This is a genomic window from Halalkalibacter sp. AB-rgal2 (genome assembly GCF_041821005.1).
In the GTDB taxonomy this organism is placed as follows: domain Bacteria; phylum Bacillota; class Bacilli; order Bacillales; family Bacillaceae_D; genus Halalkalibacter.
The window spans coordinates 1-57328 of record NZ_JBGUAV010000011.1 but is presented as its reverse complement, the minus strand read 5'-3'; the positions used below and the strand labels follow the sequence as shown (position 1 = coordinate 57328).

At 38.2% G+C, this 57328-nt stretch carries 60 protein-coding genes, 16 tRNA genes and 1 pseudogene (1 of these 77 cut by a window edge); 23 read left to right on the top strand and 54 right to left on the bottom strand.

Annotation, left to right across the window (positions count from 1 at the left end; all coding sequences use genetic code 11):
- Positions 1–302: the 3' portion of a class I SAM-dependent methyltransferase gene (locus tag ACERJO_RS10900; RefSeq protein WP_373647441.1), read on the top strand. 298 nt of this gene lie to the left of the window's left edge; the window shows 302 of its 600 coding nt (coding positions 299–600); its start codon lies beyond the left edge, outside the window; it ends in the stop codon at positions 300–302.
- Between the two features lie 242 nt (positions 303–544).
- Here the strand turns inward: ACERJO_RS10900 and ACERJO_RS10895 are convergent, their stop codons facing one another.
- Positions 545–3103: a vitamin B12-dependent ribonucleotide reductase gene (locus ACERJO_RS10895; RefSeq protein ID WP_373647440.1), complete on the bottom strand. Its 2559-nt coding sequence runs from the start codon at positions 3101–3103 to the stop codon at positions 545–547.
- A gap of 399 nt (positions 3104–3502) precedes the next feature.
- Here ACERJO_RS10895 and dat point away from each other — a divergent pair, with 399 nt between their 5' ends.
- The gene (gene dat / locus ACERJO_RS10890) at positions 3503–4324 is read left to right on the top strand and encodes a D-amino-acid transaminase (protein ID WP_373647439.1); all 822 of its coding nucleotides are present in this window, start codon (positions 3503–3505) and stop codon (positions 4322–4324) included.
- 421 nt (positions 4325–4745) lie between these two features.
- Here dat and ACERJO_RS10885 read toward each other — a convergent pair whose 3' ends face one another.
- Positions 4746–5582: a lipoate--protein ligase family protein gene (locus ACERJO_RS10885; RefSeq protein ID WP_373647481.1), complete on the bottom strand. Its 837-nt coding sequence runs from the start codon at positions 5580–5582 to the stop codon at positions 4746–4748.
- 206 nt (positions 5583–5788) lie between these two features.
- Here ACERJO_RS10885 and ACERJO_RS10880 point away from each other — a divergent pair, with 206 nt between their 5' ends.
- Positions 5789–6175 (top strand): rhodanese-like domain-containing protein, encoded by a 387-nt coding sequence (locus ACERJO_RS10880; RefSeq protein ID WP_373647438.1) that lies wholly within the window; start codon positions 5789–5791, stop codon positions 6173–6175.
- Between the two features lie 28 nt (positions 6176–6203).
- Here ACERJO_RS10880 and ACERJO_RS10875 read toward each other — a convergent pair whose 3' ends face one another.
- Complete coding sequence (locus tag ACERJO_RS10875; RefSeq protein WP_373647437.1) at positions 6204–7208, bottom strand: LCP family protein; 1005 nt, start codon at positions 7206–7208, stop codon at positions 6204–6206.
- 193 nt (positions 7209–7401) lie between these two features.
- Between ACERJO_RS10875 and ACERJO_RS10870 the strand changes: the two genes are divergently transcribed.
- Both ACERJO_RS10870 and ACERJO_RS10865 read left to right on the top strand, forming a co-directional pair.
- Positions 7402–9075: a DEAD/DEAH box helicase gene (locus ACERJO_RS10870; protein ID WP_373647436.1), complete on the top strand. Its 1674-nt coding sequence runs from the start codon at positions 7402–7404 to the stop codon at positions 9073–9075.
- Complete coding sequence (locus ACERJO_RS10865) at positions 9053–9847, top strand: YqhG family protein (RefSeq protein WP_373647435.1); 795 nt, start codon at positions 9053–9055, stop codon at positions 9845–9847. The genes ACERJO_RS10870 and ACERJO_RS10865 overlap by 23 nt, the downstream gene beginning before the upstream one ends.
- A gap of 419 nt (positions 9848–10266) precedes the next feature.
- Here the strand turns inward: ACERJO_RS10865 and ACERJO_RS10860 are convergent, their stop codons facing one another.
- Positions 10267–10449, bottom strand: a complete 183-nt coding sequence (locus tag ACERJO_RS10860) for a DUF2759 family protein (protein WP_247106076.1) — start codon at positions 10447–10449, stop codon at positions 10267–10269.
- A gap of 224 nt (positions 10450–10673) precedes the next feature.
- Here ACERJO_RS10860 and ACERJO_RS10855 point away from each other — a divergent pair, with 224 nt between their 5' ends.
- The gene (locus tag ACERJO_RS10855) at positions 10674–11309 is read left to right on the top strand and encodes an MBL fold metallo-hydrolase (RefSeq protein WP_247106077.1); all 636 of its coding nucleotides are present in this window, start codon (positions 10674–10676) and stop codon (positions 11307–11309) included.
- A 313-nt stretch (positions 11310–11622) separates the two neighbouring features.
- Here the strand turns inward: ACERJO_RS10855 and ACERJO_RS10850 are convergent, their stop codons facing one another.
- From ACERJO_RS10850 to comGC, 8 genes are all read right to left on the bottom strand, one after another.
- Positions 11623–11865 (bottom strand): DUF2626 domain-containing protein, encoded by a 243-nt coding sequence (locus ACERJO_RS10850; RefSeq protein ID WP_035345981.1) that lies wholly within the window; start codon positions 11863–11865, stop codon positions 11623–11625.
- A gap of 195 nt (positions 11866–12060) precedes the next feature.
- The gene (locus ACERJO_RS10845) at positions 12061–12249 is read right to left on the bottom strand and encodes a YqzE family protein (RefSeq protein WP_247106078.1); all 189 of its coding nucleotides are present in this window, start codon (positions 12247–12249) and stop codon (positions 12061–12063) included.
- Between the two features lie 40 nt (positions 12250–12289).
- The gene (locus ACERJO_RS10840; RefSeq protein WP_373647434.1) at positions 12290–12796 is read right to left on the bottom strand and encodes a shikimate kinase; all 507 of its coding nucleotides are present in this window, start codon (positions 12794–12796) and stop codon (positions 12290–12292) included.
- Positions 12786–13178 carry a competence type IV pilus minor pilin ComGG gene (gene comGG, locus ACERJO_RS10835; protein WP_373647433.1) on the bottom strand — a complete coding sequence of 131 codons (393 nt, stop codon included), beginning with the start codon at positions 13176–13178 and terminating at the stop codon, positions 12786–12788. Before comGG ends, ACERJO_RS10840 begins: the two co-directional genes overlap by 11 nt.
- 1 nt (position 13179) lies before the next feature.
- Complete coding sequence (gene comGF, locus ACERJO_RS10830; RefSeq protein WP_373647432.1) at positions 13180–13629, bottom strand: competence type IV pilus minor pilin ComGF; 450 nt, start codon at positions 13627–13629, stop codon at positions 13180–13182.
- On the bottom strand, positions 13601–13921 hold the full coding sequence (locus ACERJO_RS10825; RefSeq protein ID WP_373647431.1) for a prepilin-type N-terminal cleavage/methylation domain-containing protein: 321 nt from the start codon (positions 13919–13921) through the stop codon (positions 13601–13603). Before ACERJO_RS10825 ends, comGF begins: the two co-directional genes overlap by 29 nt.
- Complete coding sequence (gene comGD / locus ACERJO_RS10820) at positions 13908–14342, bottom strand: competence type IV pilus minor pilin ComGD (protein ID WP_247106083.1); 435 nt, start codon at positions 14340–14342, stop codon at positions 13908–13910. The genes ACERJO_RS10825 and comGD overlap by 14 nt, the downstream gene beginning before the upstream one ends.
- Positions 14342–14653, bottom strand: a complete 312-nt coding sequence (comGC, locus tag ACERJO_RS10815; RefSeq protein WP_373647430.1) for a competence type IV pilus major pilin ComGC — start codon at positions 14651–14653, stop codon at positions 14342–14344. The genes comGD and comGC overlap by 1 nt, the downstream gene beginning before the upstream one ends.
- Before the next feature lie 178 nt (positions 14654–14831).
- On the opposite strand from comGC, the gene yidD reads away from it, so the two are divergent.
- Positions 14832–15059, top strand: coding sequence for a membrane protein insertion efficiency factor YidD (gene yidD, locus ACERJO_RS10810; protein ID WP_373647429.1), 228 nt, complete (start codon positions 14832–14834; stop codon positions 15057–15059).
- 99 nt (positions 15060–15158) lie between these two features.
- Here the strand turns inward: yidD and ACERJO_RS10805 are convergent, their stop codons facing one another.
- The 19 genes from ACERJO_RS10805 to comGA all read right to left on the bottom strand — a co-directional run bounded on the left by ACERJO_RS10805 (position 15159) and on the right by comGA (position 22461).
- The gene (locus ACERJO_RS10805) at positions 15159–17273 is read right to left on the bottom strand and encodes a heavy metal translocating P-type ATPase (RefSeq protein WP_373647428.1); all 2115 of its coding nucleotides are present in this window, start codon (positions 17271–17273) and stop codon (positions 15159–15161) included.
- A gap of 2 nt (positions 17274–17275) precedes the next feature.
- Positions 17276–17632, bottom strand: coding sequence for an ArsR/SmtB family transcription factor (locus tag ACERJO_RS10800; protein ID WP_247106087.1), 357 nt, complete (start codon positions 17630–17632; stop codon positions 17276–17278).
- 524 nt (positions 17633–18156) lie between these two features.
- Positions 18157–18238: transfer RNA gene (locus ACERJO_RS10795), tRNA-Leu, on the bottom strand.
- A gap of 18 nt (positions 18239–18256) precedes the next feature.
- Positions 18257–18332, bottom strand: a tRNA-Lys gene (locus tag ACERJO_RS10790).
- A gap of 17 nt (positions 18333–18349) precedes the next feature.
- Positions 18350–18424: transfer RNA gene (locus ACERJO_RS10785), tRNA-Glu, on the bottom strand.
- A 13-nt stretch (positions 18425–18437) separates the two neighbouring features.
- Positions 18438–18528, bottom strand: a tRNA-Ser gene (locus ACERJO_RS10780).
- Between the two features lies 1 nt (position 18529).
- A tRNA-Asn gene (locus tag ACERJO_RS10775) sits at positions 18530–18604 on the bottom strand.
- 1 nt (position 18605) lies between these two features.
- Positions 18606–18682: transfer RNA gene (locus ACERJO_RS10770), tRNA-Ile, on the bottom strand.
- Positions 18683–18698: 16 nt separating this feature from the next.
- Positions 18699–18769 (bottom strand) — tRNA-Gly (locus ACERJO_RS10765).
- 313 nt (positions 18770–19082) lie between these two features.
- A tRNA-Gly gene (locus tag ACERJO_RS10760) sits at positions 19083–19154 on the bottom strand.
- A 4-nt stretch (positions 19155–19158) separates the two neighbouring features.
- Positions 19159–19233 (bottom strand) — tRNA-Gln (locus ACERJO_RS10755).
- Positions 19234–19241: 8 nt separating this feature from the next.
- A tRNA-His gene (locus tag ACERJO_RS10750) sits at positions 19242–19317 on the bottom strand.
- Positions 19318–19322: 5 nt separating this feature from the next.
- A tRNA-Tyr gene (locus ACERJO_RS10745) sits at positions 19323–19407 on the bottom strand.
- Between the two features lie 16 nt (positions 19408–19423).
- A tRNA-Asp gene (locus ACERJO_RS10740) sits at positions 19424–19500 on the bottom strand.
- An 8-nt stretch (positions 19501–19508) separates the two neighbouring features.
- A tRNA-Met gene (locus ACERJO_RS10735) sits at positions 19509–19582 on the bottom strand.
- Positions 19583–20001: 419 nt separating this feature from the next.
- Positions 20002–20094 (bottom strand) — tRNA-Ser (locus ACERJO_RS10730).
- 9 nt (positions 20095–20103) lie between these two features.
- Positions 20104–20179 (bottom strand) — tRNA-Ala (locus ACERJO_RS10725).
- Between the two features lie 201 nt (positions 20180–20380).
- Entirely contained in the window at positions 20381–21409 is a 1029-nt protein-coding gene (comGB, locus tag ACERJO_RS10720; RefSeq protein WP_373647427.1) for a competence type IV pilus assembly protein ComGB, read from the bottom strand.
- On the bottom strand, positions 21406–22461 hold the full coding sequence (comGA, locus tag ACERJO_RS10715) for a competence type IV pilus ATPase ComGA (RefSeq protein WP_373647426.1): 1056 nt from the start codon (positions 22459–22461) through the stop codon (positions 21406–21408). The genes comGB and comGA overlap by 4 nt, the downstream gene beginning before the upstream one ends.
- Positions 22462–22565: 104 nt before the next feature.
- Between comGA and ACERJO_RS10710 the strand changes: the two genes are divergently transcribed.
- Positions 22566–22637 (top strand) — tRNA-Gln (locus ACERJO_RS10710).
- Between the two features lie 97 nt (positions 22638–22734).
- On the opposite strand, the pseudogene ACERJO_RS10705 reads toward ACERJO_RS10710, so the two are convergent.
- Positions 22735–22968: pseudogene (locus ACERJO_RS10705) on the bottom strand (HNH endonuclease).
- A 99-nt stretch (positions 22969–23067) separates the two neighbouring features.
- On the opposite strand from ACERJO_RS10705, the gene ACERJO_RS10700 reads away from it, so the two are divergent.
- Together ACERJO_RS10700 and ACERJO_RS10695 are read left to right on the top strand one after the other, a co-directional pair.
- On the top strand, positions 23068–25401 hold the full coding sequence (locus ACERJO_RS10700) for an ATP-dependent helicase (protein WP_373647425.1): 2334 nt from the start codon (positions 23068–23070) through the stop codon (positions 25399–25401).
- Positions 25398–26051 carry an HD domain-containing protein gene (locus ACERJO_RS10695; RefSeq protein ID WP_373647424.1) on the top strand — a complete coding sequence of 218 codons (654 nt, stop codon included), beginning with the start codon at positions 25398–25400 and terminating at the stop codon, positions 26049–26051. The genes ACERJO_RS10700 and ACERJO_RS10695 overlap by 4 nt, the downstream gene beginning before the upstream one ends.
- Before the next feature lie 108 nt (positions 26052–26159).
- Here the strand turns inward: ACERJO_RS10695 and ACERJO_RS10690 are convergent, their stop codons facing one another.
- On the bottom strand, positions 26160–26552 hold the full coding sequence (locus ACERJO_RS10690) for a hypothetical protein (RefSeq protein ID WP_373647423.1): 393 nt from the start codon (positions 26550–26552) through the stop codon (positions 26160–26162).
- A 120-nt stretch (positions 26553–26672) separates the two neighbouring features.
- Between ACERJO_RS10690 and ACERJO_RS10685 the strand changes: the two genes are divergently transcribed.
- Positions 26673–26999, top strand: a complete 327-nt coding sequence (locus ACERJO_RS10685) for a hypothetical protein (RefSeq protein ID WP_247106093.1) — start codon at positions 26673–26675, stop codon at positions 26997–26999.
- Between the two features lie 126 nt (positions 27000–27125).
- On the opposite strand, the gene fabI is transcribed toward ACERJO_RS10685, so the two are convergent.
- The 3 genes from fabI to ACERJO_RS10670 all read right to left on the bottom strand — a co-directional run bounded on the left by fabI (position 27126) and on the right by ACERJO_RS10670 (position 30783).
- A complete protein-coding gene (gene fabI, locus ACERJO_RS10680) occupies positions 27126–27902 on the bottom strand; it encodes an enoyl-ACP reductase FabI (RefSeq protein ID WP_247106177.1) in 777 nt (258 codons plus the stop codon).
- Between the two features lie 200 nt (positions 27903–28102).
- On the bottom strand, positions 28103–28306 hold the full coding sequence (locus ACERJO_RS10675) for a cold-shock protein (protein ID WP_373647422.1): 204 nt from the start codon (positions 28304–28306) through the stop codon (positions 28103–28105).
- Positions 28307–28725: 419 nt separating this feature from the next.
- On the bottom strand, positions 28726–30783 hold the full coding sequence (locus tag ACERJO_RS10670; RefSeq protein ID WP_373647421.1) for a cation:proton antiporter: 2058 nt from the start codon (positions 30781–30783) through the stop codon (positions 28726–28728).
- Between the two features lie 190 nt (positions 30784–30973).
- Here ACERJO_RS10670 and prpE point away from each other — a divergent pair, with 190 nt between their 5' ends.
- On the top strand, positions 30974–31717 hold the full coding sequence (gene prpE, locus ACERJO_RS10665) for a bis(5'-nucleosyl)-tetraphosphatase PrpE (protein ID WP_247106096.1): 744 nt from the start codon (positions 30974–30976) through the stop codon (positions 31715–31717).
- 19 nt (positions 31718–31736) lie between these two features.
- Positions 31737–32174, top strand: coding sequence for a hypothetical protein (locus ACERJO_RS10660; RefSeq protein ID WP_247106097.1), 438 nt, complete (start codon positions 31737–31739; stop codon positions 32172–32174).
- Between the two features lie 54 nt (positions 32175–32228).
- On the opposite strand, the gene ACERJO_RS10655 is transcribed toward ACERJO_RS10660, so the two are convergent.
- The 4 genes from ACERJO_RS10655 to ACERJO_RS10640 all read right to left on the bottom strand — a co-directional run bounded on the left by ACERJO_RS10655 (position 32229) and on the right by ACERJO_RS10640 (position 34995).
- Entirely contained in the window at positions 32229–33119 is an 891-nt protein-coding gene (locus ACERJO_RS10655; protein WP_247106098.1) for an RluA family pseudouridine synthase, read from the bottom strand.
- Positions 33112–33903, bottom strand: coding sequence for an NAD kinase (locus ACERJO_RS10650; RefSeq protein WP_247106099.1), 792 nt, complete (start codon positions 33901–33903; stop codon positions 33112–33114). Before ACERJO_RS10650 ends, ACERJO_RS10655 begins: the two co-directional genes overlap by 8 nt.
- A gap of 19 nt (positions 33904–33922) precedes the next feature.
- Positions 33923–34555, bottom strand: coding sequence for a GTP diphosphokinase (yjbM, locus tag ACERJO_RS10645; protein WP_247106100.1), 633 nt, complete (start codon positions 34553–34555; stop codon positions 33923–33925).
- Positions 34556–34620: 65 nt separating this feature from the next.
- Entirely contained in the window at positions 34621–34995 is a 375-nt protein-coding gene (locus ACERJO_RS10640; RefSeq protein WP_247106101.1) for a UPF0738 family protein, read from the bottom strand.
- A gap of 167 nt (positions 34996–35162) precedes the next feature.
- Between ACERJO_RS10640 and ACERJO_RS10635 the strand changes: the two genes are divergently transcribed.
- The 4 genes from ACERJO_RS10635 to ACERJO_RS10620 all read left to right on the top strand — a co-directional run bounded on the left by ACERJO_RS10635 (position 35163) and on the right by ACERJO_RS10620 (position 38064).
- The gene (locus ACERJO_RS10635; RefSeq protein ID WP_247106102.1) at positions 35163–35750 is read left to right on the top strand and encodes a CYTH domain-containing protein; all 588 of its coding nucleotides are present in this window, start codon (positions 35163–35165) and stop codon (positions 35748–35750) included.
- Between the two features lie 68 nt (positions 35751–35818).
- Positions 35819–36460, top strand: a complete 642-nt coding sequence (locus tag ACERJO_RS10630) for a lytic transglycosylase domain-containing protein (RefSeq protein ID WP_373647420.1) — start codon at positions 35819–35821, stop codon at positions 36458–36460.
- A 292-nt stretch (positions 36461–36752) separates the two neighbouring features.
- On the top strand, positions 36753–37127 hold the full coding sequence (locus ACERJO_RS10625) for a globin domain-containing protein (protein ID WP_373647419.1): 375 nt from the start codon (positions 36753–36755) through the stop codon (positions 37125–37127).
- A gap of 16 nt (positions 37128–37143) precedes the next feature.
- Positions 37144–38064, top strand: coding sequence for a ClpXP adapter SpxH family protein (locus ACERJO_RS10620; protein WP_247106104.1), 921 nt, complete (start codon positions 37144–37146; stop codon positions 38062–38064).
- Positions 38065–38714: 650 nt separating this feature from the next.
- On the opposite strand, the gene pepF is transcribed toward ACERJO_RS10620, so the two are convergent.
- The 4 genes from pepF to mecA form a co-directional block, all read right to left on the bottom strand.
- Positions 38715–40520: an oligoendopeptidase F gene (gene pepF, locus ACERJO_RS10615; protein WP_373647418.1), complete on the bottom strand. Its 1806-nt coding sequence runs from the start codon at positions 40518–40520 to the stop codon at positions 38715–38717.
- 45 nt (positions 40521–40565) lie between these two features.
- A complete protein-coding gene (locus ACERJO_RS10610; RefSeq protein ID WP_373647417.1) occupies positions 40566–41795 on the bottom strand; it encodes a competence protein CoiA family protein in 1230 nt (409 codons plus the stop codon).
- 214 nt (positions 41796–42009) lie between these two features.
- Complete coding sequence (cls, locus tag ACERJO_RS10605; RefSeq protein ID WP_373647416.1) at positions 42010–43521, bottom strand: cardiolipin synthase; 1512 nt, start codon at positions 43519–43521, stop codon at positions 42010–42012.
- A gap of 250 nt (positions 43522–43771) precedes the next feature.
- Positions 43772–44413: an adaptor protein MecA gene (gene mecA / locus ACERJO_RS10600; protein WP_247106108.1), complete on the bottom strand. Its 642-nt coding sequence runs from the start codon at positions 44411–44413 to the stop codon at positions 43772–43774.
- A 337-nt stretch (positions 44414–44750) separates the two neighbouring features.
- Between mecA and ACERJO_RS10595 the strand changes: the two genes are divergently transcribed.
- Complete coding sequence (locus tag ACERJO_RS10595; RefSeq protein WP_373647415.1) at positions 44751–45431, top strand: TerC family protein; 681 nt, start codon at positions 44751–44753, stop codon at positions 45429–45431.
- 19 nt (positions 45432–45450) lie between these two features.
- Here the strand turns inward: ACERJO_RS10595 and spxA are convergent, their stop codons facing one another.
- From spxA to trhA, 5 genes are all read right to left on the bottom strand, one after another.
- Positions 45451–45846, bottom strand: coding sequence for a transcriptional regulator SpxA (gene spxA / locus ACERJO_RS10590; protein ID WP_035344599.1), 396 nt, complete (start codon positions 45844–45846; stop codon positions 45451–45453).
- A 236-nt stretch (positions 45847–46082) separates the two neighbouring features.
- Positions 46083–46646 carry a GNAT family N-acetyltransferase gene (locus ACERJO_RS10585; RefSeq protein WP_247106110.1) on the bottom strand — a complete coding sequence of 188 codons (564 nt, stop codon included), beginning with the start codon at positions 46644–46646 and terminating at the stop codon, positions 46083–46085.
- 182 nt (positions 46647–46828) lie between these two features.
- Positions 46829–48034, bottom strand: a complete 1206-nt coding sequence (locus tag ACERJO_RS10580; protein ID WP_247106111.1) for a putative glycoside hydrolase — start codon at positions 48032–48034, stop codon at positions 46829–46831.
- Between the two features lie 49 nt (positions 48035–48083).
- Entirely contained in the window at positions 48084–48311 is a 228-nt protein-coding gene (locus ACERJO_RS10575) for an excisionase family DNA-binding protein (protein ID WP_373647414.1), read from the bottom strand.
- 32 nt (positions 48312–48343) lie between these two features.
- Complete coding sequence (gene trhA / locus ACERJO_RS10570) at positions 48344–48991, bottom strand: PAQR family membrane homeostasis protein TrhA (RefSeq protein WP_247106113.1); 648 nt, start codon at positions 48989–48991, stop codon at positions 48344–48346.
- Between the two features lie 281 nt (positions 48992–49272).
- On the opposite strand from trhA, the gene ACERJO_RS10565 reads away from it, so the two are divergent.
- Positions 49273–49800, top strand: coding sequence for an HD domain-containing protein (locus ACERJO_RS10565; protein WP_373647413.1), 528 nt, complete (start codon positions 49273–49275; stop codon positions 49798–49800).
- A 62-nt stretch (positions 49801–49862) separates the two neighbouring features.
- Here ACERJO_RS10565 and ACERJO_RS10560 read toward each other — a convergent pair whose 3' ends face one another.
- Complete coding sequence (locus ACERJO_RS10560) at positions 49863–50423, bottom strand: TlpA disulfide reductase family protein (RefSeq protein ID WP_373647412.1); 561 nt, start codon at positions 50421–50423, stop codon at positions 49863–49865.
- 88 nt (positions 50424–50511) lie between these two features.
- Here ACERJO_RS10560 and ACERJO_RS10555 point away from each other — a divergent pair, with 88 nt between their 5' ends.
- The gene (locus ACERJO_RS10555; protein WP_247106116.1) at positions 50512–50679 is read left to right on the top strand and encodes a hypothetical protein; all 168 of its coding nucleotides are present in this window, start codon (positions 50512–50514) and stop codon (positions 50677–50679) included.
- A gap of 89 nt (positions 50680–50768) precedes the next feature.
- A complete protein-coding gene (gene trpS / locus ACERJO_RS10550) occupies positions 50769–51749 on the top strand; it encodes a tryptophan--tRNA ligase (RefSeq protein WP_247106117.1) in 981 nt (326 codons plus the stop codon).
- A 525-nt stretch (positions 51750–52274) separates the two neighbouring features.
- Here trpS and ACERJO_RS10545 read toward each other — a convergent pair.
- From ACERJO_RS10545 to ACERJO_RS10535, 3 genes are all read right to left on the bottom strand, one after another.
- Entirely contained in the window at positions 52275–53018 is a 744-nt protein-coding gene (locus ACERJO_RS10545; RefSeq protein WP_247106179.1) for a DUF3603 family protein, read from the bottom strand.
- A gap of 98 nt (positions 53019–53116) precedes the next feature.
- Positions 53117–53338, bottom strand: coding sequence for a YuzI family membrane protein (locus tag ACERJO_RS10540; RefSeq protein WP_247106118.1), 222 nt, complete (start codon positions 53336–53338; stop codon positions 53117–53119).
- 61 nt (positions 53339–53399) lie between these two features.
- The gene (locus ACERJO_RS10535; protein ID WP_247106119.1) at positions 53400–54224 is read right to left on the bottom strand and encodes a DUF2268 domain-containing putative Zn-dependent protease; all 825 of its coding nucleotides are present in this window, start codon (positions 54222–54224) and stop codon (positions 53400–53402) included.
- 159 nt (positions 54225–54383) lie between these two features.
- Here ACERJO_RS10535 and ACERJO_RS10530 point away from each other — a divergent pair, with 159 nt between their 5' ends.
- Both ACERJO_RS10530 and ACERJO_RS10525 read left to right on the top strand, forming a co-directional pair.
- A complete protein-coding gene (locus tag ACERJO_RS10530; RefSeq protein WP_247106120.1) occupies positions 54384–54530 on the top strand; it encodes a hypothetical protein in 147 nt (48 codons plus the stop codon).
- 29 nt (positions 54531–54559) lie between these two features.
- Complete coding sequence (locus ACERJO_RS10525) at positions 54560–54910, top strand: hypothetical protein (RefSeq protein WP_247106121.1); 351 nt, start codon at positions 54560–54562, stop codon at positions 54908–54910.
- Positions 54911–54965: 55 nt separating this feature from the next.
- Here the strand turns inward: ACERJO_RS10525 and ACERJO_RS10520 are convergent, their stop codons facing one another.
- Positions 54966–57122 carry a DNA topoisomerase gene (locus ACERJO_RS10520; RefSeq protein WP_373647411.1) on the bottom strand — a complete coding sequence of 719 codons (2157 nt, stop codon included), beginning with the start codon at positions 57120–57122 and terminating at the stop codon, positions 54966–54968.
- Positions 57123–57328 lie beyond the last annotated feature (206 nt).

Sequence of the window (57328 nt, the reverse complement as noted above, 5' to 3'; positions counted from 1 at the left end):
ACAGCTTTGATACTATCATATCATCTGCAAGTTTATGTGCTTATCAAGACCCTATACATGTTCTAAATAACTTTCAAAAGTGGTGTAAGCCAGAAGGGAAAATTCTTATGTTAGAGCATGGAATTTGCACAAGCAAAACTGTCGGATGGTTGCAAAAACTCTTGAATCCACTAATGCTCAAGCTTACAGGGTGTCACCAGGACAGAAACATTACTGACATCGTTAAAAAATCTAATTTAAAAATCACTCGGGAAGAACGTCACTTGGGAGGTTATTTATATCTGATATGGGCTAAACCATAAGCATTACATTCTATTTAAAATTTTTGGCTATTCTTTTAATTGATAAGCGCAACGATTGGGGAAACTAAATGTAAAAGAAATCCATACCAAGATTGCGCTTAGTATCTTCCAACCTCCAATTTTCTGAAAAAAACAAAAAACAACCACTTTAGTAAAGAATACGAAAGAGGTTGTTTTTATCAGACTTTGTTTCGAATTAGCAAACTTTAATTCAAAACTACAATTAACGACTTATTCTTAACCTACAAGCCACACTTCAATTGAGCACCGCAGCTTGTACACGTATTACAACCACCGATATCCTCAACCTGTCCTTCACGACAAACAGGACATGTATTACCTACTTCAGACCCATATGTGACATTCGTTGAACGAACTTCACTTATCGTGTTTACTAGTACGACTTTATTTTCTCTTTTTTCTTCTGCTTCTTCGGTTACATCATCAAATGTATTTTCCTCAGCCTTTAACGAAAGAACTTGTGTATCACGGCTACCATCGACATAAACCGTTCCACCTTTTGCCCCTCCACTATATAAGCGCTCATAAACACCTTGAACTTGCTCGACTGAATAACCACGAGGTGCGTTCACAGTTTTCGATAAGGAGCTATCTACCCAACGCTGAATGATACATTGGACATCTGCATGTGCTTCAGGTGATAATTCCATCGTCGAGACGAACCAATCAGGTAGCTTATTCGGATCCGCTTCAGGGTTAGCGCGTAAATATTCTTCAACAATCTCAGCCTTCACTTCGATAAATTTCCCAAGTCGTCCACTACGGAAATAGGAGAAAGAGAAATACGGTTCAAGTCCCGTTGACACTCCAACCATCGTACCTGTACTTCCTGTAGGGGCAACTGTTAATAAGTGTGAGTTTCGAATGCCATGCTCTACTACACCTTGGCGAATATCCTCAGGCATTTCCTTCATGTATCCAGTTTCAATAAATGCTTGTCGAAGCTGCTTCGTTTCCTCATCCGTTTCTCCAACTAAGAATGGGAAGCTTCCTTTTTCTTTTGCTAGCTCAATACTTGTACGATAAGCCGTCGTCGCAATCGTTTCAAAGATTTGATCAACTAGCTCATTCCCTTCTTGTGATCCATATACAGTTTCACAATAAATAAGAAGATCATGAAGCCCCATTACACCAAGACCAACACGACGTTCGCCTTTCGCTTGCTTCGTGTTCTCCTCTAAAAAATAAGGTGTCGCATCAATGACGTTATCCTGCATCCGAACACCAACTTGTACCGTTTCTTTCAGCTTTGTAAAATCAACTATTTTCGTCTCTCTATTGGCCATTTCAGCTAAGTTAATCGCAGCTAAATTACAAACAGAAAACGGAGCTAAAGGCTGCTCACCGCACGGATTCGTTGCTACGACCTTTTGGCCATATGCCTTCGCATTTGTTTTATCGTTGGCATTATCAATGAAGAAGATACCAGGTTCAGCACTATACGTTGCACAAATATTAATTAGCTTCCAAAGCTCCTTGGCGCGAATGACACGATATGTACGCACACCATAACCAAGCGCTTCCCACTCTCTTACATCTCCAATATCATGCCACTTCTCATTATAGTCCGCCATTTCAGCTTCTGAATAATTTTCCACATCAGGGAACCTCAAAGCATACTCTTCATCGTTCTCAACAGCTGACATAAATTCTTTCGTTAAACAAATCGAAATATTAGCCCCTGTTAAAAACTCAGAATTATTAACACTATATGTCCCACCTGTATGGAGTTTTTCTTCCGCTTCTTTAATCACCTTTGGATCAAAGCCACCTTGTCCATCAATCGCTTTGTAATTAACAATACCTTGATACATCGCTTCTTCTACTTCCGATAAAGGAGTGAACTTCAGTTTATCCTTAACTAGCTTTTGAATAAACAGATCTTCAGAGTTCTCAAGTAAGAAACGTAGAATACGTGGGTTTTGCATTTTAGAAATAATAAATTCCATAATGTCTGGGTGCCAGTCAGATAGCATAATCATTTGTGCTCCACGGCGAGAGCCACCTTGCTCGACTAAATGAGTTAATTTCGCAATATCGTCTAACCAAGATACAGATCCTGATGATTTCCCATTCACACCACGAGCTAACGTGTTACGAGGGCGTAATGTTGAACCATTTGTTCCAACACCACCACCACGACTCATTATTTCCATCACTTGCTTACGATGCTCAGAAATCCCTTCACGAGAATCCTTCACATACGGCATCACATAACAATTGAAATATGTGACATCTGTTTCAGCACCAGCACCGTACAACACACGTCCAGCAGGGATAAAATTAAGATCAACAAGCTGCTCGTAGAAACGATCAAATGACTGTTGCTGCTTCTCTTCTGTCACCTCAACAGAAGCTAAGCCTGTCGCATTACGCTTAGCAATTTGCTCATAATAAATTTCAAGTGGCTTTTCAACTGTATCAAGTGAGCGATATACGATACCTGATTCCGCTTCTTCTCCTTCTAATACACCACGAAACTCTTCATCAACTAACACCTTTGCTTGATTATTCACACGGTCTAACTCAAGGATAAAGCCATATCCTCTAGCAGGAAATTTCGGATCATCTTTTATCGTTAAGACAACAAAGTCCCCATCTTTTAATGTCTTTTTTTCTGTATCCTTAAATGTATATCGATCGAGCATAACGAGACGAGAAACACCCTTCTTCGTCATCGTCATATCTTCCGTAATCGGATGTACTTGCGGGAACAACTCAATATCCTCATTTAAGCGCTCAATATTAAGACGCATTACATTCGACATTGTCATAGCCATTCGCTTTTCCTCTCCTTCACATTCTAAAAAATAGATTCCAATTTTTATTCTTCGGTTAGCTTACCACATGTTACCTACTTTTATCAATATATTGTGTTCATAAATCTAACTTATACACCATATATAGTTACAAGGATCATTTTTAAAATTATTTGTCAACTTCAAAATTGCTAATTAGAAAGAGAACAAGGAAGATTTCAAGTAATTACTAAAGAAATTTGACGAAATTCGCCCCGATTTATTTGTTGCAAGATTTCAAATTTGCGCAACTCCAGTCCTATCACTCTCTTCATTCATCATCATTTTTAAATTGACAAAAAAAATTTTTTTTGTTCTCATTAAATGAAGATCACTAGTAATCTATTTCTAACCAATTTATCATTTTTATGGAGGTGTCCAATGGAGTATATAGCATTCAATCAGACCATGATAAAAAAAGAAGAACTGAGTATCCCTTTTGACGATCGGGGTTATTACTTTGGAGATGGTATTTATGAAGTTATTCGATTGTATAATGGAAAACCATTTGCCCTTGACGATCACTTGACACGATTAATAGAAAGTGCCGAAAAGCTTGATTTACCTACTCAGCAACGTGACTCAATTAAACAAACCATTTTAACACTTATTGAAAAAAACAAACCGATTGACGGCAGCATTTATATACAAATAACCCGTGGAAGTGAACCGCGAAATCACCTGTATTCTCGTGAAACCAAACCTACTGTTCTAGGTTTCATTCAGCCTCTTCCATCTAAAACTAAATCTGAGGCGAGGGTTTGGTTAGAGCCCGACATTCGCTGGTTACGTTGTGACATTAAATCAATAAATTTATTAGGAAATGTACTAGCAAAACGTAAAGCTGCAGACCACGGTTGTGATGAGGCGATTCTCCATCGCGACACGGTTTTAACAGAGGGGTCTTCTTCAAATGTTTTCTTAGTAAAAGATCAAGTGCTTTATACACACCCAGCTACAAACCTAATCCTAAATGGCATAACCCGTCAAATTATCATTCGCTTAGCAAAAGAACATGGATTAGACGTTATAGAAGAGCCATTCCCTTATGAAGTGTTAGAACATGCCGATGAAGCATTCCTTACTAGTACAATGGTAGAGGTCATGCCTATTACGGAAATAGAAGGAGAAATGAACGTAACGTTACCTATTGGCTCAATCACCAAGAAGTTACAAATGCTATTTAAAGAACAAGTACACTAAGAAAAACTGCGAAGCAGGAGGCCACTGAAAAAGTTTGGTTTTAACTTTTTCAGTGGCTTTGAAGTAATGTGCGTAGCCGTTGCCCGATTTTGAAAGCCTTGCAATGAGTGGGTTTCTCATAGCAAGGCGCGCAACGAGCGGAGCCATTACTCTTCCTTGAGTTACTAGAAAGGACTTTTTCAGTGACCTCCGAAGCAGTCTTTTCTTAGTTGCGTCGTGCGCAGTCGTTACTAATAGGGCTTGCGTTATCTGAAAATGCCCTTCTTGCACAGTAACGTGTCGTACGAACGAAGACGAGGCCCTCGAAGCGACTTACATTCATCTTGATTAAACTTCTTAGAATTTTCACTTTCTTATCCTTAAATAAATTAACGCGCGCATGAAGGAATTGTCAAACTTCCTGCGCACGTTCGTCAATTATTCACTTCCTATAATTCCACTCATCACGCTCGTAGCGGCTAGAAGCAATTTCTTGCACGACTGCTTCCTCCTCTTCTGTTAACGTATAAGGTTCAAGTTTAATATTTAATCCTTTTTCAAAGCCTCTTCTAAATGCCTCCTTTGCTTCATCTAACGTAATCGCTGTTTCCTTTAAGGCATTAATCGCAACAGCTTTATTTTTAAAATTCCGCTGCATCCGTTCGCGGACACGATCACTAGAATACAAAAAGAGATCGAACAGCTTGTCTTCATCGATATCCAATATGATGGAACCGTGCTGCAAGATGACGCCCTTTTGTCTCGTTTGGGCACTTCCCGCAACTTTACGTCCTTCGACGACAAGCTCATACCAAGATGGTGCATCAAAGCAAACAGCTGAGCGCGGGTTTTTTAACGCTTGTTTTTCCTCTTCTGTACGTGGAATAGCAAAATAAGCATCAAGTCCTACATGCTTAAATCCTTCTAATATCCCCGCAGAGATGATACGATATGCTTCTGTAACAGACTCTGGCATCTCTGGATGCTCTTCCGCTACAATGACGCTATACGTTAGCTCCTGATCGTGTAGAACTCCACGACCACCTGTTGGCCTTCTCACAAATCCTAAACCATATTCCTTCACTTTTGCTAGGTTGATCTCTTTTTCTACTTTTTGAAAATAACCAATCGACAACGTCGCAGGATTCCAGCCATAGAAGCGGATCGTCGGGGGGATGATTCCTTTACTATGCCACTCTAATAAAGCTTCATCTAATGCCATATTATATGCGGGGCTACGATAACCCGAATCAATAAATCTCCATGTTTCTGTCATGATACATCTCTTCTTTCCTTATTAAGCTGCTTCATATTCTATCAAAGCTTAAGGAAAATTGCTATGTACACAGCTTCATGTAACTGTCACATTTGACCAACCATCTAACATAAACGAACATTGCGTAATAGGACATAGGTCGATATAATATAAAAGAGTTTATATCTGCACGATTGAAAACTAGCAGGCAAAAGGAGTGTCATCTTTCAATGGATTTTATTTTATTCATTATTCTAGTTATTCTACTCGGTTTAACGATTTATTTCCGCTTTTTTCACACACCCAAATATTTAACACCACTTACGCAAGAAGATTTCATTAAAGGCTACAGAAAAGCTCAATTAATTGATGTCCGTGAACCACGAGAATTCGACGGGGGTCATATTCTTGGAGCAAGAAACATACCGATGTCCCAGCTTCGTCAACGTTTAAATGAAATTCGTAAAGATCAGCCTGTCTATTTATACTGTCAATCTGGAGCTCGTTGCAAACAAGCGGCACAAACATTAAAGAAGAAACACGGAGTGGAAAGCTTATACCATTTAAAGGGTGGCTTCAAAAAGTGGAGTGGAAAGATCAAAAAGAAACAACGTTAAGATGTACATCTTAACGTTGTTTCTTTTATCATTGATAAACCTGCTCCTGTTGCTGAGCATCCTCTGTAGGATCAATAGTGGAAGGAAGTTCTTTCCCTAGAAACTCAGCAATTGCTTGTCGGTTTTTTTCAAAATCAGGCTCTAAGACTAAACCTGCATGACTATAATGGTTATCTACATACGTATCATCTAATGGAATGCGCAACGTTTCAATCTCATCTGGTTGATTTAAAATAACATCAGACAGCAGACCTAATATTTCACGATTTCTTAAATTTGTTTGAATGTATGGCTGAACCGTTCCAACGACACTCGGTAAATTAGCTAACCCCGTCACACTAAACACTTCTTCTTTCAAAGCTGACAATACTTGCTGCTGCCTTCGAACTCGTCCAAAATCAGCTTCTGCATCAGCACGGAATCGAGCATATCCTAGCAGCTCCTTTCCATTGAGCTGCTGTAAGCCTTGCTCCAATTCAACGCCAATTTTCTCAGACATGTCACGCTCAACATCAATTTCGACTCCTGATGGCGCAAGAGCATCAACAGCTGCTTCAAACCCATCAAAATCGACAAGAGCATAGTAATGGAGGTCTATCCCGAAGTTGTGGTCAAGTGTCTCACGTAACAATTCAGCCCCACCAAAAAAATATGCCGTATTTACTTTATAATTACGATAGCCTGGAATTTCAACGTACGTATCACGCATAATGGAAACTAATTTAGCCGTATTTTCACTTGGATCAAACTGAGCTACCATAATCGTATCAGTTCGAGCTCGATTATCTTCCACTTCATCGATTCCAAGCAATAGTATATTGACCTTACCTAGATCATTCGGGACTGCACTGTTAAATTCCTCTGGTTCACGATCTTCTGTTAATCCAAGTTCAGCCTCGCTTGCTTTCATACTACGATAATATTCAATATAAACATAGCTAGCCACACTAAGGAAAATAAGAATCATCACGATAAATGTGCGAACAAACCATCTATTTCTTTTTTTTGTCTTTCGAACGTCTCTCCTCTTCATCACATTCCGTCCTTCTTATTCACATTAATTTTTTCATTCATTATTCTATCATACCATATTTTCGTCAAGATTATAGCAACAATGACAAATTACTAAGTTGCACATATAACTTATAACATTTACATATTCGTGCATACTAGTAATTATTAATTGGAACCGTTGTCACATTGTTAATAAGGAAGGATGATCGTTGATGGATATCGATATTCACTTTGATCAAAGCTGGAATCAATCATTTTTAGAACGACTGGATCAGGATGGACCTTGGTCCAATTGGGAGCTTTTTAAGCTTACATATGAGGCAGAAGAGCAGCAAATGATCCCGGAATTTAACGGTCTCGTTGCACCTAATCACCTACCACAGCTTTCCTTGTACTCTCATCAAATAGAAGTCGCCAATCGAGTTGTAGAAGAAATGAACGGAAAAGCGATTCTCGCAGACGAAGTCGGTTTAGGGAAAACAATCGAAGCAGGACTTATTTTAAAAGAATATATGGTACGCGGACTTGTGAAAAAAGCTCTCATTCTAACACCAGCATCACTCGTATCCCAATGGGCTCTGGAATTGAATACGAAGTTTCATATACCAGCCATTGCCCAGCAAAAAAAATCCTACGTCTGGGAGCAATGTGAAGTAGTCGTCGCTTCAATCGATACGGCAAAACGTCAACCACATCACGATATCGTTTTACAACAGCCCTATGACTTGGTGATCATCGATGAAGCTCATAAACTAAAAAATCCAAAAACGAAAAATTATGAGTTTGTCAAACGATTAAAGAAGAAATTCTGTCTATTATTAACCGCTACGCCCGTCCAAAATAAGCTAGAAGAAATATTCAATCTTGTTTCTCTACTAAAACCTGGTCACTTAGGAGCGAGCTCTTCATTCGAAAAGGAATTTCGTTCTTCGAAACGGTCTCCTAGGAACGAGGAAAAATTGAAGGAATTAGTCAATAAAGTGATGGTAAGGAATCGCCGAGAAGAGACTGGTATTGAATGGACGAAACGCATTGTTGAAACAGTCGATATTGAATTTAGTCCTTCAGAAAGAGAATTCTATAATCGCATTGAACAACTATCTGGCGAAATCAATCATTTCGGACTAATGACTTTAAAGAGGGAATTATGTAGTAGTAGAGAAGCCGCTTTTATGACTCTTAAAAACATGGTTGATCGAGCCGAAGCCGATGGGAATGATGCACACATTGCCAATATCCTCTTACAAGAAATCGGTCAAGTAGATGGTCATGCAAAAGCTGAAAAAGCGTTAGAAATCATTCAGTCGATTAATGGTAAGGTTATTATCTTCACTGAATACCGTGCGACTCAGCTTTATTTACAATGGTTTCTTAAACAAAATGGTATTTCCTCCGTTCCTTTCCGTGGGGGCTTTAAACGTGGTAAGAAAGATTGGATGAAGCAGCTTTTCCAACAACATGCTCAAGTCTTAATCGCAACCGAAGCTGGCGGCGAAGGGATTAACCTACAGTTTTGTAGCCATATGATTAATTATGACTTACCTTGGAATCCGATGCGAATTGAACAGCGAATTGGACGAATCCATCGCTTAGGTCAACAGGAGGATGTTCACATCTACAACTTTGCAGTTAAAGAAACGGTTGAACAACATATTTTGAAGCTATTATACGAAAAAATCCATTTGTTCGAAGCTGTCATCGGCGAATTAGATGCGATCTTAACGAAAATTGATTTAAACGGAGTTGAAGACCACGTCCAAGACATTTTGCTTTCCTCTGAAAGTGAGGGTGAAATGCGGATTAAATTTGACCACTTAGCAGCTATTATGAACGAAGCTAATGATGATAAGGAGGATGATATGAATGCAACAGCCTCAAGTTCATAGTTTTCTCGAACGATTCTTTCAAGCAAATGATAGCGACCTTATTGAAAATGAGAGAAGCTATTTGACTGTTCAGCTTTCTATCGATCTTGATAAACGTTTAATGAACCGCCCTTTTTATTGGCACTATTTAGAAAAAACAGGTGGAGCACCACAACCAATGCAAGTAACTTTCATTACAGATCCAGCAAATGCACCAGATCATCTCAAAGGTGAGCCTGTCTACTTTGGTTCACCTAGACTTAGACAAATATTCACAGCGACGAGAGAGTTAGGTGGGTTCATTCGCTTATACGAGCAAACGGCTCTACAATCTCAGAAATCTAACCCTCTTCACCCCTGGTTATGTCTAAATGCAAAAATCTCATTCCAATGTGATCGAAAAAAGGATGTGTTTTTATCACTCGGATTAAATCTGATTCATGGGCAGATCGTACCGAACTTTTTTGAGCAATTACAACAAAAAACGTTAACTCCGACAATCCCTGACTACTGTTTCACGTTAACACCGCTTATTAAACCCAAAAGTGGTCTAGTTCGTATCCAAAAGATGGTCCAAACCTTTATTGACAATGAAGATGATACATGGGCAAGGGAGGCATTGGAGCGTTGGGATAAGGACCTCGCTTTATTAGAAGCCTTTTATGAAGATTATATCGAAAAACCCGAAGCATACGAAATTGAACGAAAAGCACTGGAAGAACAATACAAACCAACTGTCAACATCTCGATTATTAACGGAGGAATGTTTTACTTAAATCAACAAGTGTTCTAAGAAAAACGCTATCGCGTTTTTACTTAAGCGTTGGCGGAGCCGTTACAACGCTTTTAAGTTTTTTTGAAAGTGGGATTCTTTCATAAAAACGTGTAACGAACGAGGCCAGCGCCACCCATGAATTCTCCTACATCTTCCTCGATTCTTCCCTAACTTACATTGCGACATTTATATTCTATAATATAGGGAATCACTTATAAATTCTGGTTATGTAAAAGAAACTGAGCAGCAGTCATTTTTTAATTATGCCTTCTGAAGTCGTCACAAGGGCTTTAGGTTGGGTGAGCAGACGTACCACAAATTCACTTCCCCTCACCTTCATAAATTAGATTTTCTCTCTTCTTACATAAAAAATGTCATTAATTTAAATGAGAAACAAAAAAGTGAGCCAAGAATATAATCCTGACTCACTCAACTCACTATTGTGGAACGCCTCCACCTGTACGGATGAATTCAACGATTGTGGCAATCGCAAACCATCCAAACACGACAAACGAAATACCTGCAAATCCAACCGCAAAGAAGTTCGCTCTTCGCATCTCACGGAAAATAGCTATAGCACATAGTACAGCTATTATTAAAAATGTAATCGACAAGAACAACGCATTTCCCTCCTTATGTAATTCCCACGCCAAATCTCACTAGTTTCATTATAGATCTAAACTTCATCCATACTACTGTCATATTTGACAAAACTAGTACAACTTGACTTTTCCATTTTAGCTTGAACCATTTACGTCTATTTTACTCTTTATTTAAACGTTTGTCGAGATACTAGTTAATCATGTATGATAATAACAGTATAAAATTGGAGGGAATTGAACTGATGAAATGGACACAACTACCACTAGGCCCACTTCAAACTAATGCCTATGTGATTCAAAATGAACAAAAAGAAGCAATCATTGTCGACCCAGGTGGCAATGGTACACAATTAATCAACTGGCTTCATCAACAAGAATTACGTCCACTAGCGATTCTATTAACACATGCTCACTTTGACCATATTGGTGCAGTTGATGATGTCCGACAAGCATTCTCATGCCCTGTTTACCTTCATAAACAAGAAGCAGAATGGTTAGGCGATTCAACATTAAATGGCTCTAGTCGTTTCATGGGAGATGACGCTATTATCATTAAAGAAGCAGATCACTTAATCGCAGCAGAAGAACCATTAACGATCGGTTCATTTACATTTACATTATATGAAACACCAGGTCACTCCCCAGGAAGTGTATCTTATTATTTAAAGGATCAGTCAATTATTTTTTCAGGTGATGTCTTATTTCAACAAAGCATCGGCCGAACTGACCTACCTGGAGGAAATCACGAGCAGCTATTACAAAGCATTCATTCTAAGCTACTCGACTTACCTGAAGATACCGTAGTCGCTTGTGGACACGGTAGCCCTACAACAATTGGACAGGAAATGGATCAAAATCCATTTTTATCAGGGTTTTGATCCTGTTTTTTTAATAGTGTCAAATGTGTTTCGGTAACTTGAAGTTATCAGAAGTTGTCCTTTTTTAGTGTGCAAATAAACTGTTTTTATAAAGATTGTCGTTCTGACGATGGATTATTCTCATAGCGGAATAGAGCGGAAAGCGAGTAGGTGGAGCGCAATGGAACGAACCTGAACCTGTGACAGCCCCTTACTTTAAAGAGTCAGAAATAATGAAAGTCGGTGAAATTTTACTTATCGTAAAATTTCACCGACTTTTTCATTTCAGAGGAAGGTTGTGTCCCACCTCTTTTTTAAAAATATGTATGAACCATTAATGTCCAAAGCTTGGCACTAACAAGAATGTAGAATAAATCGTGAAGCCAACAAAGAATATTGTACAATAAGCACCGAAAATATATATATACACACGTTCTGATAAGTTCAAGTAACTTAATGCAAGTAAAGCACCTGTTTGAGCGAAGAATAATAATGCCATATTAAACATATCACCAACAAAAAACAACACAGCAAAAATCCCTGTCCAAAACGCGAGCACTCGATACATACGATCCATCATTTTCCCTCCTTCACATGCAAGTGTTCCATCCTATCTGTTAAATTGGTCACATACTAAATAATGAATACATGATCATTATATACATAGTTCGCAAACTTGTAAATGCTTCTTCCATGTCAAAACTGTGTCAACTATCATTAGACAATACCTAATACCATTTCGTTCTTACGATATCAGGTATTGTCCAAACACTTATTTATTTTTTCTCTTATTTCGAACTAATAAGGAAAAAGCCATAGGTATCATGCCAAACAAATGAAAGGACAAAGGAGGTCTGTTCATTTTTCGTTCCTCTTTCACACTCTTCCTCACTTCACTTGGCTGATCCATTTTCGTCACAACTTGCTCCGTTAAATATTTGACATAATCATTAATGGACAATATCCTTCACCTCACTACTATATAAGTAGTATGTCCATTTTTATCCCTTTCTACGCCATAATGTAATGGCTTCTACAATTTCTTCAACACTTTTTTTAGTTGTATCAATGATGACATCAGCCTCTTCGTACAAAACCATTCGAGAACGAAATAGTGCAGTAATTTTCTCCTCGTCTCGATGTTGAATGAGTGGCCTAGACGTATCATCCTCTAACCGTCTAATGATCTCTTCAATATCACAATACAAATAAACGATTTTCCCTTGTCGTTTCATCAGCTTCCTATTTTCTTCTCTCCCTACTATACCACCACCTGTTGTGATAATAAGGGAATCCGTTTTAATCGATTTTAACGCTTCTGTTTCCAAATCGCGAAAATGCGCTTCCCCTTCGTCAGCAAAAATCTCAGCTATTGATTTTTTTTCCTTATGTTCTATCCACTGATCAGTATCGATTACATCCATAGACCATTTTTCTCCTAATTTCGAACCGACAGTTGTCTTACCTGACCCCATAAACCCAGTTAAATAAATCAACTTACGCTCCACCCGTTGTTCCCTCCTCATAAATCTCTATTTGTCGTTGTTCAATATTTATATACATCCACGCACGCCTTGTTTCACCTGAATAGAGCTGTGCTACAATCATAAATTGCTGTAGATCGTCAATTTCTTCTCTAAAAGTAAGTGTAACCTCCCCATCTTCGTATGAAAAGCTTAATTTTTCATTTAATTGATGACCTTTTTCTGCTAGTATTGCTTGCACGTCTGCATAAGCCAAATGCAAAAGTGAATCTACTTTCAAATGATGAACTTGTTCTTTTAACAATTTCTTATCCATGACAAATTGATGAATTTGAAACGCAACAAAGATAACAACGAGAAAACATACCATAAGCACAATGGGATAAATAAATCCTCGTTCATTCATTTCATTCTAATACCTTTAACATCGGAATCATCGACTTTTCATACGTTCGACCATTTTCAAGCACAACTGTACAATGGACCATCGCTTTCATTTCGTCACAACGAAACATAAATACGTCCTCAAGCATCAATACATGACCTAAACCATTTACATTTCTTCTAACCCGGTTTTCATTCCACATTTGATAACGAATCACATCCTTATTCCCTTTTGTTAACACTAAATGGTCGTGACTATAATCAACTGAAATAGTCTCTCTTACATCTCGATCTAAATATTGGAAAAAGACAGTAACCTCTTGTTCTTTTACGTTTCCAGGTTTCATTTGTTCAATGACCGTAGTTAGAATTAATGGAATCATTGAAGCAATTACTAATAAAATCATCAAAACAATTAACATCTCAAATAAGGTAAAGCCTTTATTAGTGCGTAGCAACGAAGCAATGTTCATAATCCCTCCCATTTAATGCAATCCAACTTGCACAAAAGCGCACAATATGATTATCAATAAATTCGTATGTGAACAGTATATCTTCATTGACTACCGGTTCATTCATGAGCCCAGAAACACGATAATAATGCATCGACTCTTCTAATAAGAAAAGAACTTCCCTTTCCTGCTTATTCGCACTAAGTTCCTGTTGAACGATAACGATAATAGGTAAAAATGACATAACAATGATCATCAAGCAACTAAGTGCAAACATAACCTCTACAAGTGTAAGACCTTTATTGCTTAGCATATGAGATCATTCCTTTACCTAAATAAATGGTATAGCGATATGTCTGTTCACCAATAGTAACAAAGAATTGACCGGAATGTGTTGGATGCCCTGAAGGTTGAAAGGAAATCGATTGGAGTGGCAATGAACTTGAGCGGGCACTTAAATGAGGAATTGATTCACGTTGTAAAATAACTTCACTGACTGAGTATTGAACACGATACGTATTTTGGTTAAACCTCACATACGTTTGACGTCCTTGCGACATCGCTGTCTGCTGAGCAAAAAGTAAATCATCTTTTATTTGCCTGGCGATGACATCAGAATGAAAAGCATTATTGGTCATTGAAGGAAAGAGGACAAGGGGGATGGTTAATAGAAGCAATAAGATTGAAAGGGTCACTAACAATTCAATCAATGTAAATCCATTCTTAGTGGCCATTATTCAACGGATACTTTTTGTGAATTTGAGTCAATCATTAACTTTGATCCATTGGGACACTCATCTGTCTCAATATAATCACCTACTAACGGAGCCAATGAATTTAATTTCTCACCAGTCTCGACAAAATAGGCATACACTTGAGCTTGTACTAGTTTTACAGTTGCTTCACAGCTAGTCTCTTGAGCTATGTCACTATTTTTAGTAAGATTAGGAACAACTAGTACAAGCAACAAGGATATGATCATAAGCACGACTAACATTTCAACTAAGGTAAAACCTCGTTGATTCAGTCTTTTCAAATAAATCACCTCTGGATTTTAGAAATAATGTTTTTGAAGATTTCAAGTGGTAAGAGAGCTTACATGTGAGGAGTTGCAAGAGGGGGGGTGCATTCATACCTCCTTTCTTATGAGCATACTACATATATTTGACATTGATACTATTATTCCTTCTATAAAATAAAACTATTTACTAAAGGAGTTTACAATGAAGAAACTATTTATCCTCATGATTAGAGGATACCAGCGCTTTTTATCACCATTAAAGCCTCCTACTTGTCGCTTCTATCCAACTTGTTCTCACTATGGCATTGAGGCTATACAAAGATTCGGTGTACTTAAAGGAAGTTGGCTCACAATCAAAAGGATAAGCAAATGTCATCCTTTTCATCCAGGAGGCATCGACCCTGTACCAGAGAAGAAAAAAAATGAGTAGAAGTTATACAAATTAGAGTTTAAGCTTTACTCGTACTTATTCAAACGTCGGCTATGAGTGTTTCTCATAGCCGACGTTACTCAAGCCTTTTTTACATAATCACCCCTCTTTTAATCTAGCAAGTCGTAGTCCATTCATCGTGACAAGTAAAGTCGCACCAACATCAGCCACAATCGCTAACCATAAAGGGAGCCAGCCAAACATAATAAGCAATATCGCCACTAGTTTAATCGTTAATGAAAAAGCAATATTCTGTTTTATGACAGCTAACGTTTTCCGACTCATGCGGATCATATATGGGACTTTCCCAATATCATCTGCCATTAACGCAATGTCAGCCGTCTCTAGCGCTGTATCAGTACCCGCACCGCCCATGGCAATTCCAACATTTGCTGTTGCCAAAGCTGGGGCATCATTTATCCCATCACCTACCATTGCAACTCTTCCACCAGATTTCTTTAAATTTTTTACCACATGTAGCTTATCCTCTGGTAAAAGCTCAGCTTTTACTTCAATACCACCTAACTGTTTAGCAATTCCAGCAGCTGTCAAACGATGATCTCCTGTTAACATTACCATCTTTTCCAACCCTAACTGTTTAAGCTGATGCAAACTTTTTTCACTTGATTTTCGAATTTCATCTCTTACTGCAATGGCTCCAATTAGCTCATGCGCGTCAGCAACGACAACAACCGTCTTGCCTTCATGTTGTAATCGGGTGATATGATGAGAAACTCTATCTTCGTATGTTTCTTGACAATTTGCCTTTATAAATTCTACATTTCCAATCCAATAACGCTTCTCGTTAACGGTTGCCTGAATTCCTTTGCCTGTTACAGATATAAACTCACTCACATCATATTCACACTTATCATCGTTCCCAGTTTGTTCAGACTTCCTTACGATCGCTTTTGCCAATGGATGCTGCGAACCACGTTCAATCACTGCTACATGATGAAACCAATTTTCCTTTTCTTTAAAAGAGACGATGTCCGTCACTTCTGGTTGCCCTTTTGTTAATGTCCCAGTTTTGTCAAAGGCTATCGTCGTCAGAGAGCTTAACGCTTCTAAATACATCCCACCTTTAACAAGCACACCGTTACGTGCGGCCGTTCCGATTGCTGTTACAATTGAAACAGGTGTTGAAATAATCAAGGCACACGGACATGCAACGACCAATAGAGCTAATCCCCTATAGACCCACTCATTCCAGCTACCGTCGAAAAGTAATGGTGGAATAACCACAACAGTAAACGCAATGACAATGACAATCGGCGTGTAATACTTAGCAAAACGATCAACAAATGCTTGTGCGGGAGCCCGCTCTGCTTGTGCCTCTTCTACTAAATGTATGATTTTTGAAATGGTTGTATCTTCCTTTTTTTTAGTTACTTGCACTTCAATTATTCCGTTCTCATTAAATGTTCCAGCAAAGACATCATGACCAACTTCCTTCACTACAGGAATCGATTCACCCGTAATCGGTGCTTGGTTAATCGTTGATACCCCCTTGACGACGGTTCCATCAAGTGATACCTTGTCACCTGGCTTCACAAGCATTGTATCGCCAACTACGACTTCATCAACCTTCGTCTCAACCCACTCTCCACCTTTCTTAATGAAGGCTTTCTTAGGTGCCATCCCCATTAAAGACCGAATCGATTTTCGTGCTCGATCCATTGAATACATTTCTAACCATTCACTAATTGAAAAAAAGAAGACAACCGCAGCCCCTTCAGCCCACTCCCCAATAAAAACCGCTCCTATAATAGCAATGGTCATGAGCGCCTTCATATCAAATTGAAGGCCAAATATATTTTTTACCCCTTGAATAAATAAACGATAACCACCGATGACGATCGACAATGCAAATAGCAAAGTGGACCAATATGTACCCTCACTAATACCGACGTATAATGCCAAACCCACTATTAGTAGTGCGCCTGATAAAAACGTTTGTATTGCTCCTTTTTGCCTCCATAATGGAGTACGTAACAGCTCTTCATTTTCCGCTGACACTTTGAGATGATCAAACGATCCCGCTCGCTCTAATTCTTCGATTGATACGTCTCCGTGTACCGATAACTTGGCAGTCGCAAAATGAACTTTAGCCTCTTGAACACCTGGAAGGTTTCTCACGTTCTTTTCAAATTGAGCGGAGCAATCCGTACAAGATAATCCTTGTATATGAAATCGTTTTTCCTCTATTTTCATTGTTAGGCCCTTCTTTCTTTTTGATGCTCATACGCCATCACAATTAACTGCTTAATATGATCATCATCTAATGAATAAAAGACCCATTTCCCTTCTTTCCGATACTTCGCTAACCCCATATTACGTAATAACCTTAAATGATGTGAAGCCGTTGCAGTTGTCGCACCAATGATTTGTGCAACATCACATACACACAATTCTTCTTCCTCACTAAGTGCATAAGCAATTTTCATACGTGTATCATCCGCCAATGCTTTAAACATTTTCGCCATTGTCTGGATTTCATCATGAACGAGTAGTCCTTTTACCCGCTTAACTTTTGATTCATCATACGACTGAATCTCACATTGATCTGTCATGTAGTTCCCTCTTTCATTCTAATAATCATTTGATTATTAGTATAATATGCAAAAATTAAACAGTCAAATGATCATTTGACTGTTTATAGCGTTTTGACGAGATAAAATAGTCTTCAACGTACAAGAATATAGCAAGCTAATAGGTTTTCGTTGTTTTTTCTCCAAAATTAACAAAAGGTTCACTTCATTACTTAACAATTATGATGGCTCCGTTCGCTACGCTTCTTGTGGTAAGAAAACCACTCACTACAAAACTTTAAATCCACTCGCTGAGGTCGTTAAAAAGGGAATCCTCATTCCGCTATTGAGCTAAATGAGTCTAAAAGGAGCAATAAAACCCGAAATAGAGACATGAGGAACCGCATACAATACAGCAATCGACCTAGTCACCCTTTCTCCGACCAACCCTCTTCACTCCATCGGAGAGATTAAAATAGGAACCACCCACCTATAAATTCTGATTATACAAAAAAACCTCAACGGAAATCACATTCCATTAAGGCTTTTGCTTTCATTTCTTTTAATGCGGGTGAAGGGAGTCGAACCCCCACGCCCGAAGGCACTAGATCCTAAGTCTAGCGCGTCTGCCAATTCCGCCACACCCGCATATTATAAAATACAAAATGGTGAGCCATGAAGGACTCGAACCTTCGACCCTCTGATTAAAAGTCAGATGCTCTACCAACTGAGCTAATGGCTCTTACTAATATAATTAACTGGTGACCCGTACGGGATTCGAACCCGTGTTACCGCCGTGAAAGGGCGGTGTCTTAACCGCTTGACCAACGGGCCGTTCAATGTAAGATGGCGGAGAAGGAGGGATTTGAACCCTCGCGCCGCGTAAGCGACCTACACCCTTAGCAGGGGCGCCCCTTCAGCCACTTGGGTACTTCTCCATGGCTCCACAGGTAGGATTCGAACCTACGACCGATCGGTTAACAGCCGATAGCTCTACCACTGAGCTACTGTGGAATGGTGGGCCTGAGTGGACTCGAACCACCGACCTCACGCTTATCAGGCGTGCGCTCTAACCAGCTGAGCTACAGGCCCACAGTAACTTTTTCAAAGCGGGTGATGAGAATCGAACTCACGACATCAGCTTGGAAGGCTGAGGTTTTACCACTAAACTACACCCGCATGTTATTATTATGTTCTATCACTGTTTGTTCATGTCTCTCCTCTACTCGTATCGCTTCGATGTAGCTGCGTCAAGACAACTCGGGGATTGGTCAGATGAAGTTCGGCTCGTGGCTGAGGTTTTACCACTAAACTACACCCGCATGTCATTATTAGTTTTCTCCATTCATTTTTCACGTCTCTTCCAGTACTCATATTGCTATATTGGCTGTGCCGAGACAACTCTTCGCTTATTCGGATGACGCTTTACTCCTGGCTGAGATGTGCCGCTAAACTACACCCAACTAGTATACAGCTGAAATATGTTCTAAAAAGCGGAAGACGAGATTCGAACTCGCGACCCCCACCTTGGCAAGGTGGTGTTCTACCACTGAACTACTTCCGCAACATGGCTGGGCTAGCAGGATTCGAACCTACGCATGACGGAATCAAAATCCGTTGCCTTACCGCTTGGCGATAGCCCAACAATAAATGGGGCGGCTGATGGGAATTGAACCCACGAATGTCGGAATCACAATCCGATGCGTTAACCACTTCGCCACAACCGCCATAGTGGTGGAGGGGGACGGATTCGAACCGCCGAACCCTAAGGGAGCGGATTTACAGTCCGCCGCGTTTAGCCACTTCGCTACCCCTCCACAGTTTTAAGAGAAATGGCGGTCCGGACGGGACTCGAACCCGCGACCTCCTGCGTGACAGGCAGGCATTCTAACCAACTGAACTACCGGACCTTCTGGTATTGCGGGGGATGGATTTGAACCATCGACCTTCGGGTTATGAGCCCGACGAGCTACCAGACTGCTCCACCCCGCGTCGTTTCAAAGTATATGGATGATGTTTTTTCTTTGAAGAGGACATCTCCTCTTCTCGTATTCCTTTGACGCGATCATGCGTCAATGTGACTCGCTGTTTTTGCGACGAAGGTTATGCTCGTTGCTCCACACCGCGTCGTTTCAAAGTATATGGATGATGTTTTTTCTTTGAAGAGGACATCTCCTCTTCTCGTATTCCTTTGACGCGATCATGCGTCGATGTGACTCGCTGTTTTTGCGACGAAGGTTATGCTCGTTGCTCCACACCGCGTCGTTTCAAAGTATATGGATGATGTTTTTTCTTTGAAGAGGACATCTCCTCTTCTCGTATTTCTTTGACGTAATCATGCGTCGATGTGACTCGCTGTTTTTGCGACGAAGGTTATGCTCGTTGCTCCACACCGCGTCGTTTTAATCATATGGCGGAGGAAGAGGGATTCGAACCCCCGCGCGGTTTAACCCGCCTGTCGGTTTTCAAGACCGATCCCTTCAGCCGGACTTGGGTATTCCTCCGCAATAAAATGGTGGAGCCTAGCGGGATCGAACCGCTGACCTCCTGCGTGCAAAGCAGGCGCTCTCCCAGCTGAGCTAAGGCCCCTAAATAATTATTACTATTTCCTACAAATCCATTTTTCTATTAAAAAACAGCGACTTAATTAAAATAACATACAATATAAACCAAGTCAATCCCTCAAAAAAAAAATAACCATCGCTTTTCAGCGACGATTTATAATATAACACATCCAATCAGAAAATTGCAACTGAAACTGAATATTCGTTGATTATGTTATATACGATTTCACATTGTATTTAGCATTTCATAGACGGGCAACAATGTCGCTAAAAAAAGGAATAATACGATAAAACCGATTAACATAAACATAATTGGTTGGATTCTATTCAAGCCTTTTTGAATCATTCGTTCTAATTCAGCATAAAGTATACTACTATAATAAATTAAATCTGTCGCTACATAACCTGTACGGAAACCATTTGCGAGGACTGAACTGAATTCTTTTTGATAGATAGGTGATTCTTCAATAACTTCTGATAACGATTGTCCAGAACGTAACCCTACCATTAAGCGTTCACTTTCTAATTTCAACAATTCGACGTATGGCTGATCCTGTATTTGTTGTAACGCCTGTTGAATCGTCATTCCCGCCGTCAGCATTCGACCTAATTGTAGTGAGAAAAAATACGTGATAAGTAACTTTAATACTCGACCTATTAATGGGATTTTTATGAAATGATTTATTTTATGAAGAGGAGATAAGTTTTTTAACCGATTCATATATAGTAAGAAAAAGAGGATAAAACATACACAACACAAAAGGAGAACAAGTGGAGCTTGCTTTAGAAGTTCAACAAATGTGAAAACAAAGGCGGGTGACGATGTCGTTGAAATCATCGCAGTAAAATTAGGAAGCACAAATAGATACATCATGCTCATTAACAATCCAGAAAATAGTAAAAGAAAGAACGGATAGCTGACTAATTTGATCAGCTGATTTTTCCATTTTAATTGATGTCTTAAATAGCGGCTCGCTTCAATAAATCCTTTAGGTAAATCGCCTTGCCTTTCATAAAAATAAAGAAAAAGAATGATACTTCTAGGAATACCTTCTACATCAAAGCTTTGATGGACAGCATACCCCTCTTGCAATGAATACATAACCTCATGCATTTTCTCAATCCATTCACTTGACGCATATTGTGTCACAAACGACAAAGATATATCAAGTGGATACCCTGCTTCCAGCAACGAACCAATCCGGTCAAAGTGGTCGATCATTTCTTCATTAACAATCATTTTCCTTCTTATCATGTTAAGAAACTCCGTAATTCCAGTTCACTTATATAACCTAACACCCAAGCTTTTCTCGCTTGATCTTTAAAAGAACTTCTTCTCATAAATTGCCCCTTTGCCAACAACTTTAACTCCTCTCCTACTATTACTTCAACTAACGCTTTTCGTAATGGCTTCTGACAACTACACCTTTCATCCTCTTCAGCTTCGTGAAAACATATCGGACATCGTAACTTTACCAATTGCTGCACCATAATCATTTTGCAACAGTCTATCAAATCACTCTCTTTCACCCCTAGATTTAGAAGCCGTAAAAACGTTGTTTGCACATCATTGGCATGTACAGTCGCTAATACTAAATGCCCTGTTAATGATGCACGAACAGCTAAAGCAGCCGTTTCTTCATCTCTAATTTCCCCTACTAAAATAACGTCTGGATCATGACGTAGTGCCGCTCTTAAAATCGAATCAAACGTTAGTCCCGCCTTTTCATTGACTTCGACTTGAACGATATCATTTAAAGGTATTTCAATAGGGTCTTCAATTGTAATGATTGACTTATTTCCACTATGACGAATATGTTCAAGAATCGCGTATAACGTTGTTGTCTTTCCTGATCCTGTTGATCCAGCAAATAAACATAAGCCACTTTGGAATGTACGTAATGGATGTAATTGAGAAGATGCTTGAGGAAATAAGGAAAGTGTTTCAATTGAATGAGTCATGCGATGTGGTAGAATACGAATAATTAAACCCTCTGACTGCTTATTCGGTAAGGTTGATAAACGAAGAGAGTACGTAGAAGACTTTCGCTTATGGGTTATAGACATACTTTGAGGCTTTCGTTGTTCCCCTATGTCCATCCCTGAACGATATTTCAAATGACTAACTAGCCGCTCTCCTATACGTAACGGCAATTCTCTCCACTTCTTAAGCTGGCCACCACTTCGATAAAAGATCGAACAATGGCTATCATTCATTAAGAAATGAATATCTGACGCTTGCTTCCCAATTGCTTGGTTAATTAGTGAAATACAAAATGGTTCAATATCTTCCATATTTTCACTCACTTCCTTTCTACACTTCCTCACCTATTTCGACAATTTATTAAAAAATCCTTCTTTATTTTGAATAAATTTGTCCAGTCGTTACATACTAGTAATAGTCAAGTCGATGGGCTATAGCCAAGCGGTAAGGCAACGGACTTTGACTTCGTGACTCGTTGGTTCGAATCCAACTAGCCCAGTCGCCTCCTACAACGAGCCATTATATTTTTGGCTCGTTTTTCATTTCCTCTTACGAACCTTTGATTTTTTTGCCCTAATTAACATGGCTGCAGGCTTTTATATATATTTTAAATATCTTTTAATAGCATCATCCTTTAAACTCTCTATTATAGCCAAACGAATGGCTAATTATTGATTCGTAAATAATGCATGAATTTGCAGATGACATGGGATACATAAGAATACGATCGGCGAATGAGCACCACCTTCTTCACGTGGCACTAAATGATGAATCGCTAATTCTACCTCTTTTCGCTCACACAATTCACAAACACCAACACGATTTCTCATCTTATGACTTCTTTTCAAAAATTAAATAAACATTATCTGTGTATGCTCCGCTCATTTTTGCTACGATAGAGAAAGATGGTTTGAGAGGAGTTTATTTGCATGAACGTCGCATTTTATCAAGGGAAAACTATTTCCTTATCTACATATGAGCGAGAGCTGTGGCAAGCCTTATACCTCGCTAGCTTAAACAATAAAGTCACTTGTATTCATTGCCACATGCCGGTTCAATTACAACTAAGTATACTTGAACCACCTACATTCAAGCATTCGCAACTAACAGATCAATGTTTGGAAGCAGCCAACGAAATGGAAAAAAGGCTACAACAACCTGAGCATGACACTACTCAAGTAGCGAATGGATTTCAATTACCAAAAAGTCGAACGATTAGTCATCAGCATAAGAATCGGCCTTCACACGTTTGGAAAAAACCTGAATATGTCGAAGCAATCCCTCCTTTTCAAGCCATACAACATACGACAAATGGAAACCTTTCTGGATATCGGAAAGAATTATATCAAAGAGGTATTCATTTTGATGAATCGCAATGGGAAGCTGTTACAACAACGGAAGGACCTGTTATGATTTTAGCTGGAGCTGGAAGTGGAAAGACTCGTGTGTTAACAGCTCGAGCAGCTTATATGTTAACTGAGCTTCATTATTCACCAAAAAAGCTTATTATGGTTACCTTTACAGCAAAAGCTGCTAAAGAAATGAAGGAAAGAATGGCTACATACCCGAAAATGAATCAATCTTTGCTTAACCAGCTGATGATCGGGACATTTCATCGGATTTTCTATAAAATTCTTTTACATCATGAACCGAAACGGTGGGCATCTTCTTTGCTATTGAATATGGACTGGCAAAGACAAGCCATTCTCAAGTCCGCAGGTCGCGAAATAGACATTGATGAAAAAGACTTTGCCTATGATCAAGCACTCACTCAAATTAGTTTGTGGAAAAATCATATGCTTACCCCAGAGTTAGTGAAAACGACAAATTCTTGGGAAGAAAAAATACTCTATCTCTATAAACGATACGAAGCCATTAAAAAAGAAAATCAATCATTTGATTTTGATGATATGCTACTAGGTGCATATGACCTTTTCAAAAAGCACCCAGATATTTTAAGCCGTTACCAACGACGCTTTACATATGTATCTGTAGACGAATTTCAAGATACGAATAAGATTCAGTACGAGCTTATCACTATGTTAACCAAGTCGAATAACCTATGTATCGTAGGAGATGATGACCAATCGATTTATGCATTCAGAGGAAGCGACCCTTCCTTCATGTTACATTTTGACCAAGCTTATCCACATTTGAAAAAGGTACTATTAAATCAAAATTATCGTTCAAGCCATGAAATTGTTTCGACTGCGCATAACATCATTACATCGAATCGGACAAGGTTTCAGAAGCAATTAATCGCTCAACAGCATTCTGAGCAGCTTCCACTCATGTTCTACCCTTTCAACCAAGAAGAAGAAGCGACAATGATCGTCCAAGATATCAAACAAAAGGTACAAAAGGGGCATCAACCAAATGATTTTGCTATTTTATTTCGAACAAATACAGCTGCTAGAGCCTTAATAGAACGATTTATTCAATCGAGTATTCCATTTCAACTTGAGATGGATGGTGAATCTTTTTATAAACGACGAACGGTCAGAAAAGTGCTCGCATACTTGCGCTTAGCATTTGACGAAAATGACACAAAAGCTCTTACTGATTTAGTTGGTGCCCTATTCTTAAAACAGGAAGTAACTCAAGAAGTCAAGTCGCTTAGCATTACGGAGGATTGCTCATTCATAGATGCATTAGCTAAAGTGAATGGGATTCAACCTTTCCAGCAGCGTAAGCTACGCGCACTCCCTGCTAAATTTGACGAATTACGCCGACTCCAGCCATACGAGGCAATCGTATTTATTGAACGAGAAATGGGATTAGCCGATTATGTGAAGAAACAAGGAAATGAAGGTAACAAAATGGACCGTGGTTCTGATGATATCAAAGATTTAAAGGAAGTTGCTAAGCTGCATGAATCAATAGAAGGCTTCTTACAATATATTGATCATATGACCGCTAAATTTGAAGAGTTTCGTTTGCAACGCTCAGCTACTAATGCTGTTCAATTGCTAACAATTCACCGCTCTAAAGGATTGGAATTTAAACATGTGTATCTTATCGAAGCTGTTGAAGGTGGTATTCCACATGACTACGCATTAGAAGCACTGCGTGATGGTGATAAGCAACCATTGGAAGAGGAACGAAGGTTAATGTATGTAGCGATTACGAGAGCCATTGATACGTTATCGATTTCAATCCCTTCAAAGCGCAGAGGAAAACAAGTCCAGCGTTCTCGATTTGTTCGAGAAATGAATCAATTATCCACTAGAAAGCTCACTCATAGAGGAGGAACGAGTACATGAATCAAGACATAATTATTCAACAAACAAAACAATGGGTTCAATCTAAATTAGATAATGAATCCTCTGGTCATGATTGGCACCATATTCAACGTGTGACAACGCAAGCCGTAGAAATCGCTCAAGTTGAAGGTGGTAATCAATTTATCATAATATTAGCAGCACTCCTACATGATCTAATCGATGATAAAGTCGTTGAAAGTGAAGAGGAAGGTATAAAGGAAGTTACGAATTGGTTAGTGGATCAAGGTGTACCGAAGATAGAGCAGGAAACGATCTATTCCATTATAACAACCATTTCGTTCAAAGGTGGTAATAACGATCCCGTCACTTCATTAGAGGCACAAATTGTACAAGATGCCGACCGTTTAGATGCCATTGGTGCGATTGGAATCGCTCGAACATTTATGTATGCTGGCAACAAAGGGCACTTAATGCACGATCCAGAAGCACATTACCGCGAATCCATGACCGTTGAAGAATACCGTCAATCTCCATCGAGTGCCATTGGACATTTCTATGAAAAACTGTTAAAGCTCAAAGAACTTATGAATACGAATGAAGGAAGACGTAGAGCTGAAGAACGACATCAGTATATGCAACAATTTCTTTCACAATTTTATGATGAATGGGGAAATGAAGTACCATTCTAAACCTCCCTTATGACCATTGAAATACGTATAAATGATCAAAACCACTGAAAAGAATGGTCTTTTCAGTGGTTTGTAAGCTATTTCATCATTTAAATTCTTAATTCTTAATCATTCCTTTACGGTAGCTGAATCAATTTCCTTTAAGGAAAAGGATACTCGTTCATTTGATTTCGGATCAACTTGACAGAAGACCAGATCTCCTTCAAGGGACACTGTACCGACGTATACAGCATCAGCTACTTTAAGTTCAACTGGCTTTCTCTCCTCGCTTTGCTTCTTAAGCATACTTGCTAATGATTCAGACTGTTCCAATACACTACTTAAATCGACTTCATAGTGCGGATCATCTTCAAGTCCGTTAAAAACAGGCTCTCCTTTTTGAATATCTTCGTGACTGTTCTTTTCATCATGCTTCTTATAAACAAATTCTTGCTGCTTCGGCTCAATTTTTGCTTCTTTCTTTTGATAAATGTACAATAAAGGGAATGCACGTTTCCTCATGTTAGAACTCCTTTCCCATACATGGTTATTACACTATACGGTGTTCCAACGTATTATATGTATCTTTTTCAAAATGCTTATCAAGCTTTTACTTCTTGAACGAACGAGTAGGACATATACATGAACAAGATCTTATATGAATGCGAGGTGTTTTTTATGGAGGATCAACAAACGTTCTTAAAGGATGCATTTCAGCAACTACAAGAGGCTATTGAAGCATATGAACGGACGAATGTAGAACGTAGAGATCGACATACATTAAGACGGATCAATATTTATTTAAAAGAGAAGGACCATCTACTTGAGGAAACAGAGGTAAACTCAGTTCCTATGGGACATTCTGTTTTCACTTATTACAAACGAACGCCTATTCACCAATTCGAACACTATACCTTCACTGCTCAGCCTTTCAATCAATGGACAGCCAAAAAAGTTTGGCGTAGATAGTATTTCCTGGCATTTACTCCTATCAGGATCGTCATTGATTCAATAGAAGTACCTTACCTTTCAAAAGAAGGCGTTTGCCGGAGAATCTTCTTCTCAAGCAAACGCCTTCTTCATTCTAAATATAATTTATAAAGATACAATATTGTAGCCACTATCTACATGAATGATTTCACCAGTGATACCACGAGACCAATCACTCATTAAGAATAACCCTGTATCGCCAACCTCTTCCTGTGTTGTCGTTCGACGAAGAGGCGCACGTTCTTCAATTTCCTTTAAGACATCATTGAAGCCACCAATTCCTTTTGCTGCTAACGTACGGATTGGTCCAGCTGAAATAGCATTTACACGAATATTATCTTTACCTAAATCATTCGCTAAATATTTCACGCTCGCATCAAGAGATGCTTTTGCAACACCCATTACATTATAATTCTTTACGACTTTTTCTCCACCTAAATACGTTAACGTTAAAATGCTTCCTCCTTCAGAAAAAAGTGGACGAGCTGCTTTGACAACAGCCGTTAGAGAATAAGCACTAATATTTTGCGCTAGCAAAAACCCTTCGCGAGTTGTATTTAAATACTCACCTTCTAGCTCATCTTTATTGGCAAATGCAATACAATGAGCGATTCCGTGAATCGTCCCAACCTCATCTTTGATTTGTGAGAACGTCTTTTCAATTTCACCATCATCTGTTACATCACAAGGTAAAATAAGATGATCTGAACGATCTAACGTTTCTGCTAAACTACGAACATTCTTCTCTAGCCTTTCACCAGCATATGTAAAAATAAGTCTAGCACCTGCTTCTGCCAAAGATTGAGCAATCCCCCAGGCAATACTTCGCTTATTTGCCACACCCATGACTACATATGTACGATCTTCTAATGATAATTGAATCATCTCATACCTCCATTATTAGTTGTTCTTAATACCTAGTACTAATTATTATAACAGATATTAAAATAGAATCCTACTCTACAACAGAAAATAAGGGGAATAACGTAAAAACGCCTTTGAGAATTCTCTCTCAAAGGCGTTTTGTCTACGGTCTGACAGACTTCTATATAAAGAGCCTGTATGTTTAAACGATTTAAGTATTAAGCAGCTTTTTGAACGTTTGCTGCTTGAGCTCCACGAGCTCCTTGCTCAACGTCAAACGTAACTTTTTGACCTTCGTCTAATGATTTAAAGCCTTCACTTTGGATAGCAGAGAAGTGTACGAATACATCGTCTCCATCTTCACGTTCGATAAAGCCAAAACCTTTTTCTGCGTTAAACCATTTTACTGTACCTGTTTCCATTTTTGTTTCCTCCTAGTGCGTTACCACACATTATATTACTATCCTTGCCCAAAGTATCATCAAGACGAAAAGTCGATATTCATACTATCCTTCACACCGAACAAAAATAATTATTCTTATCATAGCAGAAAACGGAAAAAATTGCAAATCATTTAACTGAAATAGTAAAAACACCATAAAAAAACTATTCGAAAATACTAAGAAAGCGCTTATAATTGTCCATTCTAATTATGTTTTAAAAAAACCAACGGTGGAGCGTTAGCCAGTTAGAACCAGCGACCACCGGAGGCCCCTATCTCGAGAGGGAGCGTTTTTCTTCATTCCTTTTGATAGAATATATAATTACTCTATTCAAATGAAAGACACTGAAAAAGTCTACAGCCACTTTTTCAGTTCTCTCCTTATCATGCGTTTTTCTATCAATCATATGACTTCTCCGAAAGAAACGTCTTAGGTACATCTAATCCTCGAGTTCCTCGTGAATCAACCTTACCCTCTTCTACCGGATACATCATAATAAAGCTTTTCGGTGTAGCATTTGCTAATACTCGTGGTAATCGCTCCAGCTGCGGATGCCACGCGATTGTGCCTCTTCTCGCACTAAACACAATGACAATATCATCCTTTTTTAAATGAGGTAAATATTCCTGATTCCATTCATTCCACGTTTCTAGCTTCGTTAACGTCACTTGTGCATCAGGTTTCACCTTTTGAAACCCTTCCTGATAAGATAAGGTTTGATCTTTAATAACAAAAACAGCAATCGTCGCCCCAATCTGATTAGCCATCCGTTTCACAACCTTAATCGGATCATAAAACCCAACTTTATGATCAAAGCCAGAAGGAATCAATATCACAATTCGCTTCGTTGTATTAAGTGGATGTCCCAACTTCGAGACAAGAATCATTTGAGAAGTCCGCTCAAGTAATTGATCTAGTACGCCTCCAAAGATTTTCTGTGGTGTTGATAGCTTTCCATTCCAGCCAATAACGACATTCGTTATTCTCGTCTCCTCTATCGCCCTAACAACCCCTGTTGTAATATTCGGATCAACACGCGTAAGCATATGAATCGGCACCTCAGCACCAGCCGCATATTGGACAGCATGACCTAACAGCTTCTCTGCTTCAACAACTTGTGCTGAAGATCCTTCTTCACTGCTTCTAGCAACAGATAGCGTGTATAAGGATTCTGATGAAGAGCCTCTTACCATAAACGCCAAGTCCATTAACGATTCCAATGTTTGCGGATTCGCAATCGGCACCATAACTCGCTGTGGTGCATTGGTCGGCTCATAAGGCATTTGCGATTCTTTCAATGCGAGCTTACGGGCATACTTTTCTACTAAATAAGGACCAATCATACACGTAACTAATATCATGACAATTACCGCATTGACCGTTGCTTGATCGAATAATCCAAGATCAAAACCGACCAGAGTCGCTGCAAGAGTCGCTGCAGCTTGTGGAATCGTTAACCCAAACGTTAACCACATTTCTTCCTTTGAGTAGTGATATATTTTTCCTGTTAGCCAAGCGGCTCCAAATTTACCTATTACAACGAGAATAACAACAAGAGTTGCTGTAATCCAAGCACTAGGCTCAAGGAATAAAATTCGTAAATCCATTAGCATGCCAACAGATAACAAGAAAAAAGGAATAAAAATGGCATTCCCTATGAATTTAATTCGATTCATTAGTGGACTTTGCTCAAAAATAAATCGATTTAATGCAAGACCTGCTAGGAATGCACCAATAATTGGCTCTAGACCAGCTACAGTAGCAAAATATGCTGAAACGAATAGGACAGTCATTACAAATACAAATTCCAAAACACCTTCACTACTAAATGAACGAAAGAAAAATTTAGCCACAATCGGAACAATAAGAAAGACTGCCGCAACATAAATAGCCATAGAAAGGAACAGCATGAGCCAAAAGTCGAACGTTAACGCCCCTTGTGTCGAACCAGCTACAACAGCCAACACTAATAAGGCAAGAGTATCTGTCATAATACTTCCACCAACAGCCGTAGTAACAGACTTATTTTTCGCCACACCTAGTCTACTAGCAATAGGATACGCTAATAACGTATGTGAGCCTAGTAATGAGCCGAGCAAAATTGCGGCTGCTAACGGGTATCCAAAATAAAACGTCGCTAACACACCAATTAAAAAAGGTAAATGAAATGATAGAAAGCCAAACGTTAAACTTCGCTTTCGATATTTTTTAAATCCTTCTAAATCAATTTCTAATCCAGCAATAAAAATAATATACAATAAACCAACTGTTCCTAATAAAATAATAGTCGGATCACGGTCTAGTAGCCCTACTCCATTTGGACCGACGATTACTCCAGCAAAAATAAGGCCAATAATACCGGGAATACGAAGCTTCCTCATTATGAGAGGGGCAATTAGGAAAATAACCATTGCAATTGCAAAGATTAACACTGGGTTTGTTACAGGCTCTAGCATACTTCAATTAACCCTCCTTTTTACTACCTTATTATTCAACCTATGACTCATGATGAAAATCCCACTAATCCTGCTAAAAATATCGTTAAATGTTAAAATGCTTAAGTTTGCATACAAACACTTGAGCATTTGCCCCAATAGTAGTAAATACGCTATGATAATGAACAAAACGATTGAAATGGAGGCTAGTATGAAACTTGATATAATCGGTGATATACATGGGTGTTATAATGAGTTAATTAGCTTGCTTCAAAAACTAGGCTATAAACAAGATCAATTAGACTATGTACATCACGAATCCACTAGAAAGCTGGTATTTGTTGGTGATCTAACTGATCGTGGTCCTAATTCTCTTGATGTCATTCGCTTAGTTGCTCATCTTGTCAAACAAAACCGGGCTTTTTACGTGCCTGGAAATCATTGCGACAAGCTTTATCGTTATTTTATTGGACGTAATGTCCAAATTAAACATGGCCTTGAAACGACCGTTGCAGAGCTAAACTCTTTAACTAAACAAGAATTTCAACAAATTAAGCAACAATTTACTCAATTAGTTGATCAATCTCCACTTTATCATATACTAGATGAACGTAGACTCATTATTGCTCATGCAGGTATCCGTTCAAAAGACATAGGCTTATTCAATAAACGTGTTAAAACGTTTGTTCTATACGGGGATATTACCGGTGAAACGAATGCTGATGGAACTCCGATACGTCGAGATTGGGCACAGCACCATATTGGAAATGAATGGATTGTCTATGGTCATACTCCTACAAAACATGTACGTTTTGTGAATCACACAGTTAATATTGATACTGGGTGTGTGTTTGGCGGAGCTCTCTCTGCGTTACAATACCCTGAATTAAATGTTGTCCAAGTCCCATCACAGCAACCATACCAGCAAGAAAAATTTCGATCATTTGAACCCTAACGAACAAAGGAGTGTTTTGATGAAACAACATCTTTTTCCTCTCGCCATCATTCTTACTTTACTACTGAGTGCATGTGGTCCACAGCTATCACTTATCATTGATCATGACGAGACGAAGATTTTTTTGAATGAGGAGGAAACGCGATTCAGTATGTATGTACGTTATGAAAACACTGGACAGCTACCTAGCCCTGAGTTATATACCGTATTTTCATTTTCTCAATCTTTACAAGAAAAATTAGATGATCAGCCATCTCTTCTGTTCGCCAACCATGACGGTGAGCCTGAATGGTTTCAGATTGATGGAGGAAAAAGCTATGCCATCTCCTCTGATATTATTGAGGTCGATTCTATTTCCGCAGAAGAACTAGAAAATGCCGTCACGGTCGAACTATACAATGCAGACGATGAGCTCATTGCTGATTATGTAATTGAAACGATTGAAATCACCGACTAAGAAGAGCCATTTACTCATTAATCTTTTAAGATGTGAGTAGATCGTTCTATTTCATTACAAAAGCTGCTTCATATCTTTTGGCAATTCCGAAGTGACCGTCACTGTATCCTTTATAAAAGGATGTGTAAATTCAATTTTACTACAATGAAGAGCCTGACGAGAAATAAAGTCCTGCTTTCCTCCATATAAATCGTCACCTAAAAGCGGATGCCCTAAATAAGCAAAATGCACACGAATTTGATGAGTTCTTCCTGTTTCTAATTGTATGGATAGCAGTGAGTAATTTCGTTTCTGTGCTACAGTATGATAGTGAGTAACAGCCTTTTTTCCATTTTCGGTAACCATCCTAGTAATAATACTGTCACCCGCACGGCCAATTGGCTCATCTACCGTTCCATTGGGCGGGTGAACACGATCATGAACAAGTGCTTGATAATACCGTTTCACTTTTCCTTTGTTCTGTAAATCGGACATGCGATCATGGGCAAAACGATGCTTAGCAATAATAAGAAGTCCTGATGTATCTCGATCCAATCGGTTGACCGCATGAAACGTAGTTGGTAGTCCAATCCGTTCATAGTAACCTAATATCGCGTTTGCTAACGTTCGATTAGGATGCTCTCTTGACGGGATTGTTGGCATCCCCGCTACTTTATCGACTACAATAAAATGATCATCCTCATATACGATTGAAATAGGGATATGTTCAACATCAAGTGATTCACTTCGCTTTTCTAATGGTAAGCCAACTGTCACGACATCGCCACATTGCAAAGGTGAACGGACCGTTGCTTCATGCCCATTCACCTTAATTATACCGCCATTAAATTTAATATGAGCTAGTCCTCTTTTCGAGAGCTGGCAATCTTCTCTTAAAAAAGTTCGTAACAGCTTATGACGGTCATTTGCTACCACCCATTCAAAAGTTGCTACAAAGTTACTCACGGATAAACGACTCCTTTACTCTCTTCCAAAATGGAAATGATCGATAACGAGCAAAACGAATTCTTTCATCTGCAACTCGACACTGCAACGAATAAATGTGCCGATACTCTAACGTATAGTGATCAATTGTCACTTGCACTTCCACTTCATTCAATGGCCTCAATAAACAAACATGGTGCTTTGGCAACACGAGTGGCGAGCCTATGGTTCGATAGACACGATTATTAATAGAGGCCATTTCAGAAATTTGAATCGATGCTAATGACGGATGTAAAATCGCTCCACCAAGTGCTTTATTATAAGCCGTGCTACCAGATGGTGTCGAAATACAAAGACCATCTCCTCGAAACACTTCAAAAGTATCCCCTTTAATCTCAACGTTACTAACGATGGAACCACCTAACCCTTTAATGGTTGACTCATTTAATGCTAAATGACGCTCACCTTCGTCTTGATTATGATGGATAACGACTTCTAATAAAGGGTACTCAACGACTTGAAAGGGCTTATGAACAATATCATTGATTAATTGTTCAACCTCAGAAGGTACCCAGTCTGCATAAAAGCCTAAATGCCCTGTGTGTATTCCAACAAAGGCTGTTTCCTCAAGGCGCTTCGCATAATCATGAAAAGCTTGTAATAACGTTCCGTCACCACCAACCGTAATGACTAACTCTGGCTCATGTTGATTATACACAAGACCATGCTTCATCAATTGTTCTTTTATTCGCTTTTGCAAGTCATTTGACAAGTCGTCTCCTCTTGAGGTTACAGCAAAATTCATCTTTCATCCTCCCAATTGGCTACATTTTTCCGCTTTGCTCTTGTTTTGCCGTAATAATTTCTTGAGCGTCTCTCACTTCATCTCGAATAATAGACACTTCCTCATCGAGTTGGAAAGCAGCTTCAGCCGCTCGCTTTAGTCTCATCTTAATATCATGAGGAATTTCACCACTGTATTTATAATTAAGTGAATGTTCTATCGTCGCCCAAAAATTCATTGCTAGCGTGCGTATTTGTAATTCTACAAGGACCTTCTTCTCACCATCAATCGTTTGAACCGGATAGCGTATAACTAAATGATAAGAGCGATATCCACTAGGCTTTTTGTGATTTATGTAATCTCTTTCTTCAACGATTTCAAAATCCTTTCGATTTCTGATTAAAGATAATACTTTGTCAATGTCCTCTACAAATTGAGTCACAATTCTTAAACCAGCTAAATCTTGCATCTCTTCTTCAAGACGATCCAGTGGAATACTTTTTCTTTCTGCTTTATCTATAATACTCATCACTGGCTTCACACGTCCAGTAACGAATTCAATCGGCGTATGCTTTGATGTTTGTTGATATTGTTGGCGAATTCCTCTTAATTTAACTTTCAACTCCTCAACAGCCTGCTTATATGGAGTTAAGAAGATCGTCCAATTACTCATCCTATCACCATCCATTTACCTCTTCTAGATGATTAGAAAAGATTTTAATTACACGTTAGGCTCTACTAATAAAAGACTTGTTTAACAGCATCTTCTAATTCCTCGCCATAATTTCCGTTTCCATCAATATTAGATAACAAATAATCTAATTCTTCAAAGAGGTTATTAAGCTCTAACTCAACTTGATCATTCAACTGAACGATACAACGTTTTGATTGCTCTTTCATGAGCTTTAATGATTCCCATATAGGCTCAGAAAATGAGACATAAAAGAAGCCTTCCTCATTTTCTAGTATATAAATAAGCTCCAGTTGATCTGAGTCAACAAGCATTCTCTCGCCAGGCTTTAATTCCTGTGCTACACTTACGTCTAATGGTTCATCTATTGTCGCTACAGTTGTCTCTGCAACCTCAAGCTTCGTAACATATATTTTCTTCATTATGTACCCTCCACACACGTTCATCATTTACGTTAAACTCTTTACATAAGTAGTGTACCATAATCAGATTTTATTCGGTATGAATTGTCTATTTGATGCTCTCATTTTAATTATGAGATAATACATGTATGTTTCACTTTCATTATATAGAGTTAGGATGTGTCCAAATGAGTCAAGAAATCGAAATTGAAGTAAAATCAGTAATTACCTACTCCGCTTATTACGAATTGATCCAATATTTAAATTTAGAAGAAGAACAGGCAATCTGTCAACACAATCATTATATAGAAACCCCTTCCTTTTCTCTTAAAAACAAAGGGGCTGGTTTACGTGTTCGAGAAAAAGAAAACAGCTACACATTTACGTTAAAACAACCTCATAAAATAGGAAAACTAGAAACACATCAAAGATTGACCGAGCAGGAATGGAACGAGCTAAAAAATCATCATCGCGTACCAAAAGGGGAGGTAGAAACACAGCTTCTTTCTTTACATATTCCACTTGACGAACTTAAGTATGTCGGTACCCTAACTACAGAACGTATCGAATGGCCGTTTAATAATGGCTTACTCTGTTTAGATAAAAGCAGCTACTTTGATCAGATTGATTACGAAATTGAATTTGAAGGAAATAGTGAAGAACATGCAATAGCAACCTTAACAGATTTACTTAATCAATGTGGCATTGATCAAGTGCCAACAGAAAACAAAGTAAGGAGATTTTTCAAACAGAAGGAAATAATAGAACGTTCATAATCACATTGTCGATTTTACATTTATTTGATATGATTAGAAAAAGACTTATACATAAATAGAGGTGTATTATGAATATAGCTTCATTCTTACCATTACAACCGACGTCTACGTCACACTCTACAGCTTATTCGAAACCTAATATTATGCAATCATTCTTTTCGACCTTTTTACAAGAACAAATGGAACGATTACAATTGGATTCAACTACATTGCCCAATCAACCAGCAGGCTTATTTCTCGATCCTTCGCTAAACGTAACAAGAAATATACGAGACATACAGTCACCTTCTGTTGTTGAGCAAATTTCGAATACAAGTACAAAACAAGCTGAGGGCGATATTCATGCAATCATTGATCAAGCTGCTGAAAAGTATCAACTAGATCCGAATCTCATTCATGCTGTCATTAAGCATGAATCGAACTTCAACCCTAACGCAGTCAGTCATGTTGGTGCATCGGGACTCATGCAACTTATGCCAGCAACTGCAAAGATGCTTGGAGTACAAAATATGTTTGATCCTACCGAAAACGTCGAAGGCGGGGCGAAATATTTAAGACAAATGCTCGATCGTTACAATGGAAATGTTCAACTAGCTCTAGCCGCTTATAATGCTGGGCCTGGTAATGTTGACAAATATGGTGGAATCCCACCTTTCAAAGAAACCCAAAGCTATGTACCACGTGTGTTTAACACATATGCAAGATTATAAGAAAAACTGCGGTAGCGGTCTTTCCTTAATTGATTAGGCTTCTTCTCCACAAATTAAATTCTAATAATGCAATAAAAACAGGAGATTGTTTAATTTAAACAGTCTCCTGTTTTTTTGAGGAGTATCCATAATCTATTCATTCAATCATCTCATTTGATGAACTGAGTTAAGCTTGCTAAAATAAGAACAAAACAAACTTCTTTCATCAGTGTAAAAGCTTATTGACCAAACATATTATTGGAACTTAGTCCACTTTACATATATACTTATCTCTAGCTCAATTAGAAGGAGAATGTATATGACACAAACTCCGTATGATTATATAGGAGAACAAAAATTACACGAGCTTGTGGATGTCTTTTATTCCCATGTCTCAAAACATGAAGAGCTAGCACCGTTGTTTCCAGCTGATTTATCGGAAACAGCTCGTAAACAAAAACAATTTCTTACACAGTTTCTCGGTGGACCCATGTTATATACAGAAGAACATGGTCATCCTATGTTAAGAGCTCGTCACATGCCATTTGTTATCACGCCGCAACAAGCAGAAAATTGGCTATCCTGTATGAAACAAGCGATGGATGAAGTTAATCTTTCCGGAGATATTCGTGAATATATACTAGAGAGGCTAACGATGACCGCTCATCACATGGTGAACCACCCTTAAGAAAGGAGAATGACCATTGAACCGTAAAGATACAACAACAACTTGTGATCAGCTACTGGGAATATGTGGTCTAGATCCTACTGAGAAGCATCACGTTAAACAACATAAACCAATAGAAATTTATACATTTATTGATCCGTTATGTGCAGACTGCTGGGCATTCGAACCTATTTTAAAGAAACTACAGATTCAATATAGTCGCTATTTTCGAATTAGAATCCTCGTAGCCGGACGGCTTGAAGCTTGGAATGCTTGCACAAAAACCGAAAAAGGATTGACAAAAACCAAACAAGAAATCGCCAGAATTTGGGAGGATATTGCATCAAAATCTGGTATGTCCTGTGATGGAGACTTTTGGCTTGAACATGATCTTAATTCTCCTTATTTAGCCTCAGTTGCCATTAAAGCCGCTGAGCTTCAAGGTCCTCATGCAGGAAAACGTTTCTTAAGAAAAATGAGAGAAGCTCTCTTTCTCGAGAAGCAGGATATTACAAATCAACAAGTTCTTCTAAAATGTGCAGAGCAAGCTAAATTGGACTTAATTGAATTTAAACAGGACCTTACATCTAAGAATGCATTAGACGCTCTACAAAATGACATTCACACAACTCATGAAATGGGTGTAGACTTTGTGCCGACCTTCGTCTTTTTTAATGTAGATAATGAAGAAGATGGGATTAAAATCACAGGTAAATATCCATATCATGTATATGAAGGTATTCTTGAAGATTTACTTGGCTTTAAACCAGAGGCTAACTCGATGATTTCGTTGGAGGAATTTTTACAACTATATGGATTTGTTTCGACCATTGAAGTCGCGGTTGTCTTTAACCTTACTGAGCAAGAAGCTGAAAAGAAACTCAAGACATTAATGCTTCAGCAAAAAGTAGAATCGGTCCCCGTTAAATATGGAATGTTTTGGCGAACGTTAAACTAATTCATTTTTTCATACATGACATAATCATCGCCTGCTTTTGGAAGGGCACTGAAAAAGTTTCGTTTTAAAGGCCACTGAAAAAGTGCGATTTTCACTTTTTCAGTGGCCTTTAAGTAATGTGCGTAGCCGTTGCCCGATTTTGAAAACCTTGCTATGATTGAGTTTTTCATAGCAAGGCGTGCAACGAGCGGAGCCATTACTCTCCTTTGAGTAACTAGAAAGGACTTTTTCAGTGGCTTCTCGTTTTTAGCTTTTTCAGTGCCCTTTTAGCTTAAATGAATACTCATTCATAACTCTTCTTGACTTCTATCTTACACTATTTAGCATATCGTATTTATGAGGACTCTTATGAGGAGGATGACTTGCGTTGATTCGTTTAAAATTACTTATAGGAATTCCATTTATTATAATCAGTTTCTATTTCTTATTACTTTCGATAATGAAGGTATTTCCGATATGGATTTCAGCCCCACTTCTTTTTATATCTATTGTGTTAACTCTTTCACCATTATCTAGCCAAAAGCGCTTTAAAGGCTTTTAACGCTTCTTTTAGTGCATTAGCGACTAGCTTCCGTTTGGCCATAACTTCTGACTTTATAAATAAGACAGCAATCCTAATGATCGCTGTCTTATTACATCACGTAACAAATCTAAACTTCTGATAATAACTGCTCCATTTCCGTTAAAGTTTCCTCAAACACATCAAGTGCTTGATCGATGGGCTGAGAAGAAGTCATATCTACTCCTGCATTCTTCAAAACTTCTATCGGATAATCGGAGCTACCCGCCTTCAAAAATTCAATATACCTCTTAACAGCTGGTTCGCCTTCCTCTAAAATTTGCTTTGACAACGCTGCTGCTGCACTATAGCCTGTTGCGTACTGATACACATAGAAATTATAATAAAAGTGTGGAATACGCGCCCATTCAAGAGCAATTTCTTTGTCGATGGTAAGCTCTTCACCGAAATATTTCTTATTTAATCTATAGTACAAATCAGACAAAAGCTCAGGTGTTAGTGCTTCTCCTTGAGCAGACTTTTCATGAATAAGCTGCTCAAATTCAGCGAACATCGTCTGACGGAAAACGGTTCCTCTAAAGCCTTCAAGAAAATGATTTAATAAATATAACTTTTTCTTTCGATCATCCGTCTCTTTTACTAAATAATCATTCAACAAAGCCTCATTGACAGTTGATGCCACTTCTGCGACAAAGATTGTATAATCCCCGTATACATATGGTTGATTTTCTCGAGTGTAGTAGCTATGCATACTATGACCAAATTCATGAGCAAGAGTGAACAAATTATTCACGTTATCCTGCCAATTCATTAAAATGTATGGCATCGTTCCATATGCACCAGATGAATAGGCTCCACTTCGCTTACCTACATTTTCTTCTACATCAACCCAACGCTTTTCAAAGCCTTCCTTTAAAATCGCTACATACTCTTCACCAAGTGGCTCAACCCCTTTAGCAACGAGCTCTTTTGCTTCTTCATATGAAATTTTCATCTCAACATCCGAAACGAGTGGCGTATATAAATCGTACATATGTAGCTCCTCGACACCTAACACCTTTTTCCGAAGTCGTACATAGCGATGCAGTAAATCTAACCTTTTATTAACGGACTCTACTAACTGGTCATAAACCACTTCTGGAATATGATTTTTACTTAGTGCCGCTTGACGAGCGGAATCATACTTACGAACCTTTGCATAGAAGCGATTCCTTTTCACTTGACCAGATAATGTCGAAGCAAACGTATTCTTAAATTTACCATACGTATCATAAACCGCCTTAAAAGCTTCTTCACGCACACGACGATTATGGCTTTCTAAAAACGTTAAATAACGACCATGAGTGACCTCTACCTTATTTCCATTGTCATCTGTAATTTCCGGAAATTTCATATCAGCGTTATTGAGCATGCCAAATGTTTGGCTTGAGCTATTAATCGCCTCACTAGCTTGTGCTAAAATGGATTCCTCCGATTCAGATAAAACATGCTCTCTCTCTTCGTTCAATTCAGCAAACATTTGCTTATATAATTGTAAGCCTTCTTCTTGCTTTAAAAATGCATGAATGGTTTCTTCCTCAAGAGATAATAACTCAGGAACGATATAAGAAGACGTTTGTGACACCTCTGCAGCTAAGGCCATCGCTCGATCATTTAACCCTTGGTAAGTTGAGTTTGTCGTATCCTGATCATAACGCATATGAGCATACGTATATAATTTTCCGAGCTCTTCGGTTATCTCATTACTCTTCTGAAGAACAGCTAATAATGAAGTCGGTGAATTTCCCAAAGTCCCTTTTCCTTTTTGCAACTCTGGAAGTTTTGACTTAATTGATTGAAAGGATGCTTCCCATTCTTCACTTGATGAATAAATTGCTTCTAAGTCCCACGTTTGTTCAACCGGGATCTCTTCACGCTTCTTAACGGCTTGACTCATTTCACAGCACCTCCATTTAGATTCCCTTCATCCTATTCGACTTTCTTAGTTTAATTCCTCTTTCATTTTAGAATTCAAGTATAATGGATTTTTTTCGATAACGCGAAACATACACTTATGATCTAATTGAATGGCTTGTGATGAGTTTTTAGGATGAATGGCTTCGCGTAAGCGTATATACTGATCATTTGTAGTATCAAGCCTTTGTAAATAACGAACCTTAACTAACCAATCTAGATAACCATCTATGCTTAAAGTCCACGATTTAGTATCTAAAAGGTTGCGTTGTGAAAAAAGTCGATTTCGAATAAGCCCTTGCATACATTGGACGACGATGTTCTTGTTAAAGGGTTGGTTTAATGGTTGATATTGAAAGCATTCTAGTAGGAGGAAAGTTTGCCAAATGTAGGTCGGTGTTTCAAGGAGTTCACAATATGATGTTGGCCATCCAGCTTCAATTGGAAATAGACTTGGGGATAAACGATGCTTATAGACGAGTTGACGGAAATACCGTTCGATTAGGTGAGGATAAGGGTGCGGAATTTGGTAGCGCCAATGCTTCTTAATCGTTAACCATTGTTGTAACAATTGGGATGGTTTTAAAGGAGGGTATAGTACCGTTTCAATTTTAGTATCAATTAGAGGTACCTCATTATAGGAAGCTAATACTTTCGTTGTAGAGTATGGAGTAATATGGTGCAAATGACTAATCGCTTTTGTTTCAGGACAATAATATACAATCATTCGCTCGGATGTCTGTTGCTCGATAGAAGCAAACCACTCATATGCTTGTAACGTAAATTGATGCTGTCCCCTCCTTTTCAATCGGTTTCCCCCAAGTATCCAGACTGGTATAATCCCTTGCTGTAAGTACCCTTCTGTTCGCTTCTCAATAAGGTCAAGCGGAATCGTTGAGCATTGATACTCTAACGCATACAGCTTGTTTTGTAGGCGAAATACTAAATCTGGCCGTTGCTTAATGATAGGGAGATAATATTCCATTTTAACCGGAACATTTTGATTTTTTAACCAATCATACAAATCTCTTTTCCCTGTTAAATGATAGTTTGTTTCATGTTCTGGTAAATAGGAACAGCCTTGCTTAGAGTGATGGGCAAAATGAGAGTGGTTTTTTCGTCCTATCTTTAGGACGACAGGTTTTTCACAAACGGGGCAATAAAACTGATCTTTTTTACGAAGGTCTTTCAATTCTTGTAGTGGCCAATCATCGACAAGCGAGATGATCGTTCCATTTGATAATGAAGCAGTAAACATTTCCCACCTCCATTCTAGTATATAGAAACTATTTCGACGTGTCTTCTTTCTTCTCCTTCTTTTTTCACAAAAATCATTCCCTATTTTCAAATTTAAAGAAAGTTGGGGAAGCTTACCTGCTTCCCTCGGAAAGCGAAATATATTTTAGGAGCAGTTTAATTGCATTCCTGTATAGTTTGTTTAAATTCTCCTTCTCATTTATTAAGTCTTATCACTACAACAACGGCGATAGCAATCTAGATGTAGATTCAATTATTTTATAAAAAATGGAACGTTGCTTAAATGATTGTTGATCTAACCTTGTAGAATGCTCAAAATCATAAATAAAATCGCTCACTAACTTATTCACACTTTTTGTTCGGTATAAAAAGGCATTCACTTCAAAATTTAAATGGAAACTTCTCATATCCATGTTAGACGTACCAATCGAGGCAATTTCATGATCAACGATGAGAACCTTACTATGTAAAAAGCCTCGTTTGTACTCATAAATATCAACTCCAGCTTCAAGTAACTCAGGAAAATATGAGCGTGAAGCATGAAAAACGATTCGCTTATCTGGACGGTTTGGAACGAGAATTCTAACATCAATTCCACTTAAAGCAGCAATTTTAACCGCACTTAAAATATCATCATCTGGTATAAAATAAGGACTTGCGATCCAAATGGACTTCTTCGCTGACGTAATCATTGAGAAAAAGAGTTTTTTATTAATCTCCCATCTCGAATCTGGTCCACTTGCGATCATTTGCACACCACCATCACCTTTTTGATAAGGTGAAATAGGAGGTAAATAAGTAGGATTCACAATCGCTTGATTCGTGACATAATACCAATCTTGAAGGAAAATAAGCTGCAACGTTCTAACTGATTCCCCTTTGACATAAAGGTGTGTATCTCTCCACAAGCCAAAATATGAGTGTCTCCCTAAATATTCATCACCTATATTTAAACCACCAACAAAACCAATTACCCCATCAATGACAATAATTTTTCGGTGATTACGATAATTAATCTTATGGTTTAATACAGGAAGTCGAACTGGTGAAAATGCCTCAACTTCAACACCACCAGCACGCAATTCTTCAATATAGACACGTGAAAGTGCCCAACTTCCAACGGCATCATAAAGAAAACGAACCTCTACTCCTTCCTTTGCCTTTTCAATTAGAATTTCTTTAATCTCTTGACCAATTTTATCGTGTCTAACGATATAATATTCTAAATGAATATGATGCTCCGCAAGCTTTAACGATTGCAAAATATGAGTAAAGGTTTCCTTACCATCAGTCAGTACCTTTGTTTCACTCGCAAATGAAACTGGGTTTTTTCCAAGTTTGTGAGCTAATTGAAACAAAAGCTGCTGGTGCTCCCCCATTTTGTTCATCTGTTCTTCATTTAATGTCCGTTCTCCCTCAATCGTTTGAAATACTTCCTCATCTTTTACAGCCTTTTTAAAGAATGTTCGATTCTTGCGATGATTTTGACCAAATATTAAATAGAAGAAGAAACCAAAAATCGGGAAGGCTGCTAAGACGAGGAGCCACGTCAGCGTCTTTGTCGGATGACGATTTTCAAAGAAGATCACCACTGCAATGAAAACAACAGATAATGTAAAAGCAACACTAATAACACCAACAATCCAGCCTTCCCAGTACGACCTAGTTATATATAAAGCTGATATAATAATGATAAAAAAAATAAATACATTTAATCGAGTTTTCATCATACTCTCCTAAAATTAATTGCGTCGTGCTGAGCCATTATAAATGGTTGAACTTTTCTGAAATTGACCTTCTTTCTAGAAAAGCATGCAACGATTGACGCCGATGCCTTTCTCTGAACCGTCCTACATCCACATTGATTAGACTTTTATTTTTTCCATATTTCCCTTTTAATACAAGATGTATTTATATATTTTGATTCTTTAAAAAAAGCCCCAAAAGGTCTTAGCAAACCTTTGGGACATGTGAACCTTACTTGTCAAATGATGTACGCATCGTTAATAAAGCATCTGGTGCTGCAATCTCTTTGCCGTATTCTTTAATACGGTAAATAGAGACGTCAGATTCATAACCATACTCTAGCATTTGACTTAAAATATCATCCTGTTGATCTTCGTTGTAACGTTCATCATTAAAGAGTACATACACGTAATAAGTCCCCTCAAAATAATGAAGCTCGGTGTTTAAATCTTCAACGATCACACCGTGGCTTAAAGCAATCACATCTTCAAAATCAAGGAACCCAATGACAATCTCTAATTGCTCTAGTCCATCCTCCTGCTGCTCTTCCTCTGCGAGTAAATCAAGAACGGTTTGCTCATCTGAATCCTTGTCTTGTGAAACAGGAATTTCAAGCTTCACATTTCCATCAGTCACTTGACCTCGTGTTACAACGATTTCTAGCCCTTTATCTAAAGCATGAACCTGGATCCATAACGGACCATCTAGTTCAAATTCATCGCGATCACTTGCTTCGTTCATCATTTCAAAGAAGAGCTCTTCTCCACGCTCACGATTGTACCAGATCTCATCTCGATCAAAGCCTCGAGCCTCAATATCATTATACGTAATAAAAAACTTAATCGTCGTTTCATTCACGCGTTCAATATCCATAATTCGCTCTCCCCCCTAAAGTCGAGTTGTTCCTTATCAATAGAGTATGCTCGTTTCTCTATCATATCAAGGATTTGAAAAGGTTCAAAGGATTAAATATCGAACCCCTTCTAACTCTATTCTATGATAAATCGAGCAAAAATGGAAATCCTATCACCTATTTTTACGATAGATGGTGATTGTCCATATTATGATAAATCCTTTCTCTTAGTTTAACAGACATAAAATTAAATATCGAGCCATACATTTAGAAAAGACAAGCTTTTAAAAAATAAACTCTTCAAACGTATATGTAACGATAATAAAATTTATGAATTGCTAAAAGGGTGAAGGATATATGGATAGTGAATTTCTTATTTCGTTATTAACCATTATTGGTATTGATATTATTCTCGGTGGGGATAATGCAATAGTAGTCGCTTTAGCGTGCCGACATTTACCACCGTCCATACGTAATCGAGCCATTATATTAGGCATCTTATTTGCCTTATTAACAAGAATGTCATTAACCGTTGTTGCTGTTCAATTATTAGAGGTGCCCTTTTTACTTGCAATCGGTGGCGCTTTACTCATCTATATCGCTTATAGCCTACTCACAGAGCAAGCACGAGATCATAAGATTGAAGGTGGCGCAAGTCTCTTTGAGGCTATTCGTGCCATTATTATTGCAGATCTAGTTATGGGCTTTGATAACGTCATTGCTGTTGCAGGTGCAGCTCATGGAGACCATCTATTAGTGATGATTGGATTAATTATATCTGTGCCGATTATTATTTGGGGAAGTAAGCTTATTTTACTTGCTTTTGATCGATTTCCGATCATTACGTATATAGGGGCAGGTATATTAGCCTTTACCGCCTCTAGAATGATTACTCATGAGCCAATGCTTATGCCTTTATTCATCGGTCATCCTATTTTTACAATCATGATACAGTGCTTTATCATTATTGCGGTAATCGGGATCGGTGCTTATAAATTACGCAAACAAAAAGAAAGTAGCTCATTCACATATAAGTGAGGCTACTTTCATTTAGACATTAATTAACGAGACGTTGTGCCTCTTGTAATTGAAATGTACGAACCTTCCGAGGTAAGAAGCGACGGATTTCAGCATCATTATATCCAACTTGCAGACGCTTCTCATCAAAAATAATCGGTCGACGCAATAAACCTGGATGGTCACTAATAATTTGAAACAACGTTTGTAGAGGCAGTGTTTCTAAATCGACATTTAGTTCTTGAAACACTTTTGAACGCGTTGAAATAATTTCATCCGTTCCATCCTCAGTCATTCGAACGATATTTTTCACTTCCTCAACCGATAACGGTGATGTGAAAATATTTCTTTCTTCGAAGGGAATATCATGTTCTTCTAACCAAGCCTTTGCTTTTCGACATGATGTACAACTAGGTGATGTCAATAATGTAACCATCAAACGACCTCTCCTTATCTAATTTAAATTTGAGATCTACGAAGAGCTACTTTCATTCAATAGCCTCATCCTAAACCATACTTTACAACATAGCTATCTCACAAGTATTTACCCTGATGCGTGAGCTTCTAAACCTATTATAACTGATTTTCCTTTCTAAACAAATATGTTTATAAAGTTTTTGAGAATTTTTTTCATTTTAGAATAATTATTTTCATCATTTTGTCATGACTTTATTATTCCTTCACTTTTTCCTTTATTTCTTCGTAGGTAAGTACTTCCTCAACAGTCTGATAAGACTCACCATACAATTCCTTATCCTTGTACGTATGAATATTCTCATACGTATGTCTCATTTTCTCATAAATACTTCTCTCAGACTCATTCGTCGGCGACCAATAAAGAATTTCTAATTCATTGATTTCATTCGTCGCTAACGATCTACGTCTATATCCGATTGACTGAGCATGCTTAAAGCCTTCTCGATTATAAAACCTTTGTCTCTTCCTTGAATCAGTATCTTCGTAATCAATGGGCTCTACTTCAAGGATAATGGGCTTATTTTTCTCTTTTAACGCTTGGAGTAATTGCTTACCTAACCCTTGGCCTCTTGCTTCCTTTGATACAAATAAGTAATCGACAAAAACAAAATCGTCCGTTTCAACATACATTAACACGTGATGAGGTCCCTCATCTTTATAATAAATGTCGGCCTTTTCCTTTAATAATAATTCCATATGTTCTTTTGATTTCATCTCTTCTATCGGAAAGTATTGATTTAATTTCTTATACCAGTTCATTCACTATGACCCCCAAAAAGCATTTATACTAGTATATTCCTCTTTATCATCTTTTTTAAACAAGACTAGCCAAAAAAACTCCACTTATTCAATCTATATAAATGGAGCTCTAAAAGGCTTCCTTTTAGAGCTCCGCACGAATGATTTCTCCTTTTATCATATGCTCATACATTATTACTCGTTCATGACGGGTTTAGGTAATCGACACCTTCTGTATATCGATTCGAGGCATTCCAAAGCAAAAATTCGTTAATGTCTTCTTCATATAACGCACGTATTTGAGCCTCGACTTCATCTTTGCCATACTTAATGTAATTCCCTGACCCTAACCAGCTTGCAGTAAAATCTTGGATCCACGGGCGAGATACTGGTGGATCATCTAACTGAGCTAGTACTTCATTTTCCACTTCCGCATATGCCTTCGTTAACTCGTATGGATATAAGTCTGGCTTATCTATACCGAAATACGGAGTCCAATGACTCGGATAAATCATCGATGAGATGACATCTACATTATCAGAAATATTTGCGAAATTTTGACCAATTCCTGGTGCTTCACTAATGGTCGCCGCATAACCAAAAATATCTACAGATACATCTACGTCATATTTAGAAAGTCTTTCTCTCGCATATGCAACAAAATCCGTTACTGCTGTTACACGTTTTTGTACATTGTCATCCTCACCATCATATTCTCCAACCTCATACTCTAAATCCTCATCCCTTCTTTCAAATCCTTCTGGGAATCGAACATAGTCAAATTGAATTTCCTTAAAACCGAGCTGTGCTGCTTTTTCAGCAATCTCAACATTGTAATCCCACACCTCTTGCAAAAATGGGTTAACAAAAGATTCGTTGCGTCGATTTTCCCAAACTTGTCCGTCCTCTAAAAACGACCACTCGGGCTTCTCTTTTGCCAAAACAGAATCTTTAAAAACAACGACCCGGGCAATAGGATACACGTTGTTATCTTCTAGTGTTTTCATCAAACCGTCAATATCGCCAATGAAATTCTGAGAAATATCATAGTACGGAGAATCTTCATCAGGTCTAAAAGTTAAATATCCATGATCATCTTTAATATCGATCACCATTGAATTCAAATCCGTGCTATTTAGGAGTTCAAGCAACGTTTCAAATCGTTGCCCACCAGCCGAATTACCAGTCACATAAATGCCTCTCACCCCATCGTCTGGGTAAGGGAAATTGTAGCCAGAATCATGGGTAAATCGTGGCAACATTTCAGGTAATAGCAAGCTTCCCTTTCCTATTTGCTTCAATGAATGATTTTTTGCTTGTTCGTTTGGCTCTTGCTCAGCATGTACAAAAATTGGATTTACAAAGCTCACCATCAATATTAAGAGCACAGAAACCAATTTCTCCCCCATATGTCTCACTCATTTCTTTCTGGTTTTGTGGTCATCTTTAGCTTATGTACTAATCCTCATCTTTAGCATCCCAATCATCGGGAAGTGATTCAAGCTCTGTTAAAAGCTGCTTTTTTAATTGCTCAAGCTGTTCCTTATGACGTTCAAAGTAGTCTTGGTTAACAAGCCAATTTTCACCGTCAAAAAGAGCTTTCACGTTCCCTTCTTGGATTTGCTGCTCTAAATAAGCTACAGGCAAATCCAAATATTTAGCAAGCTCTTTTAATGTCACAAACATGCTTCTTCCCCCTCTATATCCCTTAACCGAATTTATGACAGTGGAAGTACATGGAATAAAATCATAATAAAATGAAGGATTGAACCAGCAAGAACAAATAAGTGCCAAATAGCATGATGAAATTTAAACCCTCTCCAAACGTAGAAGATCGTCCCAAATGTGTAGCAAACACCACCTGCAACTAGCAGAACCATACCTGTTGTTGATAAGGTAGAAACAATCGTGCTCATCGGGATAATCGCAAGCCATCCCATCGCAATATAAAATAACGTAGATAAAAATAAGAAACGTTTTACAAAGAACACTTTAAAAATGACACCTATTGTTGCTATTCCCCAAATAACACCAAATAGCGTCCAACCTAGCGCACCTTGAATGACAATAAATAAAATAGGCGTATACGTACCTGCTATAAACAAATAAATTGAAGCATGATCGAAAATTTCAAATAAGTCTTTCACTTTCCCAGGAGGAAAAGCATGCACTAATGTGGATGATAAATATAACAAAAGCATAGTTACACCATAAATCGTAAAACTTACAATGTGTAAGGCTGATCCATATATCGATGAAAATACAATTAATAAAACAAGTCCAGCAACACTTAACAGTGCTCCTAAACCGTGTGTAATTGCATTAGCGATTTCCTCTTGCTTCGTAAACGTGTGTGTGGAGGCCATTTTTATTTCACTCCTTTCATTACTATATTAACTATAACATAAAATGCTACGAAAAACTGCGTAGTAGCCTTTTCTTCATTACGTAGCATCGTAGTCTACAATGATGTTACATTTGTCTGAAAAGTGGAGTTTTTTAAAACAAACGTGGAGATACTAAACCGTCGCCTTCCCTTGAAGCCATTTTCAACTACCGTGAATGTAAAAATTTCATTTGTCAAAAAGAATGTAAATCTATATAATAGAAAAAATACACTTTTTTAATAAAACGTAAGGAGGATATTATGAGACATGTTACGTTAATTGATGTATTTGAACATCCAATTACTCAAAAGTATATAAAACGATCTGGCATGGCTCATGCTATCGCTTGTGCCTACCATGCGTTTAAACTTTCCCATCAATATAATGTTGAAACGGACACAGCAACGAAAGCTGCATTTTTACATGATATCGGTCATTATACGTGGTATCGTAATGGCCAATGGGATTACGAGCTATACAAGGAAAATGATATTCATGCAATTAAAGGGTCAGAGCGGGCTCATAAATTACTCATACGTTTAGGGGAGCATCCGAAAAAGGCCAAGGAGATTGCTTTAGCCATTCTATTTCATACAGATTCCTATTTACCTGGAGGTCGTTTGCAATTAAACCCTCTCCAACACGTTGTCGCATTAGCAGATGAAGCCGACGAAGAGCCAGGCGGAAATCACCATTATCGGAAAATTAGCGATGAACAAGCGAGACAACAGCTCCAACGCTTAGATCAGCAAATTGACCAACTGCAAAACGTCGCCCAAGGCTACTAATCCGAAAGTCATTGGAAAAGTTGGTCTTTAACTTTTTCAATGACCCTTTCACAATGATCTTGTCACTGCTTAAAAATGACAGAGTCAATGATCTCCTCTGAAAGCATTCCATTAATCCGTTCCAAAACGATTCCGTCTTCATCTATAACGAGAGTCGTTGGTATCCCTATCACTTCATATAATTCCATCACATCTCCCTCTTCATCCATCATCGGATCAAAGGAAGCTCGAAAATAATCAAGAAACGGCTTCACCTCAGACTTACTTTGCTCTTGGCTTGTCAAATTTACGACGACCAATTCTCTACCTGCTTTCTTTAAGCGCTCGTCTAAAGCGACAATTAAAGGCATTTCCTCTTGACAAGGTGCACACCAAGTAGCAAAAAAATGTAGGACTATTCCTTGTCCTCTATAATCGTTAAGCGATACATTCTTACCTGATAACGTATGAAGAGAAAATTCCTTCGCTTGTTGTCCAATTTGAACACCTGGTTTGACCATGTTTGCTACAGATTCCTCTAACTGTTGAAATGTTGATTGTGATTGACTGTACATAAAACCGACCACACATAATAACACGATGAGTGCAGCACGATAAAATATCTGTTTACTTTGATAGATCATTCTCTCACCCCTCACTTGTTTGAGCTGTTATAATGAAACGTATGTCCCAATTTTTGAAATCATGCAAATAAGTAAAGGAGATTTTTAAATGGCATTGTTGCAGCTTATTCAATTGTGTGCAATCCTCCTGTTAGCTGGTTATATCCTTTTTCTTTCCCTCTATTCCTTATCAGTCGATGTGATCTTCTTCGCATTATTAAGCCTAAATTTGATCTTATGGATTTTACGTCTTAGAGGTAAGCATAAGCAAGAATGAAACACCCTATACAAAATTAAGCTCTCTCTAGGCATTTGCATTCTGTTTTGGTATGATTTGTTTATGGAATTGTAGAAAGGATGGACAAAATGAAAACAGTATTTTCTGGAATACAGCCGAGTGGAACATTAACATTAGGAAATTATTTAGGTGCGATGAAGCACTTTGTCGATATGCAGGAAGATTATAACTGTTATTTCTGTATCGTGGACCAACATGCGATCACCGTTCCACAAGATCGCCTACAGCTAAAAAAGAATATTAAAAGCCTAGCAGCCCTATATTTAGCAGTTGGAATTGATCATGACAAATCGACTTTATTTATCCAATCTGAAGTACCAGCACACGCACAATTAGGTTGGATTATGCAATGTGTTTCATACATAGGTGAACTTGAACGAATGACACAATTTAAAGATAAATCTGAAGGAAAAGAAGCTGTATCTTCAGCCTTACTAACATATCCTCCATTAATGGCTGCTGATATTTTGTTATACAAAACAGATATTGTGCCTGTTGGAGAAGATCAGAAGCAACACCTTGAATTGACTCGCGATTTAGCCGAACGCTTTAACAAAAAGCATAATGACATTTTCACCATTCCTGAAGTGAAAATTCCTAAGGTTGGAGCACGTATTATGTCATTAAACGATCCACATAAGAAAATGAGTAAATCAAATCCTAATCCAAAAAGCTACATCTCTATGCTAGATGATGAAGCAACGATTACGAAAAAAATAAAAAGTGCAGTAACAGATACTGAAGGCACTATACACTTTGACAGAGAAACAAAACCAGCCGTATCGAATTTATTAACCATTTATTCATTATGCACAGGTATCGACATAAACGAACTAGAAGCAACTTATAGCGGAAAAGGCTATGGTGAATTTAAATCCGATTTGGCTGTAGCTGTTGTTCAAACATTAAAGCCGATCCAAGACCGATATTATGAACTTGTTAATTCTGATGAGTTAGACAAAATTCTTGATCACGGAGCGGAAAAGGCGAACAAAGTGGCCACTAAAATGATGAAAAAAGCAGAAAAAGCAATGGGATTAGGAAGATAAACGGCATGCATTCGAACGAAAGAGGCTGGGAATGGACTCAAATAAAGGAAAGGGTGAATGACCCCACAGGTGAAGCCGAGGAAGACTCAGCTCCGCCCCGCGGAAAGCGAGAAGGGCACTGAAAAAGTCCTTTCTAGTAACTCAAAGAAGGGTAACGGCACGAACCTGTGACCGCCCTTCACTTTAAAGAGTAAGAAATAATGAAAAAAAGTCGGTGAAATTTTACTTATCGTTAAATTTCACCGACTTTTTTTCATTTCAACCAGAGGAGGGTTTTGTCCCATCCTCTTTTTTACAATCCTTATATGATTAATAACCTGCATTACGCTTCATGATTTTCCCTACGAAAAATGATAAGCCTAATGTTCCCACTAAGATTACAACCGTTAAAATCTGCATAACTGCATAAGCAAATCCATCCATATGATAGCTCTCCCTTCACCGATCGTCCTTCTTATTATTATAGGAGAGTTCATAAATCATGTAAATATTTTATACCCAATAAATTTGAACGATTTCCAAACACTACTTAACCCTTTCATTCTGTTCCAACTCCCATAACTTCTCAAAGAAAGCTTGTCCCTTTACCATAGCTTCACATAATGCCTCATGTTGTGTACTCCATCCATCCTTAACCTCTGCATACAATTGAGTCCAAGCATCTTCTCGAGTTAACATTTGAATCCTAACATAATCCTGAGGGCACCATTCTGTGTACCAATAGCGCACTTCTGCATCCGTACCCGTAGAATATAATTGATCTAACGCCATATACAAAAGCTGCTTTAACTGTCTCTCTTTACGCGTAAGCCCTTTTAGTTCATGAGGATGAGGCGAAAGGATATGATACTCTTTTTCCACTGCCTCTTCTACTGAAAATCGTTTGACGCTCTCCTGTTTTATTTTTTCATAGACTGCCTGCTCTTGTCTTGGTGTTAAGCGACTTTTACGAATTGGTGTCTTATAGCCCATAGTATCAATCGCAATCATTCGTACACCATCAGTCGCAATAAAACAATAATCCAGTTGGATTCGCGACATATTTTTGCGTAAGTAACTTTGGTGATGAACATACGCCAACAACTCTTCTGGTAACTCCAGTAATTGATTTTCAATGTAATCAAACAAATTTCGATTCACCCATGCTAAAATAGCTTGGTCTAATACTTCAATTCGGTCATCACTACGCCATTCATGAAACTCACACACATTATAGCCGTTTTCCTCACCTTCAAACCAATTAACCCATACATCACGGATATGGACCACCATAGCCATAGCCCTCCTAACTGTAAGCTTTTGTATCCACAGTATAGGCAGACCTCAACCAGTTTATTCCACTGAATTCATGATTTCATTTCTTACCTTCACTTCTTAACTCTTTTTCTCCATGAAATTTCATACGTAATGCTCAATAAGATAAGAATAAGCCCGATTAAAAAAACATATAACTCAACCCGACGAATGATAAATGATACGTACATTGAAAATTCGTAGCCAGTCGTTAATAAATTTAAATAGGCAACTAACGAAATCCCACCGACCACAGCGAAGACAAAGCCTAAGATGAGGAAAAACAATCGAATCATTTTTTTCACCTGCTTTTTAATTTTTATCCTAAACCATCACCTCTCCTTAAATGACAACACTTCATCGTTCTGTTTTAAAATAGGAGGAACACTTATATAATGAGCTCGCATCAACAGTAAGCATATTTTTCGTCGATATATATTGGTTTGCTGCAGACTCAATTAATTTAAAACCTACATAATATCCTAACCAAAGTGGAACACCTGTGTTTGGATCACCATACAGTAAAGTGTGATACGCTTTTCTTCCTTTCTTATAAAGAAACGGTTTTAAAAAATGATCAAACCATCCAATTGAAGAAGCTTCATCATAGTATCGTGTCCATACAGCACACTCCTGCTTTCCGAGCTCTTCTTTAACAGCCCATTCTGCAAGACCCTCCATACAGATTGATTCTAATAATGTCATTTTCTCTTCATTTTCCTTTGTATGAGCTAGGCGACACACATGATGATATTCGTGAATGGTTAACGCTCGTAACTGTTCTTTTGTTATTGTTGGCTTTATTAATAAAACGATAGCATGTGATAATGTGATGCCTGTTTTTTCCCCTAATTTCTTTAATAATGGTGGTGGTTCATCGATAAGAGGTAATATATAAATTTTACAAGCGGGTCCATCCCATTTTTTTCGTAACCGTTCATATTCTTGTTTCACGATTGACCAAGGGTGTAGCTGTAACCACGTATCGATGTCCTCCTCACTTACCAGTTGATCTGGAGTAAACAATCCTAATTGCCATAAATAAGCTTGAAGACTATCAACATGATCGGTTTGGAACAGCGAACATAACGGTTCGATGATCCACTTTTGTTGTCGATTCATCTTATCTCCATAGCTTTTTACATATGCTTGTAACCATTTATCCGTACGAACGACTCCCATGCAACACCCTCCCTAGTTCTACTATATGAGACAACACTTTAAATTGAACCATGTTAGACGAATTCTTCTTAAATGTATTGGGATATTCATAAATAATGAACGAAAAACTTCAATTGCGAATAAACTAAATAAAGACGTTTGCTAGAAGTAGGTGAAAACATGGAAGATAACGTACAAAGAATGGTCCTATTAGTCGTAATCCTATTCATTATCTTTAGCTTTTTAACAGGATTCGATGTTACAAATGATGCGGATGTTGACAACGATGCTTTAGACCCAGCAAGTCCATTACTACTTTATGATTAACCTTAACGAACCATTAAGGAGGGGTTTATATGTATCAGAATGGTCCACCTCATTACAACCCCTATAATACTAAACAACAGTATTACTATAATCAGCAATCACAATCACCGCCACCGCCATTTCAACCTCAGCAGGCTCCAAATCAAAACAACAAAAAAAAGCCACAACTATCACCGAATACGCTTGCAGTTGTGACCGCTCTGTTAACAAATGCATTAACAGTGCAATCGGTATTAATCGATAAAGATAAAACGATTCAAGTTCTATTAGAAGGCTCATTACATGTTCCAAATAAATCAGAGCTCGACATTCTCATTGATCAAGTACGTGATGTACCAGTAGGAGACTTTATTAACTCACTGTTAAATCAAGAAAAATAGAAGCTATGCGTGTTCTGCATGTTCACACGCATAGCTTTAAGTAATTCAAACTTGATTATTGATTACTCTTCTGTTCGAATTTCATCGTCCATCCATAACGCTTTTCTTCTTTCTTCCATTCATATTTCAAAATCGCTGAAAACGATTTTCCTTTTTTACTTTTTAAGCCCTTCACCTTCGCTTCTCCATGTTTCAAAATCGATTTGACCATCGTTTTTGTCGGCTTCTTATTTAAAGCAGCTAAGTAACGATCATTTTTCCAAATGACAAAGGTACACCCACTTTTCCAATTGCTGCATCCAAACCCCTTTTTTCCCTCAATAACTTGATGGTTACACCTTGGACATGCACCTAGAGTTTCATTTGTCTTCAATGAAGGAGACTGCTGTTTAATGACCACATCATCAGATTGCTTCATTCGGTCAACCATTTGTCCAGTTAGCTTTGTAATAAAAGTTAAAAAAACATCCTTATGTAAGCGATTTTTCTCAATTTCCGATAAAGCTTTCTCAAGTCTACCGGTAAAATGTAAATCAAATAACTCTTTAATTGGCAACGTTTCAACTAGCTTTTTACCTAACTCCGTGCACGTTATATTCTTTTCTTTAAACGTAATATAACCGACCTTTTTTAATTTTTTTATCGTGTCAGCTCTCGTTGCAGGAGTCCCGATGCTGTAACCACTTAATATTGAATCAAGCCATTCATTCTCCTCTTGGCCTTCCTTAGAACTCTCTATATGTTTCCCGCATGTTTCCATTACCTTCAATAATGTCTTTTCCGTATGTGGCTTTGGTGGTTTCGTTTGTTTCTTTTCGACTTTTACGTTCTGGAGAAGGACGTCTTCATTTTCGTGAATCAACGGCAGCATGACATCCTTTGATACATCATCCTCCACCTCCTTCCAACCTTTCTCTAACTGAACCTTTCCTTTTGCGCGAAAAAAACCATCAACCTGTTCATACGGTACTAGCTTAATCACCGTTTCTTCATAAGTAGCTATTGGCATAAATTGCATGAGGAATCGATTTCTTATTGCTTCATAAACGATCTTTTCATCTTGAGTGAACGATTTCGGAATGACATATGTTGGAATGATCGCACTGTGACTTTCTACTTTCGCATTGTTAAAAACTCGTTTCGACTGATGAAATTTTAGTTTATGTTCATAAGACAATCCTGCTTTCAACGTTTGCAAAACTTTCTCAGCCTTTTGTTTTAAACTCTCATCCAATGCAACACTAGAAGTTCTCGGATACGTAATCCACTTCTTCTCATATAGTTGCTGGGCGACTTTTAACACCTTATCAGACGTCCATCCGCGATATTTACTCGTTATGTAGCCTTGTAAATGAGTCAAATTAAATAAAAGGGGAGCGTATTCCTTCTTTTGCTTGACATCCTTCTTCACAACCTTTGCCCTTTTCCCTTGAAGTAATCCAGCTATATGATCTAACTGGCTCCGCTCCTTAAACGTATTTGACTTCAAATAATAGTCCGCTTCAAAATGATCGTTGTTTGCCGTTTGACAACGGGCTTTCAACTTATAATAATCTTCTGGCTGAAACTGCGCTATTTCTTGATCTCGATCATAAATGATCTTTAATGTCGGCATAAGAACTCGACCGACGTTGAGAGCCCCTTTTCTCGCTCCTTTTTGGTAACATAACGTCGCAACGGACGTCAAATTAATACCTAACAACCAATCTGCCCATTGACGACTTAACCCCGCATCACGTAAAGGACTCAACTCACTGTTATCCTTTAACCTTAATAGACCTGCTCGAACTTCTTCCCCTGTCCATTCATTTAATAACAGACGATACACTTTTTTTCTACTCCCAATTTTCAGAAGAATTGTATCGGCAATTAATTGACCTTCTCGATCATAGTCACACGCAGAAATGACCTCTGCTACATCTGTTCGGGAGATTAAACGTTTAATGAGCATAAATTGCGTATAGGAGCCCTGCCTTCGATCTTTTTTTACTTTATATTGAAATGTTGGTGGTATAAATGGAAAGTATTCTAACTTCCAAGATGCTTTTTCTTCGTCATAATCCTTCACATCATAGAGCTCCAGTAAATGTCCGTAGGCCCATGTAATGATATATCCATTGCCTTCATAATAACCGTCTTTACGTCCCTTTATTTGAAGCGCATCTGCTATATTTCTTGCGACAGAAGGCTTTTCAGCAATAATGACCTTCATCTTATCGCATCCTTTCAATAAACTTCCTACAGAATCTATGTTAGAACACTTCTTTTTGAAATTCTACTTTTATTCAAAAAAAACCGCGTGAATCCACTGAAGAAGTGCAAATCAAGAGGCCACTGAAAAAGTTTGGTTTTAACTTTTTCAGTGGCCTTGAAGTAATGTGCGTAGCCGTTGCCCGATTTTGAAAGCCTTGCAATGAG

Bases quoted from the DNA above. Each gene is read 5' to 3' on its own strand.
- ACERJO_RS10850 (WP_035345981.1), bottom strand. From the start codon at position 11,865: ATGGATCGTATGTATCGAGTGCTCGCGTTTTGGACAGGGATTTTTGCT.
- spxA (WP_035344599.1), bottom strand. From the start codon at position 45,846: ATGGTTACATTATTGACATCACCTAGTTGTACATCATGTCGAAAAGCA.
- ACERJO_RS10800 (WP_247106087.1), bottom strand. From the start codon at position 17,632: ATGACAGATCAATGTGAGATTCAGTCGTATGATGAATCAAAAGTTAAG.
- ACERJO_RS10855 (WP_247106077.1), top strand. From the start codon at position 10,674: ATGAAATGGACACAACTACCACTAGGCCCACTTCAAACTAATGCCTAT.
- comGF (WP_373647432.1), bottom strand. From the start codon at position 13,629: ATGAACATTGCTTCGTTGCTACGCACTAATAAAGGCTTTACCTTATTT.
- ACERJO_RS10575 (WP_373647414.1), bottom strand. From the start codon at position 48,311: ATGTTTGTGACATTAAAAGAGCTTGCTAAATATTTGGATTTGCCTGTA.
- ACERJO_RS10880 (WP_373647438.1), top strand. From the start codon at position 5,789: ATGGATTTTATTTTATTCATTATTCTAGTTATTCTACTCGGTTTAACG.
- ACERJO_RS10675 (WP_373647422.1), bottom strand. From the start codon at position 28,306: ATGGAAACAGGTACAGTAAAATGGTTTAACGCAGAAAAAGGTTTTGGC.
- ACERJO_RS10580 (WP_247106111.1), bottom strand. From the start codon at position 48,034: ATGGGGGAGAAATTGGTTTCTGTGCTCTTAATATTGATGGTGAGCTTT.
- ACERJO_RS10535 (WP_247106119.1), bottom strand. From the start codon at position 54,224: ATGGGAGTCGTTCGTACGGATAAATGGTTACAAGCATATGTAAAAAGC.
- comGG (WP_373647433.1), bottom strand. From the start codon at position 13,178: ATGAATGAACGAGGATTTATTTATCCCATTGTGCTTATGGTATGTTTT.
- ACERJO_RS10610 (WP_373647417.1), bottom strand. From the start codon at position 41,795: ATGTTTACTGCTTCATTATCAAATGGAACGATCATCTCGCTTGTCGAT.
- ACERJO_RS10560 (WP_373647412.1), bottom strand. From the start codon at position 50,423: ATGATCTATCAAAGTAAACAGATATTTTATCGTGCTGCACTCATCGTG.
- ACERJO_RS10660 (WP_247106097.1), top strand. From the start codon at position 31,737: ATGAAACAACATCTTTTTCCTCTCGCCATCATTCTTACTTTACTACTG.
- ACERJO_RS10700 (WP_373647425.1), top strand. From the start codon at position 23,068: ATGAACGTCGCATTTTATCAAGGGAAAACTATTTCCTTATCTACATAT.
- ACERJO_RS10520 (WP_373647411.1), bottom strand. From the start codon at position 57,122: ATGAAGGTCATTATTGCTGAAAAGCCTTCTGTCGCAAGAAATATAGCA.
- ACERJO_RS10865 (WP_373647435.1), top strand. From the start codon at position 9,053: ATGCAACAGCCTCAAGTTCATAGTTTTCTCGAACGATTCTTTCAAGCA.
- ACERJO_RS10875 (WP_373647437.1), bottom strand. From the start codon at position 7,208: ATGAAGAGGAGAGACGTTCGAAAGACAAAAAAAAGAAATAGATGGTTT.
- comGB (WP_373647427.1), bottom strand. From the start codon at position 21,409: ATGATAAGAAGGAAAATGATTGTTAATGAAGAAATGATCGACCACTTT.
- ACERJO_RS10555 (WP_247106116.1), top strand. From the start codon at position 50,512: ATGGCATTGTTGCAGCTTATTCAATTGTGTGCAATCCTCCTGTTAGCT.
- ACERJO_RS10540 (WP_247106118.1), bottom strand. From the start codon at position 53,338: ATGATTCGATTGTTTTTCCTCATCTTAGGCTTTGTCTTCGCTGTGGTC.
- ACERJO_RS10625 (WP_373647419.1), top strand. From the start codon at position 36,753: ATGTATATGACACAAACTCCGTATGATTATATAGGAGAACAAAAATTA.
- ACERJO_RS10805 (WP_373647428.1), bottom strand. From the start codon at position 17,273: ATGAAAATAGAGGAAAAACGATTTCATATACAAGGATTATCTTGTACG.
- yidD (WP_373647429.1), top strand. From the start codon at position 14,832: ATGAAGAAACTATTTATCCTCATGATTAGAGGATACCAGCGCTTTTTA.
- ACERJO_RS10695 (WP_373647424.1), top strand. From the start codon at position 25,398: ATGAATCAAGACATAATTATTCAACAAACAAAACAATGGGTTCAATCT.
- ACERJO_RS10585 (WP_247106110.1), bottom strand. From the start codon at position 46,646: ATGAACTGGTATAAGAAATTAAATCAATACTTTCCGATAGAAGAGATG.
- prpE (WP_247106096.1), top strand. From the start codon at position 30,974: ATGAAACTTGATATAATCGGTGATATACATGGGTGTTATAATGAGTTA.
- comGD (WP_247106083.1), bottom strand. From the start codon at position 14,342: ATGGCCACTAAGAATGGATTTACATTGATTGAATTGTTAGTGACCCTT.
- ACERJO_RS10870 (WP_373647436.1), top strand. From the start codon at position 7,402: ATGGATATCGATATTCACTTTGATCAAAGCTGGAATCAATCATTTTTA.
- ACERJO_RS10825 (WP_373647431.1), bottom strand. From the start codon at position 13,921: ATGCTAAGCAATAAAGGTCTTACACTTGTAGAGGTTATGTTTGCACTT.
- trhA (WP_247106113.1), bottom strand. From the start codon at position 48,991: ATGGCCTCCACACACACGTTTACGAAGCAAGAGGAAATCGCTAATGCA.
- ACERJO_RS10690 (WP_373647423.1), bottom strand. From the start codon at position 26,552: ATGAGGAAACGTGCATTCCCTTTATTGTACATTTATCAAAAGAAAGAA.
- cls (WP_373647416.1), bottom strand. From the start codon at position 43,521: ATGAAAACTCGATTAAATGTATTTATTTTTTTTATCATTATTATATCA.
- ACERJO_RS10525 (WP_247106121.1), top strand. From the start codon at position 54,560: ATGTATCAGAATGGTCCACCTCATTACAACCCCTATAATACTAAACAA.
- ACERJO_RS10635 (WP_247106102.1), top strand. From the start codon at position 35,163: ATGAGTCAAGAAATCGAAATTGAAGTAAAATCAGTAATTACCTACTCC.
- dat (WP_373647439.1), top strand. From the start codon at position 3,503: ATGGAGTATATAGCATTCAATCAGACCATGATAAAAAAAGAAGAACTG.
- ACERJO_RS10595 (WP_373647415.1), top strand. From the start codon at position 44,751: ATGGATAGTGAATTTCTTATTTCGTTATTAACCATTATTGGTATTGAT.
- ACERJO_RS10630 (WP_373647420.1), top strand. From the start codon at position 35,819: ATGAATATAGCTTCATTCTTACCATTACAACCGACGTCTACGTCACAC.
- ACERJO_RS10530 (WP_247106120.1), top strand. From the start codon at position 54,384: ATGGAAGATAACGTACAAAGAATGGTCCTATTAGTCGTAATCCTATTC.
- ACERJO_RS10895 (WP_373647440.1), bottom strand. From the start codon at position 3,103: ATGGCTATGACAATGTCGAATGTAATGCGTCTTAATATTGAGCGCTTA.
- pepF (WP_373647418.1), bottom strand. From the start codon at position 40,520: ATGAGTCAAGCCGTTAAGAAGCGTGAAGAGATCCCGGTTGAACAAACG.
- ACERJO_RS10685 (WP_247106093.1), top strand. From the start codon at position 26,673: ATGAACAAGATCTTATATGAATGCGAGGTGTTTTTTATGGAGGATCAA.
- ACERJO_RS10670 (WP_373647421.1), bottom strand. From the start codon at position 30,783: ATGCTAGAGCCTGTAACAAACCCAGTGTTAATCTTTGCAATTGCAATG.
- mecA (WP_247106108.1), bottom strand. From the start codon at position 44,413: ATGGATATTGAACGCGTGAATGAAACGACGATTAAGTTTTTTATTACG.
- yjbM (WP_247106100.1), bottom strand. From the start codon at position 34,555: ATGAGTAATTGGACGATCTTCTTAACTCCATATAAGCAGGCTGTTGAG.
- ACERJO_RS10650 (WP_247106099.1), bottom strand. From the start codon at position 33,903: ATGAATTTTGCTGTAACCTCAAGAGGAGACGACTTGTCAAATGACTTG.
- ACERJO_RS10640 (WP_247106101.1), bottom strand. From the start codon at position 34,995: ATGAAGAAAATATATGTTACGAAGCTTGAGGTTGCAGAGACAACTGTA.
- ACERJO_RS10565 (WP_373647413.1), top strand. From the start codon at position 49,273: ATGAGACATGTTACGTTAATTGATGTATTTGAACATCCAATTACTCAA.
- trpS (WP_247106117.1), top strand. From the start codon at position 50,769: ATGAAAACAGTATTTTCTGGAATACAGCCGAGTGGAACATTAACATTA.